Consider the following 56654-nt stretch of genomic DNA (forward strand, 5'->3'; position numbering starts at 1 on the left):
CGGTGGACTCGCCGGCGAGCAGGGCGCACAGCCGCTTGGCCATCTGCTCCGGCGTGTGCAGTTCGGTGAACTCGTCGTAGCCGAGGTCGACGTCGAACTCCTCGCACAGGCAGGTGGTGACCTCGACCGCGAGCATCGAGTCGCCTCCGAGGTCGTAGAAGTCGTCGTCGGGGGCGATGTCCGGTAGGTCCAGGTGCTGTTCCAGGACGGCCAGGACCCGCGTCAGGACCTGGGCCGGGTCGACCCGGCCGGCTCCCCGGGGGACGGGAGCCGGGGCCGGGCGACCGGCGGTCGGGCTCGGGGGGGCGGAGTCCCGACCGGTCTCGGGCAGCCGCAGGTCCGGCTGGATCCAGTGGCTTTGCTCGTTCAGCGGGTGGCCGGGCAGCGACACCTTGCGTCCCGGCGAGCCCGGCCAGGCGGCGGGCGCCTGTCCCTGTGCGAGGCCGGGCTCCGACAGCAGCTTTCGCAGGCCGGCCCGCACCTCCTCGAGGGTGGTGGCGTTGAGGACGTGGGTGACCGCCATCCGGGCGCGGCCCGTGAACAGGGTGTACGCCAGGTCCCGGACCGAGGGTGCGGTGGTGTCGTCGGCGAGGTGGTGCAGCAGTTCGGTGGCGGTCGTGCGCAGCGCGTCGGCGTCGCGGGCGCTGAGGACCACCGGGTGGGCCGCGCCCGGGTCGTCGGCGGGCACGGTCGGCGCGGGCGCCGCCTGGAGGACGCAGTGCACGTTGGTGCCGCCCAGACCGAAGGAGCTCACCGCGGCGGCGGCCAGCGGGGCGTCCTGGTACCGGGTGGGTTCGGTCGGCACGGTGAACGGCAGGGTGCCCACGGCGTGCGGGCTGGGCCGGTCGAAGTTGATCTGCGGTGGCACGGTCTGGTGGTGGAGCACGAGTGCCGTCTTGATGAGACCGGTGACACCTGCCGCGGCGTCGAGGTGGCCCAGGTTGGCCTTGACGCTGCCGATACGGCAGTCGGGCGCGGGTCCTCCGGCCGCGCGGTAGGCGCGGGTCAGCGACATCAGCTCCAGTGGGTCGCCGACTGCCGTGCCGGTGCCGTGCGCCTCGACGTAGCCGATGTCGCGGGCGTCGAGGCCGGAGGACTCCAGGGCCGCCCGGATGACCTCCTGCTGTCCGGCCGGGCCCGGGGCGGTGAAGCCGATCTTCTCAGAGCCGTCGTTGTTGACGGCGATGCCGCGGATGACGGCGTAGACGCGGTCGCCGTCGGCGAGGGCGTCCTCCAGCCGTTTGAGGACGACGACCCCGCAGCCGTTGCCCTTGACCGTGCCGGCCGCGTCGGCGTCGAAGGGGCGGCAGTGACCGTCCGGGGACATGATGCCGCCCTGCTGGTAGCGGTAGCCGCTGGTCTGCGGCACCGTGATGCTGACGCCGCCCGCCAGGGCCGCCGTGATCTCACCGCGTTCGAGGGCGGCGCAGGCCAGGTGCACCGCGGTGAGGGAGGAGGAGCACGCGCTCTGGACGCTCAGAGCGGGGCCGCGCAGATTGAGCTTGTACGACACCCGGGTGGCGAGGAAGTCCTTGTCGTTGCCCAGGAGCACCGGGTAGGTGAGGGCGGCGTCGGCGAACTCCGCGCAGCGCAGCACGTTGGAGAGCAGGTACGTGCTCATGCTGGTGCCGGCGAAGACGCCGACGGGTCCCTGGCCGGGGCCCGGCGCGAGGCCCGCGTCCTCCATGGCCCGCCAGGCACAGGTCAGGAAGATCCGCTGCTGTGGGTCCATGAGCTTGGCGTCCCGCTGGGTGACGTCGAAGAACCGGGCGTCGAACAGGTCGGCGTCGGCGAGATCGGCGCCACGGCGTACGTAGCCGTCGGCGTCGGCCCTCTCGGCGGGCACACCGGCCGCCTGGAGTTCGTGATCCTCAAAGCGCCGGACCGACTCCTTGCCTTCCAGCAGGCGCTGCCAGAGTTCCGTGGTGTCGCGGGCGCCGGGGAAGCGCCCGGCCATGCCCACGATTGCTATGGCGCCAGGGCTCGTCCGGTTGTCAGTCATGCGTGGTTCCCCGTATCGACTCGATGTGCGCCGCGATCCGGCGCACGGTGGTGTGGGTGAAGAGCTGGATCATTTCCAGCTCCGGGACGGCGAGTTCGTCCTGAAGCTGCCGGTGGACCTCGACGATGTGCAGGGAGGAGCCGCCGACGTCGAAGAAGTTGTCGTCAGGACCGAAGCCGGTGCTGTCGAGCACCCGGCTCCACACCGCGTGCACCGCGGCGGCCGTGGTGTGTGCGGCCGCCGCCGGCGCGGTGTCCGCGGGCCGGCCCGCGGCCTGCGGCCAGGGCAGGGCCGCGTCGTTGACCTTGCCGTTGACGGTCAGCGGCAGGGTGGTGGCCCGGACCAGGCGGGAGGGCACCATGTAGCCGGGCAGCCGGTCGCGTACCTCCTGACGGATCTTGGCGTCCGGGGGCAGCTCCGGTCCGGCGACGAAGGCCACCAGGCCGGGGTGCTCGGGGTCGCGTTCGTCCAGGCGGACCGCGCACTCCCGTACGCCGGTCACCGCGAGGAAGGCGGACTCGACCTCGCCCAGTTCGATGCGGAAGCCGCGCAGCTGGACCTGCTTGTCCATCCGTCCGAGGTGGACGAGGGTGCCGTCGGCGCGGACCAGGCCGAGGTCTCCGCTGCGGTACACGCGGCGCCCGTCGAGCGTGGGGAAGCGTTCCGCGTTCAGCTCGGGCCGCCCGAGGTAGCCGAGCGTGACACCGTCCCCGCCGACCTGGATCTCCCCGGGGACGCCCGGCGGACAGGCGTGGCCGTCCTGGTCGACCACCGTGACCGTGAGGTGGGGCAGCGGACGCCCGATCACCGACGTGGTCTGCGTCTGCGCCTGCTCGGGCGTCACGGCGTGGTAGGTGACGTGCACGGTGGTCTCGGTGATGCCGTACATGTTGACCAGCTGCGCCCGCTCGCCCATGACGTCGTACCAGGGGCGCAGCGCCGCGTAGCGCAGGGCCTCGCCGCCGAAGACCACGTGGCGCACCGCCAGATCGTCGGCGTCGGATGGACGCAGCACCTTGAGCAGCTGGTTGAAGGCGGACGGCGTCTGGTTGAGCACGGTGACCCGGTCGCGGATCAGCAGTTCCCGGAAGTCCTCGGGCGACCTGGCGGTGTCCTCCGGGACGATGGCGAGACGCCCGCCGTACAGCAGCGCGCCGAAGATCTCCCAGACGGAGAAATCGAACGCGTAGGAGTGGAACAGGCTCCAGGTGTCCTCGCATCCGAAGCCGAAGTTTTGCTGTGCGGCGGTCATCAGCCGCATCACGTTGCGGTGGGTGACCCGTACGCCCTTGGGTCGACCGGTCGATCCGGAGGTGAAGATGACGTACGCGCAGTCGTCGGCGCTGGTGGCGGCGGCCGTGCGGGGCGGTTCGGCGTCGGTCAGGGCGCCGACGGGCAGGGCGGACAGCAGCTCGGCGTCGGGCCAGCGGTGCTCGTCCTCGATCACCGGCAGTCCGTCCGGGAAGCTGTCGAGGATTTGGTGGATGCGCGCGGACGGCGAGTTGGGGTCCAGCGGCACATAGGCCTTGCCGGCCTTGAGCACACCCAGGAGGGCGGCGATGAGGTCCGGGCCGCGGCGCATCGCGATGCCGACGTATGGGCCGGGGACGTGTGCCTGCAGGTGGCCCGCGACGCGGTCGGCGCGGTCGTTGAGTTCGCCGTATCCGATGGTGGCACCGTCGTGCATCACGGCGGTGCGTTCGGGGTGGGCGAGCGCGACCGACTCGAACCAGTCGGCGAGGGAGGCCGGCAGCTCGTCGGCCGGCTGCTCGGAGGGGGTCGGGTTGACCAGCTCGTGGAGCCGCTGCCGGGCCGGGGCGTCCAGGGCGGGCAGCTCGGTGATGCGCCGTTCGGGCGACGCGGCGGCTAGCCGCACGACGTGGTGCATCACGGCCAGCGGGTCGCTCGTCCACTGCTCGTGGGAGCACTCGGCGTGGATCTCGAAGTCCGTGCCGTGGTCCTCGACGTTCATGGACATCGGGTACTTCACGATCCTTCGGCGCAGCCGGAGCTGTTCCACCGCGCAGTCGCCGATCCGGACCTTCAGCGGCTGCTTGTAGTAGGTGAAGGTCTGGTCGGGGCTGAGCGGGCCGTCGACGGCGCCGGGGCAGACCTCGCGGGCGGCTGCCGTCAGGTCGAAGTCCTGGTGGCGCAGCAGCACGGTCTTCCGGCTCTCCAGCGACCGGCACAGGTCGGCGAAGGTCGCGTGGGCGGTCAGGTCGGTCACGAGCGGCAGCGTGTTGACGAAGTAGCCGAAGGCGGCGCGCTGGCGCGGTCCGCGCCGGTTGGAGAGCGGGATGCCGACCACGGGGGTGCGGCCGCCGGTGCACCGGGCGTAGGTGACGAGGTATGCGGCGAGGAAGAAGGTGAACGGCGTGCAGTTCAGTTCCTCGGTGCGTTGCCGGATCAGCTCGCTGAGGTCGGCGTCGAGCCGCAGGTCGCGCTCCTCGCCGTGGAGGGCGCCGTCGGGACCGCGGCGTCCCTGCAGCCGGTCGTCGCCCAGCGTGCTCAGTGCGGACAGCTGCTCGCGGAAGAAGGCGATCGCCTCGTCGGCCGGCGGCCGTGGCCGGACCAGCAGGGACGGCGCGTCCCGGACGGAGGCGGGGAGCTCGGCGTCGGGGTCCTCGTAGAGCCGGGCGATCTGGCCCACGAGGTTGAAGTGGCTGTAGCCGTCGGCGACCAGGTGGGAGAAGAACATGGTGAGGTAGACCGCTTCGGCGTCGCGGTAGAGGTGGAAGGCGAACTGGCGCGGCTCGTGCGGTGCGAGGGGTGTGTCGGCCTGCCGGCTGATCAGCTCGGTCACCGTGTCGCGGCCGTCTCCTGCGAGGTCGGTGACCGGCACGAGCTCCTGCGGGTCTCCCTGGTGGGGGCGGTGGACGGCGAGGACCTGACCGTCACGGCGCTCGAAGGAGGTGTTCAGGGCGCGCACGCCGGCGGCGAGCCGGCCGAGCACCCGCCGCAGTCGCGGCACGTCCACGGCGCCGGTGATCCGGAACGCGATCGCCAGGTTGAAGGCGGGGTCCTCGGGGTGGATCTGGGCGTGTGTGTAGAGCTTGAGTTCTGCGGGCGTCGCTTGGGCAGCGGACGTCTGCGATTCCATGGTGATATACCCACTTCACGTCGGTGGAAATCCAAAGGACACGGCGGTCGCACGTGGCGATCGCGCGGTGTCTGATGCGGATGAACCCGTGATCGGTCTCAGTGGCGAGGAAAGGCTGCAAAAAACACCTGATGGTGTTTTCCGAATGGTCTGCTTTTCGACCTCAGCCCGCTGGAGACACACGGGAGGAATCGTCGTCACGCGTGTTCGCGCGACGGCCGTCGACAGGGGTCACAGAGTGCAGGAAACCCGCGGCACGCCGGTCAGGGCAGGCGTGACCAAGGCATGGGTGGGTGGCGCGAGCGATGCCAACTTCATGTACTCCCCCGTACGTTAGGCATGACGGTCGACGATCGTCCGAGGGCCCAGGCAGCGGGTCTGTGGCTGCCCGGCGACTGTTCAGAACGATCCGACTCGTTCCAATCTAGGGTCGGCGCCAGCTGTCGTCAAGCGTCGACGGTGCGGGCCGGGCCGCTTCGACAGCCCTCCCCGCACCCCTCGGGAAACACGATTGCTTTCCTCGTTACCGGCGGGTACCGTGCCACCGAGAAGCCGTCGGCCGGTCATTTCTCCCCGACCCGGCCACCCGGCTCTTTCACCACCGATGAACCCTCCGCACGACCACCCGGCCCCGTTTATCAGAAGCGAGCGGCACGTGCGTCGACGCCGAGGCGGGCGACCGGTGACTTTCCGGCGGAGCACCCGCCGGCATTCGTGCGGTGGAACGCGCCGCGAATCACTCTGGGGGAAAATCATGTCCAGCACCGGCCGCGCATCATGCGCCGGCACCACCACCCGATGGCGCCCGGCCGGCGCTCCCGGTCTCTACACGGCGGGCCCGCGGGACGGCACGCCCCTGGTGCTCGTCCACGGCATCCGGCTGTCGGCCTGGATGTGGGCCCCGTACGCCGACCGGCTTCTGCCCGGCTTCCGGATCACCGCGTGCGACCTGCCCGGCCACGGGGCGCTGCGCGCACAGCCCTTCACCCTGGAGGCGGCCGTCGGGCTGATCGACGCTGCGGTGGCCGAGGCCCTGGACGCGACCGGCCGGCCGCCGTGGGTCGCGGGCTCCTCGCTCGGGGGCTACGCGGCCCTCGCCCACAGCGCCCTGCGCCCCGGCCGGGCGGCCGGCCTGCTCGTCAACGGCGCCACCGCACAAACGACGGGGACCGTCGGCCGCGTCTACCGCACCGCGGACCGGGTCCTCAAGGCGCTCGGGGAGCAGGGCGCGACCCGCCTCAACACGCGGCTGTTGCGGCTGGCGCTCCCGTCGCAGATGTCCGAGGCGGTACTGCGCGGAGGTCTCGCGATGCCCGGATTCGGGCAGGTGGTCGCCGACCTGACCCGCCGGGACTTCGTGGCGATGGCGGGCACCCTGACCACCCCCGTCCTCTTCGTCAACGGCGTTCACGACCGGCTCTTCCGCACCGCGGAACGGCAGTTCGTGACCGCCGTGCGCCGCGCCGGCACCCCCGTCGGCCTGGCACACGTCCCCGGCCGGCACCTGGAGTGCCTGACCCGGCCCGACCGTTTCAGCCAGGTGCTCGTCCGGGGGCACCTCGAGCTGAGCCGCCTCGCGGGCGCCCACCCGGCCCCGGGCGCCCCACTCCCGTGACCCGTGTCCGTTCCGGCGCACCGCCCGGCTGCGCCCCGGCCCGTGGAGGATCTGTGCTCTCCTGGCTCCGCACCCTGAAACCGGTGACCCGTGTCCGGGCCCGGATCGTCTGTCTGCCCAGTGCCGGCGGTGCCGCCGCCGCGTACCGCCCCTGGGCACCCGTCCTGCCCCGCGGCGTGGAACTGTCCGCCGTGGAACTGCCCGGGCACGGAACGCGTGCCGCGACAAAACCCGAGGAGCACGCCGAGCTGATCGCCGGCCACACCGGCCGAGAGCTCGCTCCGCTCGCCGCCACGGCGCCCCTGGTGCTGTTCGGACACAGCACCGGCGCACTCCTGGCCTACGAGACGGCCCGCCGCCTGTGCGCGGGCGGCACCCCGCCCTCGGTCCTGGTCCTGGCGGGCCTGTGCCCCGCCGACCGGCTGGACCGCAAGGCCAACGGCGTCCTCGCAGAGCGTCCGGACCTGCTGACGGCCCACCTCAGCCGGCTCGGCAACCCCCCACCGGGCGTGCCGGCAGCACCCCGCCCGCGCACCGCCGAGCTGCACGCCGCCCGCGCGGACCGCAGGATCCTGGCCAACGCACCCGCCCCCGCAGCTCCGCTCGACCTGCCGCTACTCGCCCTCGCCGGACGCCACGACCCGCTCCATCCACCGCCCTCGATGGCCCAGTGGCAGCGTCTGACCCGGCGCTGGCTCGGCCTGCACGTCCTGCCGGGCGACCACTTCTTCCCCTGGCAGAGCAGTGAGGTACCCCGGCTGCTGAGCGACGTCACACTGCTCGTGTCCGGCAGCGGCACCGCCGCCCGCCACCCCCTCCTCGTGGCGAACTGACCGCGCACCAACAGCGCCCCGCGCACGCACCGAAGACACGACCTCCTTCGAAAGGACCCGGTGGATGAGCACCATCCTCCTCGTCTGCACGAGTCCGCCGGCCCACTCCTGCACCCGGGCGGCGCTGCGGCCGTCCGTCGCGGCCCGGCCGGCGCACCACGGACACGACACGGCCCGGCTGCCGGGCTCACCCTCGGCCAGCCAGGCGTCGCGGTCCACGCTCGGGTCGGGCAGCTGCTTGGCCGTGACCTGCCCGCGCCACCGCTCACGGTCGCGGACACCGCCGACCCCGCCCTCCGGGCGGCCGCCGGCCTACCGGCCACCGCCGACGGGACCGTCCTCGGCACGCCCCTCTACAAGACCTCCTTCCGCGGCCTGTCACACCCCTCGACAAGACCTCCTCCTACGGCCTGTCACACCCGTCTACTCCTTCCGCGGCCTGTTGAAGGTCTTCCTCGATCTCTCCCGCCCGTCGCGCCGACCGGCAAGTCCGTCCTGGCGCCGGCGACCGGCAGCCCCCCGCTGCACGGCCGGGCGCTGGAGTACGCGCTCCGGCCGGTGCTGCACAGCAGGGGCGCACACCACCTCGACCCGGGGTGCAACGCCACTGCCCGCTTTAGGGCGCCCGGGGCCGCCAGGGACGCCCCGAATGACGCGGCGGACCGGCCTCCGCGCGTCCCCCGCCACGGTGCCGGTCCGCGCGGCGACGGACTGGTCGAGCGGGTCGGAGCCCAGCTCCACACCGCGGAGACCGCCCGAGACGCATGACCGTGATCCGTTTTCCGCCCTCCCGGCCCGCCCCGTTAGGGTCGACCCTGAACAGCACCATCACGCTGCACCAACGGGACGGGCATGCACACAGGGACGGATGCGGGTCGTGCGGCAGAAAAGGAGTCGACGAGCGGGGAGCGGGCCGGGCAGGAGACCTCGCCGGCCCAACTGGCCGACGTCCTCAGGCAGCGTCTGGACCAGCTGTCGGACAACGCCACGGCCGCGGTGCTGGAGCAGCTGCCCAGCTTCCGGGACCGCGGGCCGCACTGGGCCGACCTGACGGCCACCGTACGGCAGTTCCTGCACGCCGGAATCGACGCGGTGGCGCAGTCCCGCACGTCCACCACCGCCTCGGAGGTGGAGTTCGCCCGGGCCTACGGTGCCCGCCGCGCCCTGCAAGGCATCCCGTCCGAGGAGCTCACGCTCAGCTTCTACGTCGCCCTGCGCGCAATCTGGATCAGCGTGCCCTGGGCCACCACCCAGGGCGACGACGTCCTCGGCGCGCTGGTGGGCGCCATGGAGCGCTCCATGCTGTGGCTGCAGAACGTCGTCGCCCTCGTGAGCGCCGGTCACCAGGAGGCGCTCGCCGGCACCTGGCTCGATGGGGCCCTGGCCGGACAGCAGTTGCTCACCGCCCTGGACGACACGAGCACACCCGAAGCCGATGTGCGGGCCGTACTGGAGCGCCTCGGCATGGACCCCGAGGGCACTTTCCAGGCATGGGTCGCCCCCTGCCCCGACGACGGCACGGCAGCCCGGCTGCTGCGCGCTCACCTCGCTCAGCAGCCTGGCCGCTGCGCCGTCGTCCACACCGGTGACCACCTGGTCCTGGTCGGCCAGGACACCCAGGCATCCACGGTCGAGACCGCCCTGGCACAAGCCGGCGCGGCCAGCGTGGGCGTGGGCCTGCCCAGAGCCGAGGTGGCAGGAGCACGCCGGAGCCTGGCCGACGCCCGCGCCGCCCTGCGCACCGCACGCCGCCGGGCCGGCGTCCACCGTTACGCCGATGTCTGGCTGGTGACCCTGGCCGAGGAGCCCTCAACCGGCACCCAACCGCTGTTCGAGGACGCGCTGGCCACGGCCCGCGCACACCCCCACCTAGCCGACGCCGTCCGTGCCTTCGCCGACCACGGCTTCTCCGTCGCCGCGGCAGCCCGCGCGCTGCACCTGCACCCCAACACGCTCACGTACCGGCTGGACCGCTGGTGCGACCTGACCGGCCTCGACTGCCGCGACTACATGGGGCTGGTCACCTCCCGAACAGCCGTCGCACTCCTGTGAGCCGCATCCGCGCCGCCTTGACAGCCCCCAGACGACTTCCTACGATGACCGAACAAAACGATCCGTTTCGACTCGTTTGAGTGAGTGCCCACTCACCGGTGAGTTCGGTCGGCACCCCGCACCACCACAGCCTGCCGCCTCACCTGCGTCGACGCTCCCGCGCACGCGGAAATGCCGGGCCACCCACCCACATTGAACACGATCCGAATCGTTCCGACAGGAGAGGCGAATGGGGACCAAGCGAACCTTGCACAACGTCCTGGACGCAAGCGGCCCTCACCGCCGGGACCTGGAGGCGAGGAGGCGCATCCTCGCCGCCACCCTCGAGCAGCTGGAAGAGCGCGGGTACGCCCGCATGACCATCGAACAGGTGGCCGTCAGCGCCAAGGTGGGCAAAGCCACGCTCTACCGCTCATGGCCCAACAAGGCCGCTCTCGTCCTCGACGCCGTGCGCAGCCGGCTCAAGGAGGTCCCCACCGAAGAAACCGGGAACACACGCGACGAACTGCTGAGCGTCGCCAAACAGGCCCTCGCCAGCTTCTTCGGATCCCCGCAGGTCCAGGCCGTGCTGCCCGCACTGGTCGCCGACACAGCACAAAACCCCGAACTGCGCCAGCAGTTGCGCGAAGAAGTGATCGAACCACGCCGCGCCAGATCCCGCACCGTCATGGAACGCGCCATGAACCGAGGCGACCTCCCGCAAAACACCGACATCTCACTCGCACTGGAGATGTGGGCCGGCGCGATGATGTTCCGCAGCGTCTTCTACGGCGACGCCTACGACGACGCAACCCTCGCCCGCATGGTCGACGCCACGCTTGCCTCCCCGCCCCGCCTCCACCCAGACGACACGGACCCGGACGCCGAAACCACTCCCGGCAGCCCCTGACCGCCCCGTTCCCGGCCGACCCCATCCTCGCAGAGCACACCACCCCCCACCACTGGGGAAACCCAGGAATGCCGGCCACCGGATCCGTGGAATCCACAAGCAGAACCCGCAGCCCCGCCGGCACCCCGAACCCACCACAGCCGACACACCCGCGACCGCGACACACCCCAGGTTGGACTGGCCGAACCCGATCCGGTCGCAGGTCAGCGGTCCGGCGAAGTCGACGCCGAGGGTCCTGAACCAGCGGTTCACCGCCCCGGCGTCGATTCCGACGGTGTCCGCACTAGACACCGATGCCGACTCCTTGCCTGAACGGGAGCGCGTCACCGAGCAGTTGCCCGCCGTCGATCACCATGGTCTCGCCGGTGATCCAACTCGCGGCGTCCGAGACGAGGAAGGCGACCGCCGAGGCGATGTCGGCCGGCTCCCCTATGCGCCCGAGCGCCATCGAAGCGGAGACAGCCTCCTCGTGCTCCTTCCACAGAGCCTCGGCCAGCTTGGTGCGCACCACACCCGGTGCCACCGCGTTGACACGGACCTTCGGCGAGAGTTCCAGGGCGAGTTGCCTGGTGAGATGGATCAGAGCGGCCTTCGACGCGTTGTACAACCCGATGTTGGCCTCGCTGGCCAGGCCGCCGACCGACGCCGTGTTGACGACCGCACCGCCGTGCTCGCCCATCCAGGCCCGGGTGGCCAGACCCGTCCACAGGACGGGAGCCCACAGGTTGACGTCGAAGGTTTTGGCGAACCGACCGTGGTCCTGGTCGATGACCGGACCGAAGGCCGGGTTGGTTCCCGCGTTGTTGACGAGGATGTCCAGGCTTCCGAAGCGCTCGAGCGTCAGATCCACACAGCGCCGGGCCGCCTCTTCGTCGACCGCGTGCGCACCCACGCCGACCGCTGTGCCTCCGGCCTGGGCCGCGGCTGCGTCCGCCGCCTCCTGGGAGCGGGAAGTGAGGACGACGTTCGCGCCGGCGGCGGCGAGGGCCTGGGCGATCGCCAGCCCGATACCGCGCGAGGCGCCGGTGACGACGGCGGTGCGACCGGTGAGATCGAGTCCCGCCATCTCAGCTCACCGCCGTCGTGGCCGTGTCGCGGTACTGCCGCAGCTCCTGCTTGGCGATGGCTCGCTTGTGGACCTCGTCGGGACCGTCCGCTATCCGCAGCGTCCGCAGGTACGCGTACATCATGGCCAGCGGGAAGTCGTCGGTAACGCCCGCTGCTCCATGCACCTGGATCGCCCGGTCGATGATCTTCAGCGCGATGTTCGGGGCCGCCACCTTGATGGCGGCGATCTCGGTGCGCGCTTCCTTGTTCCCGACGGTGTCCATCAGGTAAGCGGCCTTGAGCGTGAGCAGGCGGATCATCTCGATGTCGATCCGCGCTTCCGCGATCCAGTCCTGGATGTTGGAGCGTTCCGCGATCGGAGTGCCGAAGGTCACCCGTGACTGCGCGCGGCGGCACATCAGCTCCAGCGCCCGCTCGGCCGCGCCGATCGCCCGCATGCAGTGGTGGATACGACCGGGGCCGAGCCGGGCCTGGCTGATCGCGAAGCCCTCGCCCTCGCCCTTGAGGACGTCCTTGGCCGGCACCCGTACGTCGTGGAAGTCGATCTCGGCGTGCCCCTCCCGGTCCTGGTAGCCGAACACCGGCAGGCCGCGCATCACCGTGATCCCGGGGGCGTCGATGGGGACGACCATCATGGACTGCTGCCGGTGCGGTGCGGCGGTGGGGTCCGTCTTCCCCATGACGATGAGCACCTTGCAGTTGCGGTGCAGGGCGTTGGACGCGAACCACTTGCGGCCGTTGAGCACGTACTCGTCACCGTCGCGCTCCATCCGCAGCTCGATGTTGGTGGCGTCGGAGCTGGCGACACGCGGCTCGGTCATCGCGAAGGCCGAGGCCATCGTTCCGTCGAGGAGGGGCTTGAGGTACTTCTCCTTGTGCTCGTCGCTGCCGAAGAGGGTGAGCACCTCCATGTTGCCGGTGTCGGGAGCGTTGCAGTTGCACGCTTCGGAGGCGATGTGGCTGCGCCCCATGATCTCCGCCAGCGGCGCGTACTCCAGGTTGGTCAGCCCCGGCCCCCACTCGGGGTGCGGGTGGAAGAGGTTCCACAGTCCGCGCCGGCGCGCCTCCGCCTTGAGTTCCTCGATGACCGGCGGGTGGAAGTGCGGGTCGCCCGACGCGAGCATCTGCTCGTGGTAGACCGCCTCGGCGGGGTAGATGTGCGTATCCATGAACTCCAGCAGATCCGCCTGGTACTTCTTGGCGCGGTCCGACATCTCAAACAAGGACATCCGAACTCCTGAGGGGTAGAGGGAAAATGGGGCTTGGCTGGCGGGTTCACGGCTGCGCCCGCAGGGAGCTCTGGTAGCGGCGCATCCCGCGCAGCCACCGGTCGTAGTCCGAGCCCTTCTGCCGGTACATCTGAAGAACGTCTTCGTGCGGCAGGATCAGGAAGCGCTCGTCCTCGAGCGCGGCCAGGACGGCGTCGGCGACTTCGGCCGGCTCCAGGACGTCACCCGCGGACGTGACGGCCCGCGTCGCCGCTCTTCCCAGCGCGTCCCCGGAGTCCTCTCCGGAGGACAGCATCCGGGTGTTCACGCCCATCGGGCACAGGCAGCTGACCCGGACCCCGCGGTCGCCGTAGGTGACACTCAGCCATTCGGCGAAGGCTACGGCCGCGTGCTTGGTGACGGCGTACGTGGCGGAGCCGATCTGGGTGAGCAGCCCGGCCGCCGAGGCGGTGCCGACGAAGTAGCCCTCGCCGGGTTCGAGCCACCCCGGCACCAGCAGCCTCGCCGCACGGATGTGGGCGCGAAGGTTGACGTCGATCGAGAGATCCCAGTCCTGCTCGCTCGCCTCGAGGCCGGGGGCCCCGGCGATGCCCGCGTTCGCGAAGTAGAGGTCGACCGGACCGAAAGTGTTCTCGGCCAGGGCGATCAACTGCTCGATCTGGGCGGTGTCCGACGCATCGGCGCCGGCGCTGAGGGTGCTTCCCGGATGGTCGGCGTTGGCTCTCTCCGACACCGCCCGCGCGGTTTCGGCATCGAGGTCCGAGACGACGACTCGGGCACCCGCGCGAGCGAGCCGCGCGACCAGCTCGCCGCCGATGCCGCCACCACCGCCGGTGACGACGGCGACTCGTTCTGCAACGTTCACGGCGGACCCTCTCCGTTGACAGCCTGCGATACCCCCGATCTGTATAATTGAATCTGACGTCAAGTTCAACGCCTGCCCGCATGGTGCCGCAAGAAAAATGCCGCCCATCCCCGCGGGGATGGGCGGCTGTCAGGCAGGCGGATCAGTGGTGGCCGGGGAACCGCAGGGCGTTCGCCCAGAGCCGGGTCACCGTGGACACGAGTTCCTCGAAGTCCACCGGCGTACCTTCTTCCTGCCCCTCGCTGAGCACGAAGGCGTTGTAGGCCATGACGCTGACCATCCCCGACAGAGCACGGGACGCCATCATCGGATCGACCTCACGGTCCGCTACACCCCGTACCTGCAGTTCGGCGATGCCCCGGGCATTGCGGCGGATGAACGCCTCCCCGCGACGCCTTCGGAACTCACGGAACTCCGGCTCCACTTGGGCGACCTGCTCCAGCAGCGCCATCAGCTTCGCGTTCCGCTTGTACGCCGCGAGATACGCCCGGTTGCTCGCCTCGAGCACGGCATAGGGATCGTCGGTACCCTCCACCCGGCCCATGCCGGGGTGCATCATGTCCTCCTGCGCCTCCAGCAGGACGGCGGCAAGCACCTCTTCCTTGTTGGCGAAGTAGGTGTAGAAGGATCCGGCCGCGCAGTTCGCCTCCTTGGTGATGTCGGTCAGGCGCGTGTCGAGGTAGCCGTCCCGTTCGAACACCTTCCGCGCGGCCTTCACCAGAGCGGCCCGCGTCCGCGCCCCGCGCTGTGTCGTGGGCGGCTCGCGCAGCTGCGAGAAGGGCGCCACCGGCGGTGCCTGCTCGCTGTCGGTCTCCTCTGGCGCAGTGGTGTCCATCCGCGGGATTTTACTTGAATCCGACGCCATAGTCACAAATTCAAAAGGGGCAGGCGGGCTCGGTTGACGTCCCGGTCTCCGAGGTTCAGCGGCGGGCGGCAGCGTCGCCGAGCGCACTGCCGCGGTTGAAAGCGCTGCGGTCGATGGACCGCTTGAGGATCTTCCCTGTCGGGCCCTTGGGCAGCGCGTCCACGAACCGGATGATGCGTGGGATCTTGTAGGCGGACAGCCGCTCCCGTGCCCAGCCCGACACCTCGGCGGCACCGAGTTCCGAACCGGGCCGGGTCGCGATGAGCGCGGCGACCTCCTCGCCGTAGTGGTCGTCGGGAACGCCGATCACGGCTGCCTCCACGACGTCGGGATGCTCGTAGAGAACCTCCTCGACCTCACCGGGGTAGACGTTGCAGCCGCCGCGGATGATCAAGTCCTTGATACGGTCGACGATGCGCAGGTCCCCGTCCGTGTCCTTTTCGCCTAGGTCGCCGGTCCTGAACCAGCCGTCGGGTGAGATCGCCGCGGCGGTGTCCGCGGGGCGGTTCCAGTAGCCGCGCATCACCGTGGGCCCCTTGATGTGGACCTCGCCGACACCACCCGGCGGGCACTCCTTGCCGTCGGCGTCGCGCACCCGGACCTGAAGCCCCGGGACCGCCCTGCCGGTATAGCCGGTCTTGCCGCCGCGGTCGATGTCGTTGAAGGTGCCGAACGCGGTGGTCTCGGTGAGCCCGTATCCTTCGAGAATCGTGCAGCCGAATCGGGCCTCGAAGGCCCGCGCGATCTCCCCGGGCAGCGAGGCGCCGCCGGAGACGGCGACGCGGAGCTGGGCGAAGTCCGCCGGGTTCGCGTCGTCCGCCGCGTGCAGCATCGCGTTCCACATGGTCGGCACGCCGGCCATGACGGTGAGCCGGTCGCGGCGCAGCATCTCCAGCATCGACGCGGGGTCGAACCGGGCCAGCAACGACATCGAGCCGCCCGCGGTCAGGGCCGCCATCAGGACCGACGCCTGGCCGAAGACGTGGAACAGCGGGAGTCCGGTGCCCATACGGTCGGCGCTCGAGGCGCGGCTGCACTGGGCGCCGATCTCCCCGGCGGACAACAGGTTGCCGACCGTGAGCTGGGCCCCCTTCGGCCGTCCGGTGGTGCCGGAGGTGTACAGGATGGCGGCGGTCTCGTCACGGTCCCGGTCGATGACGTCGGCAGGGGTTGCTCCGGTGGCCGACGCGCCCGGGGACAGCGTCCAGAAGGGCACCTCGAGCGCCGCGGCCGCCTCGGCGACGGCGGGGCCGAGGGCGTGCCATGCGATCGCCAACGAGCACCCGGCGTCGCCGAGAACGTACTCGACCTCGGCCCGGGTGGCCATCGTGTTGACCGGCACCACGACACAGCCCGCGGCCTGGATTCCGAGGTAGGCCACCACGAACGCGGGCACCGACGGCGCCGCGAGCAGCACCCGGTCCCCGGGGGACAGGCCCGCGGCGGCCAGGGCGCCGGCGTACCGGAGGCTCGCGTCACGCAGCTGAAGGTAGGTTCACTGATCGCCGGCGCCGCGCAGGGCGATGTTGTCGGGAGTGGCGGCCGCGTGGCGGCGCACAGGATCGAAAACGCTGTTCATGGGTGGTGCCTTCCGGGGGTGTGAGCAGATGTCGGTGCGGGTCTCGCCCTCGCCGTTCGGTTGGGTTGGCCCGGCCTCCCCGGCAAGCCTTCAGCCGGGGGCCGGATGACGCACCCGGCTGCGCCGATCCGCCGAGCGGTCAGGTGGTGATGCCGAAACGTTCGGCGAGTTGGCGGCGGGTGTCGGCCGCACCGGTGTGCAGCACGCCCCCGATTCCGATCCGCGCCGCCCCGTCGAGGTTCTGTTGCAGGTCGTCGATCATGACCGCCTCCTCGGGGTCGACGCCGAGGCGTTCGCATGCGATCGCGTAGATCCGGCGGGAGGGCTTGCGGATCCCTACCTCGGAGGAGATGACGACCACATCGGCGACAGCGGCGAGGTCGACGCCGTCATAGGTGCCGGTGCCGAACGAATTGGACACCAGCGCGACGGGACGACCGGCGGCTCGAAGATCACCGAGCAGCGCCACCATGTCCTGGTCGATCGACATCCCCGCTTGCATCCGGGCAGTGAGGCCCTCGGCCGGCACGTCGGCGCCGTGGACGCGGAGACGCTCGGCGAATCCTCGCTCGAAGGCCTCGGCGTCGATACGGCCGCACTCGTGGTCGGCCAGGAGGGTACGTGACTGCTGGTCGCGGGCGAGGAGGTCCAGCGGCAGGCGGGGATCGCCGCCGAGCGAGGCGCCGAAGTCGGTGAAAGCCTGCAACACGCTGGAGGTGATGACCCCGCCGAAGTCCACCAGGACCGCGGTTCGGTCCTTCCCCATCACGCGACCTCGAACAGCCCGGCAGCGCCCATTCCGCCGCCGACACACATCGAGATCACCACATACCGGACGCCTCGGCGCTTGCCCTCGATGAGGGCGTGCCCCACCAGGCGGGCACCGGTCATTCCGTACGGATGGCCGACCGAGATCGCGCCGCCGTTGACGTTGAAGCGCTCAGGGTCGATGTGCAGCTCGTCCCGGCTGTACAGCGCCTGGGAGGCGAACGCCTCGTTGAGTTCCCACAGGCCGATGTCGTCGATGGTGAGGTTGTGCTGCTTCAGCAGTTTCGGAATGGCGAACACCGGACCGATGCCCATCTCCTCCGGCCCGCAGCCGGCCACGGTCATGCCCCGGTAGACGCCCAGCGGTTCCAGTCCGCGGCGCTCCGCCTCCCCCGCCTCCATCAGCACCGACGCCGAAGCCCCGTCCGACAGCTGCGAGGAGTTGCCCGCCGTCACCCTGGAGTGCGCGCTCACCTGACCGTCGGGCAGCACCGGCGCCAGCCCGGCCAGGCCTTCGAGCGTCGTCGACGCGCGATTACCCTCGTCCCGGGTCAGAGTGACCTCCTCGTGCCGCACCTCCCCGGACTGCTTGTCGAGCACCTTCTTGACGCTGCCGAGCGCGACGATCTCCTGGTCGAACCGGCCGGCCTCCTGCGCCGCCGCGGTGCGCTGCTGCGACACCAGCGCGAACTCGTCCTGGCGCTCCCGGCTCACGCCGTAGCGTTCGGCGACGATCTCCGCCGTCTGCAGCATCGGCAGGTAGATGCTCGGCTTGTGCTCGACCAGCCAGGGATCCGTCATGCGGTGGGTGTTCATGTGGTCGTTCTGCACCAGGGAGATCGACTCGACACCGCCGCCGACCGCGACCTGCATGCCGTCCGCGACGATCTGCTTGGCGGCCGTGGCAATGGCCATCAGGCCCGACGAGCACTGGCGGTCGATCGTCATCCCCGACACGGCGTCCGGAAGTCCCGCGCGGAGAGCTGCCTGGCGCGCGATGTTGAAGCCGGAGGAACCCTGCTGCACGGCGCAGCCGAACACGACGTCCTCGACCTCGCCGCCCTCCAGCCCCGCGCGCTGGACCGCGTGCCGAAGGGCATGAGCGGCGAGTTCCTGCGCCTGGGTGTCGTTGAACGCGCCGCGGTAGGCCTTTCCGATCGGCGTCCGTGCCGTCGAAACGATGACTGCTTCCCTCATGTCGCCTCACTGCTTCCTGTTGGTCCGGTTCGTCCGGGAGCTCCGGGGCCGAAATGCCGAGCTCCGCGAGCGGGGCTCGATGCGAGGAGGCGGTGCCGAACGCCAACTGCGGCGGCTGCGAGCGCGCATGACTGCTCCCCCCTGACCGATGACAGCGAACCGGCCTCCGGGTCGGTTATAGTTGAACTCGGCGTCATGTTCAACCATGACCGTGAGCCGCTCGGCCATGACAGCCCGCCCCCTGCCTAAGGAGTTCGGAGCGCGTCGTCCGCCGGGTCCTATACAGCTCCGGGCGATCGAGGAAGCGGTTCCTGGCTCGGTGGCAGCCCCGGATACGGGCGGGTCCGCGGGTGCGGTGGATCACCCAGTACCTGCCGGGAGAGGTAGCCCGGGAGCTGTTCGCCGCTCGGGATGCCGGTGCGGGCGGGCAGCAGCAGACGGTGATCCTGGCACCCGCGCTGGGACACGCCTGTTTTCGCGAATGGGGCCGCCGCGCCCATGGTCCGCACATCGTCTTCAGCGGCGTCGAGTTCGCGGACTTCTCGATCGGATGAGCCTGCTCCTTCGAGCAAAACGAGTCAGGGTGTTCAGCGTCGCGAGGGCATGACGCGACTGGCCGGCATCGGTTCGTACCTCCGACGACTCCGGGCGCGCCACACACACCGCCGTGCCGCGGCTGTATGCGGAGACGGTCGCCGAAGACCGCCGGCTGCGGCTGGGCGGGTGCGAGATCTACCGCTTCGGCGGCTGGTAGCTCTCCCAGCCACACGCCGGACAGCTGGTGCAGGGCTTCTTCACCGAGTTGCTCGAGCGGCACCGGAAGCCGGCCTTGTGTTTGACAGCGTTGCGGGCAGCGCCGGACGCCAAACGGCCGCCCCCCGGCGGCGGGTGGCCGTGGCCGGGGCTCCCGGGTGGTGCGGTCGGACTCCAGGGGCTCCGGCCGGCCTGGGAGGCCCGAGGTCGGCGCGACGCAGCGGGTCGCTCGGCCCCGCAGAGGGCCATATCGACAAGGCGAGGTCAGCCGCAAGCCGGTTCGGCATCGCACCTCGAGGGACCGCGGATCGTGCGCGGCCTGCCTTCGCCGTCGGTCAGCCGTGGTCGAGGGCGGTGAGCAGAATCCGGCGGGGCAGCGCGCGGGCCGCGACGGCGAAGAGCTTGTTGCTGGTGCCGTGGACGACGGTGGGCCGGTTGCGGCGGTGCAGGGCCTGCAGTGCCGCACCGACGGCCTGCTGCGGTGTCTGGATCAGCAGGGCGGGGACGTCAGGGTGCGGCTGGGATTCGGTGGCGGTCGTTCCAGGACAGAGGCTCAGCACATGGACGCCGGATTTCTTGTGCTCGGCCCACAACGCCTCCGAGAAGGACGTCACGAACGCCTTGGTGGCGCTGTAGGCCCCCAGCTCCGGGGTCGGCGCGTAGGCGAGGGTCGAGGACACGTTCAGCAGGGTGTCCCCGGGGCGGGCGCGTGCCAGGAAGGCATGGGCGAGAGTGACCAGGGCATCGCAGTTCAGCCTCATCATCTCCAGGGTCCGCTCCAGCGGAACGGTGGCGAACCTGCCGGTCACCGCGATGCCGGCGTTGTTGACCAGCAGGTGGACCCGCTCCCGGGTGAACAGGTCGGCGACCTGCTGCCGGCCGACCGCGGTCGTCAGGTCCGCTGTGACGTACCCGTGGCCCGGGCCGACCTCGTCGGTCAGGGCCCGCAGCCTGTCCTCGTGGCGGGCCACGGCGATCACCCGGTAGCCGGTCGCGGCCAGCCTGCGGGCGAACTCGCGGCCGATCCCGGCACTCGCTCCGGTCACCACCGCGGTCCGGTGCGGTTGCGGCGACCGGTCCATCGGGTACGGCACATGATCGGTCATGGTGGCGGTTCTCCTTGAGCCGGCGCCTGTGGGTGGAACCCACGGCGGGTGTCAATGCGAGGCGGGGCGGGTGGCGGGCTGGAGCCGGAACGAGACCGCCTCCATCAGACGTCTACGCTGGGTCTTCTGGACGGCGGCGATCCGCCACCGGCCGTCGGTCTCGCGGACGACCGTGTAGGTGGCGAGCTTGCCCAGGCGCTTCGGTCTGCTCGTGCCGACATCGCCGCGGGTGAGGACGACGGCGGTGTCGGGGCCGTAGAAGCGGACACCGATGATCTCGACGGTCAGCTCGGTGCCCTTGAGGAACCCGTCGAAGAGGGCCTGATGGGCGCGGCCGATCTCCTGTCCGCCGTGGTAGACGGTACCGACGAAGGTCACGTCGGTCGCGTCGTCGGTGAAACAGCGGCCGTAGGCGTTTCCGTCGCCCCGTTTCCATGCCGCGCGGCTCTCCTCCAGGAGGGCGCGGATCGCGGTGACGTCGGCTCGGCGGGCGGGGTCGGTTTCGGCGCCGGTCATCACTTCTCCGCCTTCGGCTTGGTGGACGGGTCCCACAGGAACGAGATGCGCTCCATGACGGACTGGCGCTTCGTGTTGTGGAAGGCGGCGATGCGCCAGGTGCGGTCGCTTTCGCGGACCAGTGTGTAGGTCTGGATCTTGGACGGTTCACTCGACTTCTTGACAGTGCCCGTGTAGGTGTCGCCGCGGCTGGTGACGATCGCCGTGTCGGGGCCGTAGAAGCGGATGCCGAGGAAGAAGTCGGCGAGGCGGGTGTCCTTGAGGAAGCCGTCGAACAGGGCGCGGTGGGCGTCGGTGATGTCGTCGCGTCCCTGGTAATGGGTGCCGACGTAGGTGGTGTAGGTGGCGTCCGGGGTGAAGTGCTCGCCGTAGGCGGTGGCGTCGCCTCGGTCCCAGGCATCGGTCAGTGAGCGCAGGGTGTCGCAGACCGCCCGGTGGTCTCGGGCCGTCGGTGCGCCGGCGGTGGTGCGGGTGACGGCCGGGTGCACCGCGGTGCAGTCGCTCTCGCCGAGGTTGTGGACGTCGGAGGTCGCGTCCAGCCAAAGATATCCGCCTCCGACGGCGACGGTCAGGGTCAGCGCGCTGGCGACCAGGACGCGTCTGACGGTCCGGCGACGGGGCGGACTGGCGGAGCCGGCCGGCTCGGGCGGCGTGATGGTGGCCGTGCTCATAGGGGTCCCCCTCATGATAACTTCAAGAGAGAAGTTTCTGCGTTGCAGATTTATCTTCTTCGAAGAAGAGATTAGGGAGTGGAGGAGTACGTGTCAACGCCGTCCATGCGATCCGACGCGAGCCAGATCTACCGTCGGTACCTGAGTGCCGTGATGCTGCACGGCCACGCAAGCGCCCGAGCGTGCGGCCTCGGGGCCTCCGACCTGTATGCGTTGAACATCCTGCAGCTGTCCGGGGCGATGTCCCCAGGCGAACTGGCCGAGCGAACAGGTCTGACGACCGGGCCGACCACGCGCCTGATCGACAGGCTGGAGCAGTCGGGCTACGTGCGCCGCGTCCCGGATACCGCAGACCGGCGCAAGGTCATCGTCGAGCCGGTCGGCAAGCCTGCCGACCTCGACAACGTCATGGCCCCCGCACGGCGGAAGATCGGCGCGATCCTCGGCGACTGCACGCCGGAGCAACTCGACGCCCTCTTCGACTACTTCACCCGGGCCACCCAGGCCTACCGCGAGGCCGCCGAAGAACTGCGCAGCGACGACGGCTCGGGACACTGACTGGAATCTCAGACCGTGTCCGGCCCAGGCGAGTAGAGCGTCACCCTCGTCGCCCAGGCCGAAAGGTGCGGGCTGACGCGCCACGGGCGGTGGGATGCGCGCGGACGGCCACGGTCCGGCAGATGGCTCAGGTGATCACGGCAGAGGATGCGGAGCCGGGGCGTCCGGACTGGAGGCACGCCTCCGGCCGGGCGAAGACCAGGCAGCGGAACCCGTCGGCCGTCTACTCGTACAGCGCCGGCCGCCGTCCCGGGGCGGGCGGGCCAGCGTCGGCTTGACGGGCGGCGATCGCCGAGTCGGTCTGGACTCCGATTCCCGATGTCTCGCCTGCGCCGGTCATCGCTGGTCGACATCGGCCTCACCCTGGCTCAGCCCCTTCCGGCAACCGGCCACGTCACTGCCGTCCCGGTCGGCGGCCTGCTCCAGCACTGAGCCGCCCAACAACTACCGAACTGGCTGCCCGGCACGCGGCGCCATTCGATCCGCCGAGAAAGAGGGTGCCCGGCTCGCCAGCCTCACCGGTGACGACCACTACGCCCAGCTGCGCCGCTGGCGCGAGACCTACGAAGCGGTACAGGCGGCCATCACCGCTCGCGCCGTGTCCACCCGAACCAGCCGGTACGAGCCGTAGCAGGCCGTGAAGAAGGTCGTGCGGCGCCCCTGGAAGGACGCGGCGGCCGCATAGGCCGAGAACCGGCGCCGCACCCTCCACTACTCGGACCAGACAGCCAGCACGACGGCGGCCTTCCTCATGTGCCAGGGTGCCGCTGGAACCTGGCATGCCGCCGTACTCGCCGACCCACCGCCGGAACTTGTCCCGGGTGTGTCTCCTCACGACCCCACCCGCCGTGCTGCACCGGCCGACCATCGGCAGCGCGCAGCAGGTGGTACCGGCCGAGCCCCGTCATGCGAGTCGGATCGCTCGGGACCGGCCCGGCTGCGCATGACGACCGCCGCGCGCCGATCTGCTGCGTCGTCGGCGCTTCATCGTGGTCGGCGAGGTGCTGGCGGATACGGCGCAGGATGTGTTCCTGGTGTGACTGAACGTCATAGTTGGCCCGTGTGTGCGCTCAGCGGCCGGCGCAGCTCACGACGCTTGGAGGCCGTTGGCCTCCGCAGCTCGCAGCCCGCAGCCCTTGCCTCCCGCGAGCTCGGCTCCGGCCTCGAACCTCAAGGCCGTCAGATCCCGCTCACCCACGCCACCGTGAACGGCGTCTCGGGCGTCCCCGGCCCCATCGGGCCGCCCTTGTCGAACTGCGAGCGGACGACCAGCAGCCGGCCATGACGGCGGGCGAGCGTGGTCGGGATCTGCAGCGCGGCATCGGTGACCCGCTGCTGCAGCCGCGCCGTGTCGGCGTTCGCGTCCAGGCGCCAGCGGCTGACGGTGTTGATGGTGTTGTGCGCGGCCCAGAGCGTGCCGTGCGCCAGCTCCAGCCCGTCGGCGTGCTGCAGGTCCCAGCCGTGCAGGGCGACTTGGCGCACGGCGCCGCTCGCCAGGTCGATCCGGTAGAGGCCGCCGCCGGTCATGTCGACCACGAGCAGGTAGCGCCCCGCCGGGTCGGCGACGATGCCGTTGAGCGTGTAGGCGTCCGGGGACCGGGGGTCCCGTACCGTGCTCAGGTCGTGGCCCACCCGAAGCGACGCCACTTTGCCGCGGGCCCGGGCCAGGTCGGCGGGTGTGACGGCGTAGACGACCGCGCGGGTGCTGTCGGTGAGGTACGCGGTGCCGTCGGGGGCGATTGCCAGGTCGTTGACGAAGCGGGGCTCGTCACCCGGCACCTGGAAGCGGGTGAGCAACGCGCGGTCGCGTACGTCGTAGACGTCGACGCCGCTGGTGGAGTCGATGATCCAGAGCCGGCCGGCCCGGTCGACCTTCAGCCCGTTGGCGGTGTGCCGGCCGTCGGCGCCCGCCGGAAGGAACACCTCCGCGGTACGGCGGCCCGGCGCGGCCCGGTAGACGGCACCGGTGGTGTACGAGCCGACGAACGCGTTGCCGGTGCGCGGGTCGAGACCGATGCCCTCGGGGTAGACGCGGTCGCCGGGGAGTGCGAATGCGGTGGTGATACGGGGCGCCGTGGCCGCTTGAGCGGTCGGTGCCGTGGCGGCGACGGCCAGGGCCCCGGCGGTGGTCAGGAACGTACGACGGTGGATCGAATGGGACACGACAGCCCTCTCGGTTCGGCTACTCACAATGACACGAACGTAGATTAGACCTCTAATCTTCGTCAATGCCCTAACCAGCGTGAGGAGGCTCATCCATGAGGTGCTCGCTACCATGCGTGGATGACGTCCATGCCCGTGTCCGAGCGTCTCGGCTCCCACATCAAGCGAGCCGAGCAGGCCCTCAATGCGACCAAGACCGCGGTACTGAAGCCGGCGGGCCTGACCGTCGCGCAGTACTCGGCGCTGATCCACCTCGCGGGCAACCCGGGTATCTCCGCCGCGGCCCTCGCCCGGCTGTGCGGCGTCACGCCACCGACCATGAACACGGTCCTGAACAACCTCCAAGGCCGTGCCCTGATCGAGCGCACCCCGCACGAGTGGCACCGCAATGTCCTCGAGACCCGTCTCACCGAGCAGGGACGCGCCGTGATGGCCGACGCTGACGCGCGGGCCGTCCGGGTGGAGCGGGCCCTGGCCGCCGAGTTCACGGACGAGGAGCGCGAGGCGCTGATCGGCCTGCTGGGACGCTGTGTGGCGCTGCTGGAGAAGGAACGACCCTGAGACCACGCGCCGCGCAGTCTTCTGCTCGGTCGGCTCATGCGAGGGGGGCGTCTGCGGCGGGTTCGCCCGTTCCACTCCGTTGTCCCGGAAGGCGGCGGCACGTCGGAGCTGGGTGCGGTCCTGCATCCGGCGGGACCGGAGCACCCCTGGTGGGGCCGGGAACTCTCGGCGGAGTGGGGGACGAAGGAGGCACTGGTCTTCCAGCCCGTGGTGCCCGACCTCGTTGCCGAACTCGATGCCGACACCGCACTCGACCTGGGCCGGCACCGGCATCCGGTGTACTTCCTGCGAGCCTGGCCCGATCTCTCCCCCGCCGCCGTCCCCCGCTGGTCGCCTGGCGGGTGACCGGCCCGCCCTCGGTGTTTCGGGCCCGCCGTCGCGGTGTGCCGGGGCGTGGGCTAGCGGAACGCCTTCATGTAGCCGTGGACGTCATCGGTGACCTAGGAGCGCGTCAGCCGCCGGGTGGCCCACCTCGTAGTCCCAGTTCAGGTAGGCCTTTTGGGCGGAGCTGGTGCCGTCGGTGCCCAGCTGAGCTGTCGCAGGTCGCCCTGCGAGGAGAAGACGGCGCCCTGCAGATAGCCGGTCGTGCCCTTGGCGGTGAGCTGTTGTCCGGTGGCGTTGTAGGTGTACGAGACGGTCTCGGCGGACAATCCCGCCACTGCGGGCTGGGCCGTGTGAGAGACGGTGCCAACCAGGCGATAACCGGGGCTGAAGGACAGGGTTTTGGGCACACCGGCCTGCACCAGCGGTTCACTGTCGGGCAGGACCAGCTGGCTGCCGGTGACCTGGTACATCGCGTCGCAGGCGGTGACCTTGGTCGTGTACGCCCTGCCGGTCAGGCCGCCGTCGTAGCGCACGGCGGTGTCCTGCTGTCCCTTGGCGAGCTGGTCGAAGGTCGAGGCCGCCAGTTTGTCGGCATCCGTCTTTGAGGTCTGCCACAGGCCGGTCTTCCGGTCGAGCACGTCGTACTCGAAGATCAGCTTGCGGTTTTCGGAGTCGGTGGTCGTCTCCAGCCGGTCCAAGACGTCGTACGTGAGGTCGGTGTCGCCCCGGTCGGGGTCGACCACCTTGGTCTGGCGGCCGAACAGGTGGTGGACGTAAGACCACTTGGCCTGGTCCGGGCCAGTGAGCGTCTCCTGCTTGCCGTCGAGCGTGTACGAGTGGAAGGTGCTGGCGGCGGCTGTGCCCTGCGGGGTGGGGCCCGCGTACGCGGGCCGTTCCACCACTTGGCCGCGGGCGTCCGTCACCTCGGCGACCGCCTGTCCGCCCGCGGGGCGTTGGCGGTGGTGGTGTCGCCACTGTACGTCGTCTGCGTGGACCAACGGGTGACGCCGTGAACAGCCGCCCCGAAACAAAATCCCGTTCGAATCCTGAGCTAGACAAAAGCCGAGCTCACGACTGAAAACAAGCACTCACCCCGGCCCTCACGGCCGTTCCTGGCCTCACGCTGCCTTGCTGACAGCAGCGGTGGTCAGAAGCTCGTAGGTCTCCGTCAGGCGCAGCACGTACTCAACCCGGGGCTGAAGCCCCGTGACCACAATCTGGCCCCCTTCGGCGATAAGACGCTCACGCAGCTGCAGCATGAAGTTCAGGCCGCTGGAGTCCATGAAGGTCACCCCGGACAGATCCATCTGCAGTGTTTTGCCGCCGAGCGGGATGGCAAGGGTGGCCCGCCGGAGTGCCGGGCAGGTGGTGAGGTCTATCTCCCCGGCTGTGGTGATCACGGTTCGGTCAGCGTATTGCTGCGTGATGACGGTGAGGTCCTTCATGGTTCGCCTCGAATCCGAGGTCGAGCCCATCACACCCCTGACGAAGGGGTATCAAGCGCGCGACGTGGGGCCACGCACAGCCGAGCGAAACCACCCGAATCCCGCCCCGGCCATCGTGGTGACCTCAGGGAGGACGCAGGGTCTTTCACCAGACCAGGCTGGTTGTCCTTGCAGCGTCGCACAGACCGGGCCCCTACACCACCATGCACCCGAACTCCCCACTCGCTTACCGAATTAGGGCACCGACACGACTGCACACCGCCGAGAAGGTCCCAAGCTCGACGCCGAGAACATGAGAAACAGGCAATGAGGCCTGGCCTGCCGGCGTCGGTGCGATCAGAACTCCCAGCGCCAGGGCGATAACGACGGTCAGCTTCTCGCCGAAGCGGCTGCGGGCCTCCGTACGCCGCCGCAACCGCCACGCGACGATGACTGCCAGGAGCACCGCCACGCTTGATGGTCAGCAACCGTCCAGACCTCCCCCACCGACCGGTACAGCCGCCCGTCATGCATTGCGGAGCCGAAGTCGTGCACGGTGACGATGTGCGGGTGGGACAGGCCGCCAGCGACTGCGGCCTCGCGGGCACATCGGGCCGCCTGCGGGTCGTTGTCCACGCTGCCATCACCGGTGAGGACCTTGACCGCGACCAGCCGGCCGACCTTGGGATCGTGCGCCTTCCAGGTCTGCCCGAATCCGCCCGCACCGATCGGCTCGATCAACCGGTAGCGCCCGTCCAGCACGGTCCCTTCCTGCACGACTCCCCCTTCGCGGTACGCACCGGGACGCCCGGTGCACCAGGCGTGTACCGTCGCGCTACGCCGAAGGGACCTGCGAGGTCAGTGTCTATCGGCGGCCGCCGCCGCCAGGGTTGAGGTGGCGGGAGAGGACTTCCTGCCGGGGACCTGTCCCCCGACCGGTCTCGGTCATCCGGCGCCGCGAGAAGCCCTCCACATCGTGTGTTCCCGGCTGATCGCTTCCTCCGCGTCGGCCACCTCCTGCGCCCAGCCGTCCTCGTCCGCCTGGGACAGCCGGCCATGGATGATGCTCAGCTCGGTGGCCGCGAAGGTGTAGGCGCGGCCGAGCGTCTCGTACTGCCGGACCGCGAACCAAGCCGCCCCTGCCCCCAGGACGGCCCCCAGGACCCCGGCCAGGTCGAAGGTCAGGGTTCCGGCCAGGCGCAGGACGGCCGCGGCCAGGCCGAGCCCTTCGACCGCGACCAGCAGCAGGCGCCACCGCCGTGCCCGTGCCACGTTCCAGCTCGCCTTGGTCGCGTACCAGCGCTGCTGGTCCTCGATACGGTCCCGCAGATAGGCGTTCTTCCGGTCGGCGAAGGAGCGGGCTCGCAGCACGTTCATCGCGTCCGTGACGGCGACCAGCCCCACGGGGGCCAAGCTCGTGGCGGGCGCTTCCCGTAACAACTCTTTCAGCCTCTCGTTGAAACGGTGTGCCGCCTCCCCCTGCGACAGCTCAGCGGAGAAGGGCGCTCCTGCCACCGCGTAGCGCCAGGCAAGGGTCTTCGCGGACTCGGCCAGGGCACGGCCGTCGTACCAAGCCTGCTCTGGGCGTTCGGTGAGCAGCCAGATCTCCACGCAGACCGTCGCCACGAAGATCAGCACCAGGGCGATCAACGCCGGCCGCTGGCTGAACACACCACAGAGCGCGGCGGCCACCGCCAGCATCAGGCGCCATTTCGTGCCCTGGAGGTAGCGTCGCTGCCCGGCCAGCGACGCCCCGTCCGAGGACCGGAACACCGCGGGAAGATCGTCGTCCCGCAGTCCGTTCGCCGTACCGCTCACTCTGCCCCCTCTGATCTCTTCGGCTCCGGCTGGGAAAGCATCACAAGGCGGTCACGACCGCTGGCCCAATGCGACTACGAAACACGGTAGTTGGCGAGCCGTTGGGCCAGGATGCCAGGGACGTTTCCGCACCTGCGGCGAAAGGACGGAGAAGCGCACCGATGAGCTACACGGCATTCATCTCGTACAGTCACGAAGCGGATAGTCACCGGGCTCGCTGGCTGAGAGACGCCCTGCACAGTTTCGCCAAGCCCTGGAACAAGGTGCGAGCCCTCCGGGTGTTCCTCGACAACGCCGCCCTCTCCGCTAACCCAGGCCTGTGGAGCACGGTGGAGCAGGCGCTCGGCGAATCCGAGTTCCTGGTCCTCCTGGCGTCACCCCAGTCCGCGCGTTCCCCGTGGGTGGCCAAGGAGATCGCCTGGTGGCGGCGGGGTCCCCGGGCCGCGAACCTGCTGCTCGTCGTCACCGGCGGCGAACTCCACTGGGACCACACGGCACAGGACTTCGACTGGGAGCGCAGCACATGTATGCCGGACGCCCTGCGCGGCTACTTCTCCGAGGAGCCGCGCTGGGTGGACCTCAGGTGGCTTAGCGAGGGCCACGAGGACGCCCCGCGGGACCCGCGCTTCCGTGAGTGCGTGGCCGACCTGGCAGCACCGCTGCACGGCCGCCCGAAGGACGAGCTGATCGGTGAGGACGTCTCCCAGCGCCGCAAATTACAGCGCTTCCGACAGGCCATGCTGGCGGTCACGACCACGCTGGCGGTCCTGGCGTCGGCAGCCGCCGTGTACGCCTTCGTGCAGCGGAACACCGCGCGTGACCAGGCACGTCTCGCGACCGCCCGCCAACTGGCGGCCACCGCGGTCAGCCTCAGTGGAGACGACCTGGACCTGGCCTCGCTGCTGGCGCTCCAGGCCTACCAGGTTCAGGACACACCGGAGACCCTCTCAGCGCTGTACCAACTCACGACCCGTAGTCCCCATCTGGTGCGTTTCGTCCGGGGCGACGCGACGGTGACAGCCCTGGCTCTCACCGCCTCGCGGCAGTTCGCGGCCGTGGGCACGGCCAAGGGCTCCGTGACCGTATGGACCTCCGACGGGAGCCGGCGGCTGGGGAAGATCTCCGTCCACGGCGAGGTCACCTCCCTGGCGTTCAGCGACGACGACCGTCTGCTGGCCGTGGGGAGCAGTTCCGGCGAGACGGTCATACACGACGTGCAGGGGAACTACACGCGCCGGCTCACCGCCGGCGCCTCCGGTGTCACCGGTCTGACCTTCCAGGCCTCCAGCCACAACCTGGCCGTCTTCGAGGACAAGGGAGCGCTCAGACTGTTCGGAGAGCAGAGCGACGCACCCTACGCGCACGTCGACACCGGTCTTGCCGGCGAGGCGGCGGATCTGGCCTTCCAGGACAAGGGGAGGAAACTGACCCTGGTCACCTTCGGGGGCTGGCGTTTATACGACGGCAGGTTGCACCAGCTCCAGTCGTACGACGACACCCTGTACCCCGCCAACGGTTACGTGACCGCCGCTTCACCGAGCGGCAACTGCTTCGGGTTCCTGAAGTACGGCGGTCTGTCCCTGACGACGGTCGGGCAACTGGCTGAAGGGAAGTTCCCCACCCCCGATACGGGGAACTGCGGGATCGTCCTGCCGACCCTGCCCGACGAAGAGGCTGTCAGCCTCGCCGTGTCCGACAACCACCAGGTCGCCATCGGCACGAGCAAAGGTCTCACCGTGGCCAGGAGGGTGGACAAGGACCCCTCCCACGCGGTCGTGGACTCGCTTCCCGGGGTCAGGGCGCCCTCGCTGCTGGCGTTCTCACCAGGGTCCGGCGAGCGTCTGGCCTCCGCCAGTGGCAGCACCGTGGCCCTGTGGGACCTGGGGAAGGCGGGGCCCACCCTGCACAGGCACGGCGCGAGGATCGTCGACGGGGCGACGGTCGAATACCCGCCGCCGCTTTCCGTGAGCGAAGACGGGCAGGTGGCCTGGAGCCAGGAGACCAGCGAGGAGTCCCCGTCCACGCTGCACCTCTGGTCCGCGGGCAGGGACCTGCCGAGCAACGAGGAGGAGATGCCGTACGACGACGTCGCCCTCAGCCCGGACGGCAACACCCTGTACGCCGTGTCGAACACCGGACTGGCAGTGTGGAAGAAGGCCTCTGGGGCGCTGCGCAAAACCGCGACCGTCCCCCTGCCCGAGAACAGCGACACCTTGGGGCGGAACCGGGTCGCCTACGGGCAGGACGGCCGAGCCGTGGTCCTGACCACAGACGGAGCCGTACTGACTTTCGACCCCAGAGGCGGAAAACTGTCCACGGCTCTCCCGCGTACCGCACCCCGTCTGTCGGACGACGACCGGAAGAAGACCGGCCTCACCGAGTACACGATGGCCCTGAGCGAACACGGCGCCCTCGCAGCCATCGCCTCGGGCAAAGGCCCCGTCCGTGTCTACGACGTGCCGTCGGGCCGCCTGCTCCGCCAACTGGACGTCGGCGACGGGACCGTGGACGCGCTGGCCCTCTCCGAGAAGGACCGCTGCCTGTACGCGGACGTCGACGGTCGCACGCTGACCAGGTGGGACACCCGGACGGGGGCGTTGCGGTGGCGGTCGGACGGGTCCGGCGGGAGCGGTCTCGCGGTGGATTCGGACGGCCGCTGGGTGGCCACACTCTCGGGAGGCGGCACGGTGTGGCTGTGGGACGCCAGGACCGGTGACCGGCTGGCGGACACGGTCCTCCCGGCCCCGGACTTCTCCTGGTCCGGCACCGGCGGCACGGGCGTGCAGAGCCGCCTCGCCTTCTCGCCCGACGGGAAGCATCTGTGGTCGACCACCGAGGGCGGCGAGGTGCTGTCCTGGGACACATCGGTCGACTCCTGGATCGCGGCGCTGTGCAAGCGGGTGGGCCGCAGCCTCACCGCAGCGGAGCGCGCCCGCTACCTGACCGCCGTCTCCCGGGCCGACACCGCGTGCGGCACGTATCCGGCCCGGACGATGGACACACCCTGAAGGCGACGGCCGCGACATGACCGGCCAGTTCCGGGGCGACGGCCGCCGACCGCTCGCGCAGCGTGGCGCCGGCGGCCGGGAGCTCCCAGGCCCGCTCGGTGACCAGCGCGCCGATCGCGGCACCGAGCCCCATCGGCTCCCGACCGTCGCGCCGCACCGTACGGACCGGCAGCGGCTTCTGCTTCGCCTTCTGGCTGCTGCCGTTCTTGCGCGCTGCCTCCATCGCGGCCCACAGTACGACCCGGGCCAGGTCGACGCCGGACAGCTCGCCGCTGCTCGTGGCTGCCCACAGGTGGTGTGCCCGAGGACCATGTGCTCGGTGCCGGACAGGCGCTGCGCCTGGTCGACCAGCTGGTTACTGAACAGGCGCCTCGCGGACGTCTCGCCGTACTGGTCGATGTGGTCGAAGACGAACTGGTGGTCCTTCATCCCCCACCGGCCAGCCGCGGACGTGCTCGCGGGTCGGCTCCTCAAGGACGAACTCCTGCTCCTGGTCGACGCCGTCGACGACCAGTTCGGGCGCGGCGACCGGACGCGGCGCGGCCAGTACGACCGGCATCGCCGTGCCCAGCGCCGCGCGGTCGCGGCCGGCGTGGACACGGCGATGCCCCACGCTTTCCGAGACCGAGGGCCGGGCGGCCACCGAGCAGCAGCTGCACCATGCCGTGACAACGAGGGCGTGGGCGAAGGCGTACGAATGGGAGCAGGTCCGCGCCCGGCAGGCCGTCGCAGCTCAGGCCCGTGCCGAACCCGCGGCCGCGCAGCCGGCCCCGGCCGCGCCGGTCACCTGACGCGGCGTCGGCGACTTCACCGTCACCGGTACCACCGACCTCATGCTGCCTTTCATCGCGTTCTTTCTCGCTTTCGGCCTGTCCATGGACTACGAAATCCTGCTCCTGGCCCGCATCACCGAGGCGTACGACCGTACCCGTGACACCACCCGAGCGACGGCTGAGGGGCTACAGGCCGCCGCGCCGCTGTTCACCGCCTCCGCCGCCGTGGTTCTCGTCGTCCTGCTGGCGCTCACGGTGACGGACGTCGTCCAGACGAAGATCATCGTCGTCACCGTGGCACTGTCCGTCCTCCTGGACACGGTGGTGATCCCCCCCTTGATGGTGCCGGCCGTGATGAGCTGGCGGGGCGGGCCAACTGGTGGCTGCCAGCCCCCTTGCGACGTCATCTTCGACTGCTGCATCCGGCCACCGAGCCGTCTCAGCTCCAAACCGCCGAGAGCGGCAGCGGGATGTCCATGCGGCCATGAGGAGTCAGCGCCGGCGCCGTCGGGTGAGGTCGGGGACTCGAGTGGTGGCGCTGGGTACTGCGATGATCCGCCGGCATCCGTGAATACAGACCCAGGGGGAATTCACCGCAGCAGCGGCTCCTGGGAGGGGCACGCCGAGACGTCAGGGTGTGGGCGCTTGCAGGAGGGCGGCGAACTGCTCCAGGGCGAGATTGATGCGCTCGCGTTCCCCGGTGGTGGTGAGGTCGAACAACAGGCCTCGCATGACGGCCATGACGAGGGTGGGGGTGGCGATGTCGTCGTTCCCAGTGGCGATGTCGGCGAAGACGGTGCGCAGTGGGCCGAACCAGTCGGTGACAGCCCCTGCCTGGTCCGGGTAGCGCTCGGGGTGGGCCAGCAGGTCGGCGTGGACTTCGAAGAACAGCCGAACAAACGGGGCGCGTTCGGGCGCACTCAGCCACGTCCAGATCCCGCCCAGCCGCTCCTGGACGGTGGCGCCGCTCGGCGGCAAGCCGTGCGCGAGGCGCTCAGCGCCGCGCCGGCGCGCCTCGGCGAGAACTGCGGCCACCAACTCCTGCTTGCTGCCGAAGTCGTAGAGCAGCATCCGCGGGCTGGTATCCAGTGCCACCGCCAGCGGGCGAAGACTCAACCCGGCCAGCCCCTCTGCGAGGACGTAGTCGGTGGCCTGCGCCAGAACGCGGTCACGCCGGGCGGGATCGGAAGGTCGTCCCACGGTGCACCGTCCTCTCGTGCGATAGCGCCGTGCAAGTATATGACACGGTCGTTTCACTAACGGACGGAGAGCCATGGATACCGACGGCATGCACGACCTCGACCGGGCACTGGTCCTGGGGCCCGGCGGGCGCCTTGGCACCGCATGGACGGCCGGACTGACGGTGGGCCTACGCGGCTTCGGGGTTGACCTGGGTGAGGCCGACCTCATTGTGGGCACCTCAGCCGGGGCGATCGTCGGCGCAGTCCTCGCCACCGGGCAGGACCCCGCCCGCCTCGCCACCGTCCGGCGCTCCGCCAACGCCTCGTCCGCGCCGCACCGCCCCGACCCGGCAGTCACCGGTGCGGTGTTCGCCGTCCTCGGCGACCCGGGCCTGGACCCTGCCGAAGCCCGTCGCCGGGTGGGCCGCATCGCCCTGGAAACGGTCGACGCGGAGGCGGAGAACCAGCTGATCGCCCAGCGCGCCGCACTGATCGCCGCCGACAGCTGGCCGCGACGCCCTCTGCTGATCCCGGCCGTTGACGCCGAGAGCGGCGAGCCGATCGTGTGGGACGCCACCTCGGGCGTCCCACTGGTTCGCGCGGTCGCCGCGTCCAGCGCTTTCCCTGGGATTGAGCCCCCTGTCGCCATCGACGGCCGCCGCTATCTGGACGGCGCCTTGCGAGCCGGCACCAACACCGACCTGGCGGGCGATGCCCGCATGGTCGTGGTGGTCGACCCGCTCGCCCACCGCCACCCACACCCCGCGGCCGACGGCGCCCACATCCTGGCCCCCGATTCGGCCGCGGTGCGCCTCCTGGACGCCGAGCAGAGCGACCCTGACGCATGGAAGGCGGCCTACCAGGCGGGCGGGGCTCAGGCCAGCGCGGCAGCTGAGGGACTACGCGCGCGCTGGCGGCCTGCCTCCGCCCGCGGCTGAAAAGGCACCGAGTCGCTCTTCGCTCCACCCTTTGCATCTTGGACGATGTGGATCGATCGATTGAGCACGTTTGCGGGGCATCCCTGAGCGGGAGTGGCGAAAGCCAAAAGCGCCATCAGGGCCGGATCTCACTGTCAAGGGCAGCCAGGTCCGGTCGTCGAAAGCTCCCGGCAGGGGACGGACATGACGGCCTCGTTCCCGTAGATCCGGGCGGCGGCCCTCGTACCGCTGCCAGCGGACACCGGCCTGGACGGAGTTATGTGACCTGCACGGGTGTCTCAGGTGCGCGGTGTCTCAGACGGGCAGGGAGCAGCGGGCGGCGAACAGGGCGTTGCGCTCGCCGTGCCGTCCCCGCCACGCGGGATCAGCGCCGCCTTCCCGATCAAGAACACGATCGTGGGGACGGTGTTCGTGGCAAGCACCACACCCAGAGATCCCGCTCCACCGCCCTGCTCAATGACAGCGTAGGCCAGAGCCAGAGGGGGCCATCGCAGACCCTGTGGCCGAGATGAGATTGGCCGACACGAATCGCCGGAAACTCGCGATCTGCAACAGCGTACTGATCGACGTCGGTGACTCGTCGGCGATTTTCATGATCCCCCAGGGCTCGGTGCAGCGAGCACCCTAGTGCAGAAGCACGCCGCGCCAAACGTCAGTGATCAGAGCCCTCGTCGCGCCCGAGAAGTGGATGACGACAGGGTACGAAAAAGCGCACCCTTCCTGCGGCGTGCCGCCCTGAACCGTGTCTGCGGTCAGTTGGTGGCCGTCAGTGCCTCGCGTACGGCGGTGAGGATCTCCTCGGAGAGCGGGGAGCCCTTGGTCGCCCGGGACAGGACGAGTGCGCCGAGCATGGTGCACAGCCGGGTGATGCCGTCCTGGTCCTCGGTGGCGAGGAAGTCGGCGAAGTCGCCCACTCCCTGGGTGTAGACGCGGCGGGCCTCGCTTTCTCCTCCGTCGCGGGCCATGTCGGTGGCGAGTGCGGCGGCGGGGCACCCGTCTGCCGCGCTGTCGCGGTGATCGACGGAGAGGTAGGTGTCGATCAGCGCCCGCTGGGCGGCGTCGCGCTGCCCGGCGTACTGATCGAGCCCGTCCTTGTGGTGCTGGGCGAGTTCGGCGAACGCGTGGGCAGTGGCTTCGTCGATGAGTGCCTCCTTGGAGGCGAACTGCTTGTAGAAGCCGCCGTGGGTCAGGCCGGCTGCCTTCATGAGGTCGGCGACGCTGAGGTGGGTGCCCTGTTCCCGGAGCAGCCGCGAAGCGGTTTCCACGACGCGTCGGCGGTTTTCCTGTGCCTGCGCCTGCGATACGCGGCCCATCGGTCACCCTCCCAGTTGGATGTCGAGTGACATCTATTATAGGCTGAGGTTTAGATGTTGAACATAATCTATTGCGTGGTCGTCGCCGACCTCAATGCTTGGGAGTGCTCATGGAGCTGAAGGACGCAGTCGCGGTGGTCACCGGCGCCAACCGGGGGCTTGGGCGGCATCTGGCCGCCCAGCTCGTGGAACGCGGGGCCAAGGTGTACGCAGCGGCCCGCCGCCCCGAGACGGTGGACCTTCCGGGGGTCGTCCCACTGCGGCTCGACCTGACGGACGAGGTGTCGATCCGGGATGCGGCCCGCACCGCGTCCGACGCGACGCTGCTGGTGAACAACGCCGGCATCTCCACCGGCACGCCTCTGATCGCGGGCGGCCTGGACGCGGTGCGCCGGGAGATGGAGGTGAACTTCTTCGGCCCGCTCGCCGTGACCCGGGCCTTCGCCCCGGTCATCGAGTCCAACGGCGGCGGCGTTGTGCTCAACGTGCTGTCGGTCCTGTCCTGGCTGCACCCGGCCAGCCTCGGCTCCTACGCCGCGGCGAAGGCCGCCGCCTGGGCGCTGACCGGTGCGGCCCGGGAGGAGCTGGCGCCCCGCGGCATCGCCGTGACGGCGCTGCACGTCGGATACATGGACACCGACATGGCCGCAGGCGTTCCCGCCGAGCAGAAGGCCGACCCAGCCGAGGTCGCCGCACAGGCCCTGTCGGGCATCGAGACGGGCCTGCCCGAGATCCTCGCCGACGATGCCACCCGGTACGTGAAGCAGAGCCTGGCCGCCCCACCGAATGCGGCGTGAGGTGCGTCCCGCCGCGCCGGTGGCCTGCCGTCAGCCGCATCGGCGCGGAGCGCCATGAACCAGCAGTACAGACCAGAAGGTATCTCGACCGGAGCAAGCCCGGAGCGAGCGGAGGTCCCGTCCCCCCGCGGACGGAAAACGGAGATGACGATGAAGACCTATCTGATCGAGAAGTACGGTGACCAGTCCGCGGTGCGCGCCGCCGAGCTGCCCGAACCGGAGCCGGGCGCCGACGACGTCCTGGTCAAGATCCACGCGGCAAGCGTCAACCCGCTGGACTTCAAGATCCGCGACGGCGGCTTCAAGATGATCCTTCCGTACCGTCTGCCCCTCGTCCTCGGTAACGATCTCGCCGGAGTGGTGGTCCAGGTCGGTTCGGCCGTCACCCGCTTCGCGGTAGGCGACGAGGTCTACGCCCGACCCGACAAGGACCGCATCGGCACCTTCGCCGAATACATCGCCGTCCACCAGAACGACCTGGCCCCCAAGCCGGCCACCCTCACCATGACGGAGGCCGCCTCCCTCCCACTGGTCGCCCTCACCTCGTGGCAGGCGCTGGTCGAGAGGGCACAGGTCCAGCCGGGCCAGAAGGTCCTGATCCACGCGGGTTCCGGCGGGGTGGGCACCATCGCCCTCCAGCTGGCCAGGCACCTGGGCGCACACGTGGCCACCACCGCGAGCGCGGCCAATGCCGAGCTGGTCAAGGAACTCGGCGCGGACGTCGTCATCGACTACCGCACCCAGGACTTCGAGGAGGTCCTGGACGGTTACGACGTCGTCCTGGACACCGTTGGCGGCGAGACCCTGGAGAGGTCCCTGCGCATCCTCAAGCCCGGCGGGAAGGTCATCAGCATCGTCGGGCCCCCCGACGCGGACTTCGTCCGCGAGCTGGGCGCGAACCCGGTCCTGCGCCAGGCGATGAACGTGCTGAGCCTCAAGACCCGGCGCCACACCAAGCGCCAGGGCGTGACGTACTCCTTCCTGTTCATGAAGGCCGACGGCGACCAGCTGCGCGAAATCACCCGGCTCGTCGAAGCCGGGAAGATCCGCCCCGGCGTCGACCGCGTCTTCCCCTTCGACCAGACCCGCGAGGCCATGGAGTACGCCGAGAAGGGCCGCGCCAAGGCCGGCAAGGTCGTCATCGCGACGGTGTGAGCACCAGCCCCCGCCGCACCACCGCCAGGCCCGCCCCGTCGTCGTACAAGGACGCACCGACCCATTCCGTACCCGTTAACGGCGTCGACTTCGTCTACCGGCAGCTCGGCCCGGAAAGGGACGGCGTACCGCTGATCCTGCTCCACCCATCTGACCGCGGTTCTGGACTACTGGGACCCCCGCGTCATCGACGGACTCGCCACCCGACGCCGTGTGATCACCTTCGACAACCGCGGAGTCGGCGCGTCAGCTGGCTCCACGCCCGACACCATAGAAGCGATGGCCCGCGACGCGGTGCTATTCATCCGATTCATGGGCTTCGAGCAGGTCGACCTGCTCGGCCTGTCGATGGGCGGTTTCATCGCCCAGGTCACGCAGCCGAGGAACCGCGGCTGGTGCGCAGGGTGATCCCCGCGGGCACCGGCCCCGCCGGAGGCCCCGGCATCGACAAGGTCACCGCACTCACCCTCCACGACATCCTGAAGGGCTCCCTGACTCGCAAGGACCCCAAGCAGTTCCTTTTCTTCACCGACACCGAACACGGCCGACGCGCAGCACGCGCCTTCCTGGAACGGGTGAAGGAACGCACCAGCGACCGCGACAGAGCCATCTCGCTGACGTCGTTCCGCGCCCAGCTCAAGGACATCCACCGATGGGGTCTGCAGGCGCCGGTCGACCTGTCCCGCATCCACCAGCCAGTCCTGGTGGCCAACGGCGAGAGCGACCGGATGGTGCCGAGCGAGAACGCCCTCGACCTCGCCGCACGCCTGCCTCGGGGCGAACTCGTCCGCCTCTACCCGGACGCCGGACACGGCGTGATCTTCCAGTTCCACGACGTGTTCGTGGCCAGGCGCCTCACATTCCTCGAAGCACGGCCTGACGCCTGACCGCTGATGCCACATCCCCCGCCGCCTCGTCCGGCCGCGACCGGACGAGGCGGGCCCCGGGCGAACCAGCCCGCCCCCGATCAGACGCCCTCCCGCCCACTGGCAGTCCAAGCGGCGCCCCCGAGAACGCCCTCGACACCGCACGCCGGATCCACCTCGCCACGCCGACGCCCAACCTCGCAGTCAACCCCGGAAGGACTTACGACGCAGACCACTTAGACGTCATCTCAACGCAAGATCACTTTCAGACCACCGGAGTGGTGACCGTCTTCATCCGGTCACGGAGGTGCGGGCAGCCTCGTGTCGAGGAGCTGCTCCGCCAGTTGGATCATGTGGTCGCCTGGAGTGTCGGTCGCCATGGCGGCCGCGAGGACTTGGGCGCCGTCGAGGATGACCAGGAGTTTGCCGGCGGTGTCGTCGGGGTTCGAGTCGCCTGCTTCGCGGAGCTGTTCGCTCAGCCAGGTCTGCACCTCTGTCTTATGCGCAACGGCCGCGGCGTGGGCGGGATGGTCCTCGTCAGGGAACTCGCTGGTGATGTTCAGGGTGGCGCAGCCGCGGTAGCCGGGCGCGGCCATGTCCTGCCGGGTGAGGTCGAACAGGGCTTTGATGCGGGCGCGGGCGCTCGGCGCTGCTGCCGCCGCCTCGCGGAGACGCTGCCACCAGTGCTCGTTACGGGCGACCAGGTAGGCGGTGACCAGCTCGTCCTTGTTGGCGAACTGGCGGTACAGCGTCGCGTTGGCGACGCCTGCCGTGCCGATCACCAGGTCCATTCCGACGGCGCGGACGCCGCGGGAGTAGAACAGGTCGCCGGCCACATCCAGGATGTGCCGTCGCGTCTCCTCGGCCGATCGTCGCACCTGGAGTCTCCTGTCGGGTGAGTTTCGTGCACGGACCGCCTCCATTATGAGACGGATCGTTCTTTCTATCAAGCACTTGACAGGAGAGAACGATCCGTCTCATTCTCAGAGAGAACGATCCGTCTCAATGGATGGGTCGATGGGCGTCAGGTTCAAGGCGCCGCACTGCCTAAGGGAAGACTCAATGCACATCGACTTCATCGGCCGTACCGCCCTGGTCACCGGCTCGACGCTGGGCATCGGCCTGGCCACCGCGGAAGCCTTCGCCCGAGCGGGAGCCCGCACCGTCCTCAACGGGCGCGACGAGGCCCGCCTCAAGGCGGCCGCCGACGGCATCCGCACTCGGGTGCCCGGCGCCGACATCGTCACCGTGGCCGCCGACGTATCCACCGCCGAGGGCGCACAGGCACTGCTGGAGGCGGTGCCCGAGGTTGACGTCCTGGTCAACAACACCGGCATCTTCGCCTCCACCCCGGTCTTGGAGATCCAGGACGAGGAATGGCGTCGCTTCTTCGAGGTCAATGTCCTCAGTGGCGTCCGGCTCGCGCGCCAGTACATGCCCGGGATGATGGAGCGTGGGTTCGGCCGCATCGTGTTCGTCTCGAGCGAGACGGCCATCGACACGCCGCTCGATATGGTCCACTACGGCATGACCAAGACCGCCCTGCTGGCCGTGGCCAGCGGCCTGGCCAAGGCCGCCGCCGGCACTGGTGTCACCGTCAACTCCGTGCTTCCGGGCCCGACCCACACGGAAGGCATCGAGGAGTACATCACCGCTCTCATCCCAGAGGCGGAGACGTTCGACGCCGCACAGCGCGAGTTCATAGCCCGGTTCCGACCGACGTCGCTGATCCAGCGGCTCATCCAACCGTCTGAGGTCGCTGATCTGATCCTCTTCACAAGTTCCGACCGCGCGTCGGCGACCACCGGCGCAGCGCTGAAGGTCGAAGGGGGCACCCTCACCTCCCTCACACCGTGAGGTAGATCCGGCGCCGCGTCGGCTAAGAGTCCGCCCCATCGGGCTGCCGCGTCAGTGAGCCGCTCGCTTGTTCTGGGACGAACCGACGGGCCCCCGGATCCGCCCGCCGGGTGCCACGCCCTGCAGCGCTCTCGAGCGTGCAGTCGTTCAGGTCCAGCAGATCGGCTCGGCGCAACCGGCAGAGGCCGGGTCGGGCACCTTTCCGATGCCCGTCCTGTCCGCCGCGGCTCGGTCCAGGACACGGTCCAAGCCTTACAAGGAGCAGCTGCGCCGCGCAGCAGACAGCCGAGCGGGAAGCCCGCCGTCCCGTGTGTGCCACCTGCGGCACCCGGATCCGATTCGACATAGTGATCTACCGGACCGCCGCACGCTACGGGCTCCCGGCAGACACTGCGGTCCCCCACTCGCGGTGATGCAATCACCAGTCCCGCACGACAGTCGGCACCCGCGCGCCGACGCCGAGGTGCTGCTGAACGCAGCGGGCGCGCGTCTGCCGCTCACAGCGGTAGCCGCCCGCTGCATGCGAGCCGAGGGGCTGCCGGGGCCCCAAGGCTGGTTCCTGCCCACCCGGCTTAGCTGAGGAAGTCGGCGGAGCTGGCAACCCGGGGCCGGCGACTCTCCATCCGCTCCGCTTCGCCCGGCGCGTGGTGGTTCAGCAGGCGACGGCGGCCCTGGCCCGGATTGACGGCTGGATCGCGGTGAGAGAACGCCGCGAGGCAGAACGGCGCCGCGGCGGGGAGATGCGGCCAGCTCCACCTGCGCGGCTGCTCCAGCACGGGCTCAATCCAACGAACGTCGACGCCGTACACACCGGCGAGTGCCGAGCGGCGGCCAAGAGCGGCCGGCGCCGCTCCGGTCACCAGGCAGCAGGCGGTCGAGTCACGGCCTCAGCAAGCCCCGGCGGGCGTCCACTGCCGACCGGACACCACCCTCGGCATCCTCGACCAGATCCGGGCGGCGCCGACCGGCTGCCGGGTGATCGAGCCCCCCGGGTCACGCTTGTGGTGGTTCGGCGTGGAAGGCATCACGCCATGACGTGGTCCTTGCCAGAGCCGACGCCGGCCGTTCTCCTTCCGCTCAGACGAGGACTGCGCCCGCGGCCGTTCGATGGGACTGCGGGGCCGGCACAGTGGCTCACCGGGTCGGGCTTTCCGGTGGGTGGGATGCGGTGGTGAGCCAGCAGGTCACGATGGTGTCGAGGTCGGCGTCGGCGATGGGGCGGCGGTCGAGGAAGCGGCGGAACATCACGGGGCCGATGAGCTGCGCGAAGTCGTCGGCGGTTATCTGCATGCCGGAGGGTGCGAGGAGCCGGTTGAGGGCCTGGTGGCGGTCTTCGCTGATCGCGGCCAGGGCGTTGGCGGCTTCGGGGTCGCGGTCGGCCTGGGCGGCCAGGGCCATCAGCGCGCTGGCGGTGGCCGAGTCGCTCAGGCCCTGGCGCAGGCTTTTCAGGTAGGCGGTGGCGACGGCCCTGGGGTCGGTGCCGGGTTGCGGGTAGGTGGCTTCGTCTCCGGACTCCAGCATCACATCGGCCAGAAGCGCTTCGCGGGTGGGCCAGTGGCGGTAGAGGGTCTGCCGGGTCACCCGGGCACGCTCGGCGAGCAGGGTGTAGGTCAGCGCTGTGGGACCGACGTCGGCAAGTACCTCGCGGGCAACAGTGAGCACCCGGGTGCGAGTGCGGCGGACGCGTGGGTTGGACAGGTCGGGCCGAGTCGAAGGGGTATCCGTCACACGGCAATCATACGATTCGTATGCTTCACTTGTTTCATACACATTGTGTGATTGCGGTCCGTCGAGCAGACGAGGCAAGGGAGATCAGCATGGCCGTCACGATCGATCCGGACGCCGGCGTCCACACCGTCATGGTGCACTTCACCGTCGAACCCGGCCGCCGGGAGGTCCTCGTGGAGGCTATCGGCACCTTCGTCGAAGACGTGGTGCGCCACCAGCCGGGCTTCGTTTCCTCCACCGTCCACATCAGCCTGGACGGAACCCGGGTGATCAACTACGCGCAGTGGGCGAGCCGCGAGGCGTTCGAAGCCTTCCAGAACAACCCCGAGGCGATGAGCCGCCAAGGCGTCATTCCCGAGTTCCAGCCCAGCGGCCAGCCCTACACGATCGCCTTCCAGGCCGCCGCTGCGGCCTGAACCTCCCGGTGACGCTTCCCCCAGAGGTGCCACCACGCGTGCCCACCAGCTTCAAGAAAGGTGCTTTTGCCATGCCCACCGCCGTCACCTTCGACCGCTTCGGCGGTCCCGACGTCCTCACCCTCACCGAGGTCGCCCTGCCGGAGCCCGCACCGCACGAAGTGCGTGTGCGGGTCAGGGCGGCCGGGGTGAACCCGTTGGACAACAAGATCCGCCGAGGCGACATGGCCGGCGTCATGCCCGCAGTCTTCCCGCTCGTCCCGGGCCTGGACGCAGCCGGTGTCGTCGACGCCGTCGGCGAGGCTGTCACCGGCGTCGCGGTAGGCGACGAGGTGTTCGGCGTGACACCGGCCGGCTCCTACGCCGAGTACGCCCTGATGCCCGCTCCCGTCGCCAAGCCCACCGCCCTGCCGTGGGAGGTCGCCGCCGCGCTTCCCACCGTCGGCGAGACCGCCTTCCGCGCACTGAAGCACCTCGCCCCCGAACCCGGGCAGACCCTGCTCATCCACGGCGCCGCCGGCAGCGTCGGCGCGTTGGCCGTGCAGCTCGCCGTCGCCCGCGGTGTCACCGTCGTCGGCACCGCGGGGGCCGACGACCTGGAACGCGTCGACGGCCTTGGCGCGACCGCCGTCACCTACGGTCCCGGCTGGGTGGAGCGGGTGGGTGCGGCGGCCCCGCAGGGAGTGGACGCGGTGTTCGACACCTCCGGTGCCGGTGTCCTGCCCGAGTCCGTCGAGCTGGCCGGCGGTCCCGACCACGTCATTACGATCGCCGACATGAACGCAGCGCGGTACGGGGTGCGCTTCACCGGCATGGATCCCGCCGACCGTGCCCCCGAGGCCCTGCCCGAACTCGCCGGCCTCGCCGCCACCGGCAGGCTCACCGTCGAGATCTGGCGCACCTACCCCCTCACCGAAGCCGCCCGGGCGCAGGACGACATCGACCACCGCCGCAACCGCGGCAAGATCATCCTGCTTCCGTGACCACCCGGCCCGCAAGCGCCACCGCCGACGGCAGACAGCAGGCCGCCCGCGCCCTGTCACACCGGCAGCGCCATCAGCCGGTCTTGACGCCGAGCGCGACCGGCCGGCGCAGTCCAGGCGTCCAGGTACTGGTGACCGTATGGGTTGTCGACTAATGGTGGAGTCGGGTGTTGGAACTCTCGGAATGCCCCCCGGTCCGGGGCCCCTATGCCGCCCGGACCGCGGTGTGAGTCGCCGTGCGTGGACGTGCAATCGGTCAGACCTGTTCGAAGTGGAACGTCTTGATGAAGCAGTCGCGGGGCTGGGTGACAGCGAAGAGGATGCACTCCACGAGTGACTGCGCGGTGAGGGCGTCCTTGGCCTCGCGGGGTGTGTTCTCCCACTGCTCGGAGAGCGGGTCAGAGTTGTCGAAGTCGGGCGGGTAGAGGGAAATCACCCTGACTCCTTGGGGCCGCAGGCGCTTGGAGAGGATCTCGGTGAACCCTGCCTGGGCGCTTTTGGCCGCGTAGAAGGCGTCGTGCGCGTCCGAGCGGTGATGACCGGCCGTTCCGCAGGCGGAGATCATGGTCACCACGTCCGGCCTATCCGAGTTGAGCAGGAGAGGGAGGAAGTTCTTCACGGTCAGGACGGTGCCGGTGGCTCCGGATGCGATGGTGTCGACGACATCCGCGTCGGAGGCGGATTGGAGCTCCGGTCCTTCGAGGTAGCGGGAGCCGTTGTTGATCAGCACGTCAATGCGGCCGGTGTGCCGGGCGACGCCAGCAGCGAAGTCACCGATCGAGGCCGGGTCCGTCAGGTCGCAGGCGAAGGCGTGGACCTGCTGGTGTCCCCGGCCGCGAATCTCGTCGCGAACACGTTCAGCGGCGGCGAGAGTGCGCGCGGAGAGAAAGACCTCGGCTCCGAGGTCCGCGAGACGGATGGCCAAAGTGCGTCCGAAATCGCGTCCGGCAGCAGTGATGACCACGCGGTGATCGTCGAATCTCATGTCGGTGCTCCTGGTTCGTGGATGGGAGGTTGTGGTGAAGTGCGGCGGCTGACCTCAGCGGCGTAGGCGGCCCAGTCTTCCGGCGGCGGCTCGCTGTCACTTGACGGCGACGGTGATGTCGATGCCGAGGGTGCATGGACCGCGAGAGGGCGGCGTCCGGCCACTGTTCGGCTGCCTGACGCGAGCCCGTGCCCCGGCGGCGCTCGCCAGTGCGTAGGTGAAAGGAACGTTAATGCCCCGGAGCGGGGGGGCGGCCGGAAGGCGGCGTGCGTCATCAATACGCAGATCGTACGTGACACGTACGCGATGCGGACGGTTTCCGGGTAAAGTGAGGGTGGAGGTGCCTGATGTCCGAGTTGTTCGATGCGGTGGATGCGCTGGTAGCGTCCCGGTCCGCGCTGCCGCCGCCGGCGGAGCGCAGGCGGCTGCGCCAGGCTCACGCGCTCACTCTGGACGAAGTGGCCGCCGCGCTGCATGTGCGGCGGGCGACCGTCGGCGCATGGGAGTCGGGCAAGACCGAGCCGCGGCCGCCGGAGCGGGAGGCCTACGCGCGCCTGCTGGAGCAGCTCGCCAAGCTCTACCCCGCCCCCGAGAGCACCGGGGCTCCGCAGGAGGACACCGATGCGGCGCCCGCAGAAACGCCGCCGCCGCCGACAGCGCACATGGTGAGCCCGCCGACGGCGTCGACGGGCGGAGCACCGGACGCTACGGCCGAACCCGAGGGGTCACTCCCCGCTTCCCCGGAGGCCGTTCCCGATGCGGCCGCCGGGTCGCGTCCGCGTGCCGAGCGGGCGTCGCAAGGCTCGCACCGTCCGGGTGCGAAGAAAGCCGTCCCGGCGCACACGCCAGCAGCCGGCGGCGCGTACGCGCACGGCCCGCTGCTCGTCCTCGATGCCGACGCCGAGACGCAGGTGAGCGGGTACGGTGTCGGCGGTCTGATCCTGGACGTGCCCGCCAAGTCGCTGCCTGCCCTGGTGGAGTGGGCGCTGGCCGAGGCGCGGCTCGGTGCGGAGAGGCTGCACGGTTCGGGCAAGGATGCCGACCCGCTGCTGGTGCTCACCGAGGCCGCGTGCGAACGGTACGGCCTGCCCGGTCAGCTGTCGGAGTCGGAGCGGCTCGCCGGGCGGCTGGCGGAGGGGCACAAGGTCATCAAGCAGCTTCAGCGTGCCGACTGGCAGCTCACCAAGCGGGGGCTGGGGCCGTGGGCGCGGATCTACCGGCCCGCCCGGGGGGGCCGTAGGCAGTGCGTGCAGCTGTGCATCCCCTCCTGGCACGCCTTGGACGACCGTGCCTGGGGCCATGCCGCGCGGCTGGCACCGGCGGAGCTCGCGCGGGTGCTGGGCGTGTACGCGCAGCGGGTCGTGACGCCGGTGGGTTCCACCGCGGTGACGGGGCTGCATCTGATGACGGCGCTGAACCCGCCGACTCGCGCGAGCGAGCCGGACCAGGACGGCAGGCGGCACCGTGAGCACCGGCCCGGTTCGCTGGGAACGGAGCCGGTGGACCCGGCGCCGTGCGAGGCGACCGACGGGCACCCCGTCCTGGCGCATCTGCCCCGCTTCCACGTGCGCGGCCCCGACGAGAAACTGTTCGAGGAGGCCTACGACTGGGCGCGGGATCTGACCGATGTCGAGTGCATGCGGCGGTATCTGGTTGGCCTTGACGTGAACCTGGCCTTCGGTGCGGGCGCCAATGGTGCCGTTCTCGGCCTGGCGTCGCCGCCCGTGCACGTCGCCCGGCCCGCGTTCGACGCGGGGGTGCCCGGCTCGTGGCTGGTCGACCTCTCCCACGTCGATCCGTGCCGGGTGAAGGTGGGCAAGCAGTGGCGCGACCTCGACGGGGACCTGCTGCCCAGCCCGTTCACGCCGACCGGGGAACGTCCGACCGGCCCGGCTTGGTACGCCACCCCGACCGTGGCGTACGCCGTCGAGCTCGGCTACGACGTCGCGCCGCTTGAGGCCTGGGTACGTCCGGAGGCCGGCCGGTTCCTGGACGGCTGGTACAAGCGGCTGCGCGACGCCTACGTCGCCACCATGGCGGACCTGGGCGTGGGAGAGAAGCTTTCCCCGGCCCAGTTCCTGGAAGCGATGGACGGCTACAAACAGCGTGACCCCGAGATGGCGATCGTCGTGGACGCGATCAAGATGACCGTCAAGGGCGGGATCGGCAAGCTGCAGGAGAGGGCACGCGGGGGCGGTTGGAAGCCGGGACAGCCATGGGCCGCCCTCGCCCGCCCGACGTGGCGCCCCGACATCCGCGCCACCGTCATCTCCCGGGCCCGGATCAACATGCACCGCAAGATGCTGCATCTGGCCGCGGCCACCGGCCAGTATCCGATCGCCGTGCTCTCGGACTGCGCCGTGTACGCCGCCGACGGGCCCAGCCCGCTCGACGTACTGCCCTACGACGCCGGCAACAAGACCGTCCCCGGCTCTTTCCGGCTCGGCGTCAGCCCGGGCATGGTCAAGCACGAGGGCACCCAGAGCGTGCTGTGGGGCGCCAACGTACTTGAACACCTCGCCGGCGACGGCAAGGTCGCCAACCTCGCTCGCTACATCAAGACCGGCGAGGTCACCGCCAAGGACACCGGAGAGTAGGGACACGGGCCATGGTCACGGTCTCAGAGGAGCTCGACAAGGCGGTGCAGGGCGCGTTCACGCGCCCCATCCCCAAATCCGCCGGGGCGCAGATGCGCTACCTGGTCCGGCAGCACCAGCGCAGTACCCGGCGCGTCGCCGAGCTGCTCGGCATCAGCCAGCGCACCGTCGAACGCTATGTGAAGAACCAGATTAAAAGGCCCCGGCCGGAGCTCGCCGACCGGCTGGAGCGTGAGGTCCGCGTGCGCTGGCAGCCGCAGGTCAGAGCCAAGGCCAAGCAGGCCGCGGCCACCACCGGCGGCATCATGATCGATGTCCGGGCCCGTTTCGGCTACACCGCCGCCCCCGGCAGTACCGACGACGCCCGCGTGCGTCACCTCACCCTCGCGCTGCCACCCGGCCACGCCGCCCGTCTCTTCCAGGCCCAGGAGGCCGGTCTCACGGAGGATCAGCTGCGCCAGCTCGCCGCCGAGGCCCTAGGCGAGGTCTACTTCCGCGACAACGGCCGCCGTGCCCACGGCCTCGAAGTGGAACTCACCGACCTCCTCGACCTCGAATTCGAGCTGTAGCCCGGGCCGGCACGCCACCACATCAGACGGTTGTTTCGCCGGGTGACCCGGCGATGAGGTCTGCAGCCAGGCCTCGCATCGCCTCGGTTGTGGCCACAGCCGCAGGACGTCTCTTTGTCTCCTTACTGCAGTCGCATGAGGTGCAGGTCCTCACCCCATGCATCCAGCACCTGGCCGTGTCCGGCCTCTCGGGCCGCCGCCTCGACCAGGGTGAACAGGTGCCGCTGCAGCAAGACGTCGCCTGTTGCCGAGATGCGGTCCACGGCACGGAGCAGCACGTCGGTGTCCCAGCCGGGGAGCGGGTGCCGGTCGAGCTCCCACTGCAGGTACTTGTTGTAGGGGCGGGGGCGGCGGTCGAGGGCGAAGAGCAGCTCGAGCAGGAACGGGATGCTGTCGGCGGCGTCCAGCCGGGCGGCGAGAGACTGGCCGTCGCGATGGTTCTTGACCGAGCGGTAAAGGGAGTTGGCGTAGGCGTCGAGCCAGCCGCCGGCGTCGTGGAAGGCCTCATCGGCATCCAGACGGGCCTTGTCGGCAAGGACCGCGCGATACCTCCGTCGAGCCGGTCGAGCACGACCTTCGCCCGGGCGAGGGCGTAGCGTTCGAAACCGGGCATCCCGGCCGCGCGGAACTCGGTGAGGGAGACGATGACGAGGTCCAAGTCGGCGGTGCGGTGCCCCCTGAAGCGGATCAGGTCGGTGGTGGCGTCATCGGCGATGACCACGTACAGGTCGTGGTCGGAACGCGGGGTGGTCATGCCGTCGTGGGCTCGGGAGCCTTTGAGGACAAGGCCGACGACTGCGCAATCAGCGGCGGCGAGTTCGACGAACGCGTCGTAGGTGAGGGGCTGCTGAGCGGTCATGGTGAGGATTTCCGCTTGAGGTGGTGACGGGCGTGCCTGCGGGGGCGGCCCGGCTTGCGAGGAGCGCCCTGCGCCGTCTGCGGCTGCGCATGGCTGCCGCCCGGGAGATCAATGCACATCCGGAGCCTACCCGCCTGACCGGGCAGGGGGCAGGGGGCAGGGGGCAGGGGGCAGGGGGCAGGGGGCAGGGGGCAGGGGGCAGAGGCAGGGTATTTGAGGGGGTGTCGGCAGGCTGGCTGCCGTGGGTGGCTTGCTCCCGTGCGGCTGGATCGATGACGCCGCCTGGGTGTTGTTGTTCCTCGGCCGCCGAGTAGCGTCTTGACCCTCACACCGTGTCAGGCGGTCAACTCGGAGACATCATGTTCACCATCGGAGACTTCGCCCGGCACGGCCGCGTCTCGGTCCGGATGCTGCGCCACTATGACGCGACCGGTCTGCTGCGCCCGGCCCATGTCGACCCGGCCAGCGGCTACCGCTACTACACCGCCGCCCAGCTCGCCCGCCTGAACCGGATCATCGCGCTCAAGGACCTCGGTTTCACCCTTCAGCAGGTCCGGGACATCGTGGACGAGAAGGTCGGCGTCGAGGAACTGCGCGGCATGCTGCGGCTGCGGCGGGCCGAACTGGAAACCGCCATGGCTGCCGCGGAAGCACGCCTGGTCCAGGTCGAGGCGAGACTCCGAGCGATCGAGAGCGAGGGGCACATGCCTACCGACGACGTCGTGATCAAGACCGTTCCCACCCTGCGGGTGGCCGAGCTGACCGCTACCGCCGACAGTTACGGGCCCGAGGACATCGGCCCGGTCATCGGGCCGCTCTACGACGAGTTGTTCCGTCGTCTGGGCGCGGCCGGTATCACCCCCACCGGGCCCGGTGTCGCCTACTACGAGGACGCCCCGGAAGGCGGCGGCAGGATCCGCGTCCACGCCGCCGTCCAGGTCTCGGCTCCCCTTCAGGAGGGTGCCGTCCACGTGCTGGACCTGCCGTCCCTCGACCAGGCGGCGACCGTCGTACACCGCGGCTCGATGAACGGCGTGCTCCCCACCGCCCAGACCCTGGCCCGCTGGATCGACGCCAATGGCTACCGCTCGACCGGATACCCCCGCGAGATCAACCTGGAATGCCCCGACAACCGCGACGACTGGGTGACGGAACTGCAGGCACCGGTGACCCGGGCCTGATCGATCGAGCTCCGCTCATGGCTTCCCGCTGCACGGCATGAGTGCCGGAGGGCTTCTTGAGGTTGCAGTGTTCCGACCTTCCCGGATCCCGGGGCCGGTCTTCCGGGAGCTCGCCCCTCCGGAAGACCGGCGCTGGTACGGGCAGTAGCCGGGGCAGGGGGGTGTTACGGGCGCAGGAGGAGCTTTCCGGGGGAGGTGGCCCGATTCGCTCAGTCGGTGGGCCTCGGCGGCGTCGGTGAGGGGGAGGCTGCGGTCGATGCCGACGGCCGGCCGACCGTCGGCGGTCAGGCGGGTGTAGTGGGCAAGCTGGGGGCCGAAGGGGCCGCCGCCGGCCCGTGAAGGCAACGCCGAGTTCGGCGGCCCTCAGATCGGCGATGGTGACGATCCGGTCGGTGGTGCCGCCGCGCAGGTCGATGGAGCTCAAGGACGTGGTAGCCGGTGACGTCATACACGGCGTCGACGCCGTGGTGGTGCGGAACCGGTGGGCGAGGCCGTCGCGCCAGGCCACGGGAAGAGCGCCGAGAGAGCGCAGGTAGTCGTGGTCGGCACTGTTCGCGAGACCGGATTTCGGCTCAGGCTTTGTGGTCCGACGAACGTCGACCGGTCACACACCGATTCGGCGGGTCCGCGCGGCAGCGTGCCGCGTACGGTCCCGGTCTGCTTGCCCCGCTCGGCCGTCGCGGCGAAGCGCACGCTTGCCCGCGTCAGCGCGGCGGCGGCCGTCACCGACAGCGCGTGTCATGCGATGCCCGTGTCGACGCCTGCGACGTCTCACACATGCGCGCCGCGGCCACCCGTGGGTGCGAACCGCCAAGTAAGGGAAGGAACTGACGCGGGAGCCGGGAGAGCGGGGAGGCGCGGTGGCGAGCGAGGTTACGGACAGATTCCGGTACAGCATCACCCACACCTACGTCACGCGGCGCATCGGTGACAGCACACAGACGGCGACGCTGGTCAGCAGCAGGGTGAGCAGCCTGGCCCGGTTCACCGACCGGCCCAGCGAGACCAGCGAGTTCTGCGAGCACTGCGACGCACGGCTGCGCGTCGTACTGCGATCAACGGCCGACGTACGGCAGCGCCGGCGTACGCACCGGCTGCTGTGGCCGGTGTGGGCCCTGCTCGCCGTGTCGAGCGGCTGGGGCCTCGTGCACGTCCTCCGCACCGGCGACGGCCTTGGCTACGACGACCTCTTCGGCCTGTTCTTCACCGCCGCCGCGACCGTCCTGCTCGGGTACGCCACCCTGCGTAGCCTGATCCTGACCCAGGGCTTCGACACCCCCGAGGTGACCAGGGCGGACGATCGGGAGCCGTACGGGGTTGGCCACAACTGGACCACGCCCCGGCAGCCGGACGCCGACGATCACACGTCGTGAACCAGCCCGGCTCCACGTTCTTGATCGGGCCGGGGCGGCCCGCGCCGTGCATCGCGTGCCGGGCGTGCCGTGACGGATCCGCAACCAGACCGACCCGGCAGGGGCCATGCCCCGCGTCCCGCTCCGGCAGGCCAGCCCGGCGTCAGCGACCCTTGCGTACCCGGGCCGCCGCGCGGGCTTCCGCCGTCTTGCGCGCCTCCGCGGCCTTGCGGGACTCCTTCGCGGGGCGGCCCGTACGGGTGCCGAGGCCGCGGAAGGGAGCGTTGCCGCTGCTGGTCTTCGCGCCGGTCGGCGGACGCTTCGCCCCGGTGATGGCGGTCAGCTTCGCCTCGCCGGAGCGGACCTGGGTGACCGTGGGCCGGATCCCGGCGTCGGACAGCGTCCGGTTCACATCGCGCCGCTGATTGGGGGTGACCAGGGTTACCACCTTCCCGGACTCCCCGGCGCGCGCGGTGCGCCCACCTCGGTGCAGATAGTCCTTGGCGTCGGCCGGCGGATCGACGTTCACGACAAGGTCGAGTGCGTCGATGTGGATGCCCCGCGCCGCGACGTTGGTGGCGACCAGCACGGTGATCTCACCGTCCTTGAACTTGGCGAGCGTGTGCGTGCGCTGCGGTTGCGACTTCCCGCTGTGCAGGGCGGCAGCCCGGACACCGCTGGCGCGCAAGTGACGAGTGAACTGGTCCACGCCGGCCTTGGTGTCCAGGAACATCAGTACCCGGCCGTCCCGCGCGGCGATCTCCGTCGCGGTCGCGTACTTGTCGGCGGCGTGGATGTTCAGTACATGGTGTTCCATCGTGGTGACCGAGCCCGCGCCCCGGTCGACCGAGGCGAGCACCGGGTCGTGCAGGTAGCTACGCACCAACTGGTCGACGTTGCGGTCGAGGGTGGCCGAAAACAGCAGCCGCTGCCCGTCGGGGCGGACCTGGTCCAGGATTTCCGAGACCTGCGGCAGGAATCCCAGGTCGCACATCTGGTCCGCTTCGTCCAGCACCGTGATCCGCACCTGATCCAGGTGACATTCCCGGCGCGACACCAGGTCGGCCAGCCGCCCCGGCGTTGCGATGACCACCTCGGCGCCGGTGCGGAGCAGCGCCGACTGCCGGTTGATCGACAGGCCGCCGACCACCGTCGCCAGTCGCACATTCAGCGCCTGCGCGTACGGCGCCAGCGCGTCGCCCACCTGCTGTGCGAGTTCCCGGGTCGGCACCAGGACCAGTGCGAGCGGCCGCTTCGAATCCGCTCGCAGGCCTGCCGTCCGGACAAGCAGCGCAAGCCCGAAAGCGAGTGTCTTGCCTGATCCCGTGCGCGCGCGGCCGAGGACATCGCGGCCGGCCAGCGCGTTGGGCAGGGTCGCTGCCTGGACCGGGAAGGGCGCCTTCACCTCCAGATCGATCATCGTCCTCAGCAGCTCCGGCGGCAGCCCGAGTGCATCGAAGGACTCGGCCGGCGGCAGGCTCGGGGCCGCCGTCTGGGGCGTCGAGAGTTCGCCCTGCGGCTCTGTCGCCCGCTGGGGCTTGCCGGCACGGGGGACTCCAAGGGCCGGCGGCTTCGCGTTCATGGGGAACCTTTCTCGGTCTGGCGCCCGGAAAGCGCCGGGGCCCGTACCCCTCGGTACGGGCCCCGGCGGTGTCGAAGCGTGCTCGTACTTTATCAGCGCGAGCCCGGACGCCTGCCGCTCCGGCCGACTCGGACACCGCTGGTGCACGGACGCGTCTACGGCCACGACCACCACCACCCTGACCCTGGCCTGCTCCCACACGAGGACGGTCTGCCCGCAGGGCGTGGAGTCTGGTGAGCCAGGCTGCCGGGGAGCACGGCACGCTGGCCCTCGTCTACGACCGGGGCCGCTGGCCCTGCTGGCTGCTCGCTCGCCGTCGCCGTGCCGACCAGCGCAAGCCGCGGAACCGTCGTCGCTCCCTACCAAGGCCGCAGCCGTCGTACTGTCCTCACCCGCCTCCCACCACGGTGCACCCCAGGCGGCGGCGTCGATGTTCAGCAGGGCGCGCATCATGCTGCCGGTCCGGGCAGGGAGTTCTGCGCCGTATCTCCCAACTCCGACTCCGATATGGGGCCTGACGGGCTTCGCCGATGCTCGTAGACTCATGACGTGGCATTCATGAGCACCCCGCACTGCTGCTTCCTGTGATCGGAAGGCGTTGAGGGCGATGCCGGACGGCGTCGCCCTCCTTGGTGTGCCTGCTGCGTGAACCCCGTTCGCGACGCTGCCCGTTCCTTCCCGAGGCAGTGACGCTCCGAGCGCGCGCAGGCACGGTCTCTTCCCTTCACCCCCTTGCCAGGAGTGCCTCGTGCCTGTGTCGCTTCCCCCTGCCCTCAAACTGTCCCTCGACCTGCTGTGCTGCCCGACGTGCCGCACGCGCCGCCTGCACCCCGACCGCGGAGCACTGCGCTGCCCGGCGGGTCACACCTTCGACATCGCCCGCCACGGCTACGTCGGCCTGCTGACGGGCACCCGCGCCACCAGCGGCGACGATGCAACCATGGTCCAGGCCCGGGACCGGTTCCTGTCCACCGGCGCCTACGCGCCCATCCGCCAAGTCGGAGCCCGCCTGGCGGCCGACGCCCTGTCTGAGCGGGCCACGGTGGTGGACGCGGGATGCGGCACGGGCTACTACCTCGCAGGTGTACTCGACCAGCTGCCCGGCGCTCGTGGTCTGGGTCTGGACACATCGGTGCGCGCGCTGCGCTCGGCAGCCCGCGCCCACCATCGAGCCGCCGCGGCGGCCTGGGACGTCTTCCGTCCCTTCCCGCTGGCCGACGCGGTGGCCGATGTCGTGCTGGACGTGTTCGCCCCGCGCAACCCTGCCGAGTTCCACCGCGTGCTGCGCCCGACCGGTCGGCTGATCGTGGTCCGTCCCACCGACCGGCACCTGGCCGAGCTGCGCGGCCGGTTGCCTGGGATGGTCACGATCGACCCGGCCAAGGAACAGCGTCTGCACCGTGCAGTGGGTCCCTTCTTCGAGGCCACCGTCACCGAACAGGTCGAGTACTCGGCGACCCTGACCAAGCCGGATGCCCTGGACCTGGTGACGATGACACCGAGCGCACGCCACGTGAGCCGTGCGGACCTCCACGATGACGGCTGCCTGCCCGACCAGGTGACCGTCTCCGTGCTGGCCACCGCCTACCGGCCTCGGTGACCACGAGTGGACGCATGCGCCTGCTGTTTCACCCTGCCATGGCGAGGTTGTGCATGGTGGCGACGGCCTGGACGGCGTGGTGGAGGCAGTCGCCCGTTTGCCGGCAGTCGCGGAGAATCTTGTAGTGCTTCATCCGGGCGAAGGTGTGCTCGACGCGGGACCGCACACGCCGGTGTTCGGTGTCGCCTTCCTCCTGGCCACGCAGGAGGGGACGTCCGGCTCGTCTGCGGTGCGGGACGATGAGCCCGGTGCCCAGGTAGGCGCCGTCCGCGATCACCGTCGTACCCGCCGCCACGGCCGGTCCGAAAAGCGGTCTCCGCACACGGGGCCTGTACGTGACGTGAACACGTCCATCCTCCGCAGGTCAGGACCATAAGACAGGTCCTCCCCGTTGGTGGTGCTGGTTGCAGTAGGGGAGGAACTGGACGGAGGAGGCCACGTCGTTGAAGCCGTTCCCCCGGTTGAAGCTGATGGACTCGCCGGGTAGGAGTGTCACGGGCACTCCCTTGAATTCGTAATCGGGGTAGATCCGGACGAGGAAGCAGCTGTTGTTGACGGCGGAGCTGGTGACATCGTTGAAGTTGTAGTCGTTGAGGTGGGTGTTGTCCTCGGTGGTTCGTAGGATGCGGGCGTTTGTGGAGGTGTTGGAGTCCCAGTTGTCGTAGGCAGACGTAGTTGCGGTGCATGCGTCGCGGCCCTGGCCTCGTCGCGTAGGAGGCGATGGACCCAACCCGTCCGGCGGGTCGGCGGCGGCTTGTGCGGCGGCGAGGACTTCGACCGGCTCGCCGTCGAGCTGGGTCAGGTCCGGCTTCGGGCGCAGCAGGGCGAGCAGGGCGTCGTTGGGCGCCATCGGGTGGGAGGCGCCGCTGCGTCCCGCGCCACGGGCCGAGCCGCCCATCTCCCCCACCGGACGTCCCAGCTCGCAGGAGGCGGCCTTCAGGCCCATGGGCGTCAGGTTGCGCAACGTATCCCCGCCCGAGGTCTTCCCACCGTTCTCCACCAGGCCGTGCTTGCGCAGATCGGAGAACGCCCCCAGGTGCGAGGCGGTGCGGGCCTGCTTCCGCTCGGAGGGCGTCTTCTTGTCGGTGTGGCGGTAGCTCTTGTGCGGGGCTGAAATCTGCTGGATCCATTCGACGGTTGCGACCTTCAGCACACCGAGCACCCCCAGCATGCTTCCTGACCGGCCGTGACCTGCGCCGGTAGGGAACCGTCACGAACGAGACGGCGTCGATTACCGGTGTGACTGAAGTGACGCCCACCCTGCCTGCCGACCACAGAGAACTGATCTCCGACCTTTCCCGGATTATCAACGACTACCCCTACGTCGACCCCGAGCCGACCCTCGCCGTCCTGGCCGCCGAAGCGGCCGACGCGGTTGGCCGGACTGGTGGTGCGGCAGGGCTCCGGGAGCGGACCGGGTACACGATCCTGCTGTACACCACCTGCTGGTACGTCGCCTCACGCGTCTTCAGCAAGTCGCTGTTCACGTCGTACACGCAGGCTCTGGACGGCCTCCGTGCCACGCTCGACCCCGCGTCCTGCACCTGCACGGCGGGGGCCCACCCCACCGATGTGGACGCGGAGTACGGTGTCGAGGCCGGGGTGAGCATGCTGACCGAGGCCGGGCGCGCCCTGTTCGCCGAGGACTACGGTCTTGAGGGCGAGGAGCTGGCGGCGTTCGACTGCGAGGCGTTCCTCGCCGGGCTCGCCGACGAAGCCGCCGCCTGCATGCGCCAGGCATACCAAGAGAAATTCGGCGGTGTCGACGTCTCCGCTCTCGACGCGCAGTTCGTGCGGGAGGACGGCGCCATCGACATCATCGCCCTGCAGGAGGCGATCCGGCGCTCCTGGGAGGACAACACCGGTCCCGTGGCGCTGTGGTGCGCTCGCCGCCAGCTGTCCGGGCAGGTGCGGGACGAGGAACGGCTCGGGTTGTTCCTGTGCATGTGGATGGGCATCGCGCAGACCTACGAGGGACTGCCGCCCTCGTACGCCCGCGACCTGACCGCGGCCCTGAAGACCGTCGACCTGGACGTCTCCTGCGATCACCCGCGGCACCCCTGGCCCCTCGCCGAGGCCACGGTGCAGTCCCGGTATCAGGCGGTGGTCCACCTGTACGCGCCCGAGGACCACCGGGACACTCCGGTGCCGGAGGAACTCTCCGCCCGGGAGCTGTGGGAGTGCCCGTCCCACTGGGCCGAGTTGGCACGCAGCGCGTTGGACATCATCACGGGCTGGCGCCACATGCGCGGCGGCGAGGACGAGGACTGGGACGGCTGCGGGTGGCATCGCCTCGGTTGACGGCTGTGCAGTGACCGCGCCGGGGGCCGCCGCGACGCCGGCGAAGGCGGGGGAAGGGTTGGTTGTTCCCGACGGAGATGTTCGCGGACATGTATCAGTCGGCGTCGCCGTCGGACAGCCGCCAGCGCAGCGCGCCGGCCTCCTCGCTGGACCTTGCCGCCGGGCCCACCGCACGCCCGCAGCCGAGTCAGGCTACTCGGTGGGCGTACCGCCGGTGCCGCACTCGCACGTGTGGGCGCACTGCTCGCCGTCCTCGCAGACCTGGTGTGGGCAACGGCCGCACGGCAGGCAACGGGTGGGCGGCAGCGTGCAGCGGTGCGCGTCCTCGGCGGCCGCTGCCGGGACCTCTTCGCTCTCCTTTCGGGCGAACGCCTGGTGAGGTTCCACTGCATCTCGGCGGCGACGTTCATCGCCTCGGTGCGTACCAGCCGCGCGTAGGAGTCGCTGAAGGAACGCTTTGGTAGTGGTCGACGGCCCGCTGGACGCGGTAGTGGACGGTGTTGCGGTGGACCACCAGTTGGTCCGCGGTGGCGACGTAGCTGCGATTGGTGGAGAGGAAGACGCGGAGCGTCTGAGGAGCTGGTTGACCCAGTACTGGCGCAGCACGTGGCGACTGCCCACCCAGCGTTCGCGCTCTTCCTCGTACACCCGGCCGAT

51 protein-coding genes and 4 pseudogenes (2 of these 55 running past the window's edge) are annotated in these 56654 nt (G+C 70.1%); 26 read left to right on the forward strand and 29 right to left on the reverse strand.

Annotated elements, in window-relative coordinates; translation table 11 throughout:
• Positions 1-2002: the 5' portion of a beta-ketoacyl synthase N-terminal-like domain-containing protein gene (locus ACIP4Y_RS36275; RefSeq protein ID WP_401400780.1), read on the reverse strand. The gene continues 791 nt to the left of window position 1, outside the view; 2002 of the gene's 2793 nt are visible here — the first part of the coding sequence; it begins with the start codon at positions 2000-2002; the stop codon falls past the left edge of the window.
• On the reverse strand, positions 1995-5102 hold the full coding sequence (locus ACIP4Y_RS36280) for an amino acid adenylation domain-containing protein (RefSeq protein WP_401400783.1): 3108 nt from the start codon (positions 5100-5102) through the stop codon (positions 1995-1997). The genes ACIP4Y_RS36275 and ACIP4Y_RS36280 overlap by 8 nt, the downstream gene beginning before the upstream one ends.
• Before the next feature lie 754 nt (positions 5103-5856).
• On the opposite strand from ACIP4Y_RS36280, the gene ACIP4Y_RS36285 reads away from it, so the two are divergent.
• From ACIP4Y_RS36285 to ACIP4Y_RS36300, 4 genes are all read left to right on the forward strand, one after another.
• Positions 5857-6717, forward strand: a complete 861-nt coding sequence (locus ACIP4Y_RS36285; RefSeq protein ID WP_401400786.1) for an alpha/beta fold hydrolase — start codon at positions 5857-5859, stop codon at positions 6715-6717.
• A gap of 83 nt (positions 6718-6800) precedes the next feature.
• The gene (locus ACIP4Y_RS36290; protein ID WP_401400789.1) at positions 6801-7550 is read left to right on the forward strand and encodes a thioesterase II family protein; all 750 of its coding nucleotides are present in this window, start codon (positions 6801-6803) and stop codon (positions 7548-7550) included.
• Positions 7551-8402: 852 nt separating this feature from the next.
• Positions 8403-9602: a helix-turn-helix domain-containing protein gene (locus ACIP4Y_RS36295; protein WP_401400792.1), complete on the forward strand. Its 1200-nt coding sequence runs from the start codon at positions 8403-8405 to the stop codon at positions 9600-9602.
• A 229-nt stretch (positions 9603-9831) separates the two neighbouring features.
• On the forward strand, positions 9832-10491 hold the full coding sequence (locus ACIP4Y_RS36300; RefSeq protein WP_401400794.1) for a TetR/AcrR family transcriptional regulator: 660 nt from the start codon (positions 9832-9834) through the stop codon (positions 10489-10491).
• Positions 10492-10774: 283 nt separating this feature from the next.
• Here the strand turns inward: ACIP4Y_RS36300 and ACIP4Y_RS36305 are convergent, their stop codons facing one another.
• From ACIP4Y_RS36305 to ACIP4Y_RS36335, 7 genes are all read right to left on the reverse strand, one after another.
• A complete protein-coding gene (locus tag ACIP4Y_RS36305) occupies positions 10775-11557 on the reverse strand; it encodes an SDR family oxidoreductase (RefSeq protein WP_401400797.1) in 783 nt (260 codons plus the stop codon).
• Position 11558: 1 nt separating this feature from the next.
• Complete coding sequence (locus ACIP4Y_RS36310; protein ID WP_401400800.1) at positions 11559-12788, reverse strand: acyl-CoA dehydrogenase family protein; 1230 nt, start codon at positions 12786-12788, stop codon at positions 11559-11561.
• Between the two features lie 46 nt (positions 12789-12834).
• Complete coding sequence (locus ACIP4Y_RS36315) at positions 12835-13653, reverse strand: SDR family oxidoreductase (RefSeq protein ID WP_401400803.1); 819 nt, start codon at positions 13651-13653, stop codon at positions 12835-12837.
• Between the two features lie 142 nt (positions 13654-13795).
• Complete coding sequence (locus ACIP4Y_RS36320; RefSeq protein WP_401400805.1) at positions 13796-14488, reverse strand: TetR/AcrR family transcriptional regulator; 693 nt, start codon at positions 14486-14488, stop codon at positions 13796-13798.
• Positions 14489-14573: 85 nt separating this feature from the next.
• Positions 14574-16001 (reverse strand): AMP-binding protein, encoded by a 1428-nt coding sequence (locus tag ACIP4Y_RS36325; protein WP_401401032.1) that lies wholly within the window; start codon positions 15999-16001, stop codon positions 14574-14576.
• A gap of 235 nt (positions 16002-16236) precedes the next feature.
• Positions 16237-16863: an HAD family hydrolase gene (locus ACIP4Y_RS36330; RefSeq protein WP_401400808.1), complete on the reverse strand. Its 627-nt coding sequence runs from the start codon at positions 16861-16863 to the stop codon at positions 16237-16239.
• Complete coding sequence (locus ACIP4Y_RS36335; RefSeq protein ID WP_401400811.1) at positions 16863-18062, reverse strand: acetyl-CoA C-acyltransferase; 1200 nt, start codon at positions 18060-18062, stop codon at positions 16863-16865. The genes ACIP4Y_RS36330 and ACIP4Y_RS36335 overlap by 1 nt, the downstream gene beginning before the upstream one ends.
• 350 nt (positions 18063-18412) lie before the next feature.
• On the opposite strand from ACIP4Y_RS36335, the gene ACIP4Y_RS36340 reads away from it, so the two are divergent.
• Positions 18413-18616, forward strand: a complete 204-nt coding sequence (locus tag ACIP4Y_RS36340; RefSeq protein ID WP_401400814.1) for a hypothetical protein — start codon at positions 18413-18415, stop codon at positions 18614-18616.
• A 534-nt stretch (positions 18617-19150) separates the two neighbouring features.
• On the opposite strand, the gene ACIP4Y_RS36345 is transcribed toward ACIP4Y_RS36340, so the two are convergent.
• Genes ACIP4Y_RS36345 through ACIP4Y_RS36355 form a run of 3 tightly spaced genes read right to left on the reverse strand, consistent with a single transcriptional unit; the run spans position 19151 to position 21108 of the window.
• Positions 19151-19921 (reverse strand): SDR family NAD(P)-dependent oxidoreductase, encoded by a 771-nt coding sequence (locus ACIP4Y_RS36345; protein WP_401400817.1) that lies wholly within the window; start codon positions 19919-19921, stop codon positions 19151-19153.
• 51 nt (positions 19922-19972) lie between these two features.
• Entirely contained in the window at positions 19973-20437 is a 465-nt protein-coding gene (locus ACIP4Y_RS36350; RefSeq protein ID WP_401400820.1) for an SgcJ/EcaC family oxidoreductase, read from the reverse strand.
• Positions 20437-21108, reverse strand: a complete 672-nt coding sequence (locus tag ACIP4Y_RS36355; protein ID WP_401400823.1) for an SgcJ/EcaC family oxidoreductase — start codon at positions 21106-21108, stop codon at positions 20437-20439. The genes ACIP4Y_RS36350 and ACIP4Y_RS36355 overlap by 1 nt, the downstream gene beginning before the upstream one ends.
• A 78-nt stretch (positions 21109-21186) precedes the next feature.
• On the opposite strand from ACIP4Y_RS36355, the gene ACIP4Y_RS36360 reads away from it, so the two are divergent.
• Together ACIP4Y_RS36360 and ACIP4Y_RS36365 are read left to right on the forward strand one after the other, a co-directional pair.
• Positions 21187-21666 (forward strand): MarR family winged helix-turn-helix transcriptional regulator, encoded by a 480-nt coding sequence (locus ACIP4Y_RS36360; RefSeq protein ID WP_401400826.1) that lies wholly within the window; start codon positions 21187-21189, stop codon positions 21664-21666.
• A gap of 287 nt (positions 21667-21953) precedes the next feature.
• Positions 21954-22098, forward strand: a pseudogene (locus ACIP4Y_RS36365) (NUDIX hydrolase); the annotation flags it as partial.
• A gap of 747 nt (positions 22099-22845) precedes the next feature.
• Here the strand turns inward: ACIP4Y_RS36365 and ACIP4Y_RS36370 are convergent.
• A complete protein-coding gene (locus ACIP4Y_RS36370; RefSeq protein ID WP_401400829.1) occupies positions 22846-23829 on the reverse strand; it encodes an SMP-30/gluconolactonase/LRE family protein in 984 nt (327 codons plus the stop codon).
• 120 nt (positions 23830-23949) lie between these two features.
• On the opposite strand from ACIP4Y_RS36370, the gene ACIP4Y_RS36375 reads away from it, so the two are divergent.
• Together ACIP4Y_RS36375 and ACIP4Y_RS36380 are read left to right on the forward strand one after the other, a co-directional pair.
• A complete protein-coding gene (locus ACIP4Y_RS36375) occupies positions 23950-24390 on the forward strand; it encodes a MarR family transcriptional regulator (RefSeq protein WP_358645592.1) in 441 nt (146 codons plus the stop codon).
• Positions 24391-24426: 36 nt separating this feature from the next.
• Positions 24427-24735, forward strand: coding sequence for a hypothetical protein (locus ACIP4Y_RS36380; protein ID WP_401400832.1), 309 nt, complete (start codon positions 24427-24429; stop codon positions 24733-24735).
• Between the two features lie 140 nt (positions 24736-24875).
• Here the strand turns inward: ACIP4Y_RS36380 and ACIP4Y_RS36385 are convergent, their stop codons facing one another.
• The 5 genes from ACIP4Y_RS36385 to ACIP4Y_RS36405 form a co-directional block, all read right to left on the reverse strand.
• Complete coding sequence (locus ACIP4Y_RS36385; RefSeq protein WP_401400834.1) at positions 24876-25637, reverse strand: hypothetical protein; 762 nt, start codon at positions 25635-25637, stop codon at positions 24876-24878.
• Positions 25638-25832: 195 nt separating this feature from the next.
• A complete protein-coding gene (locus ACIP4Y_RS36390) occupies positions 25833-26159 on the reverse strand; it encodes an STAS domain-containing protein (RefSeq protein WP_358645584.1) in 327 nt (108 codons plus the stop codon).
• Between the two features lie 226 nt (positions 26160-26385).
• Entirely contained in the window at positions 26386-26610 is a 225-nt protein-coding gene (locus ACIP4Y_RS36395) for a hypothetical protein (protein ID WP_401400838.1), read from the reverse strand.
• Positions 26529-26915 (reverse strand): hypothetical protein, encoded by a 387-nt coding sequence (locus ACIP4Y_RS36400; protein WP_401401053.1) that lies wholly within the window; start codon positions 26913-26915, stop codon positions 26529-26531. Before ACIP4Y_RS36400 ends, ACIP4Y_RS36395 begins: the two co-directional genes overlap by 82 nt.
• A gap of 168 nt (positions 26916-27083) precedes the next feature.
• Complete coding sequence (locus ACIP4Y_RS36405; protein WP_401400841.1) at positions 27084-27956, reverse strand: DUF4231 domain-containing protein; 873 nt, start codon at positions 27954-27956, stop codon at positions 27084-27086.
• A 161-nt stretch (positions 27957-28117) separates the two neighbouring features.
• Between ACIP4Y_RS36405 and ACIP4Y_RS36410 the strand changes: the two genes are divergently transcribed.
• Positions 28118-30964, forward strand: a complete 2847-nt coding sequence (locus tag ACIP4Y_RS36410; protein ID WP_401400844.1) for a toll/interleukin-1 receptor domain-containing protein — start codon at positions 28118-28120, stop codon at positions 30962-30964.
• A gap of 355 nt (positions 30965-31319) precedes the next feature.
• Here the strand turns inward: ACIP4Y_RS36410 and ACIP4Y_RS36415 are convergent, their stop codons facing one another.
• Entirely contained in the window at positions 31320-31577 is a 258-nt protein-coding gene (locus ACIP4Y_RS36415; protein ID WP_401400847.1) for a hypothetical protein, read from the reverse strand.
• Between the two features lie 52 nt (positions 31578-31629).
• Between ACIP4Y_RS36415 and ACIP4Y_RS36420 the strand changes: the two genes are divergently transcribed.
• Positions 31630-31755 (forward strand): hypothetical protein, encoded by a 126-nt coding sequence (locus ACIP4Y_RS36420; protein ID WP_401400850.1) that lies wholly within the window; start codon positions 31630-31632, stop codon positions 31753-31755.
• 42 nt (positions 31756-31797) lie between these two features.
• Positions 31798-32094 (forward strand): annotated as a pseudogene (locus tag ACIP4Y_RS36425) (MMPL family transporter); the annotation flags it as partial.
• A 273-nt stretch (positions 32095-32367) separates the two neighbouring features.
• On the opposite strand, the gene ACIP4Y_RS36430 reads toward ACIP4Y_RS36425, so the two are convergent.
• Entirely contained in the window at positions 32368-32937 is a 570-nt protein-coding gene (locus ACIP4Y_RS36430; RefSeq protein WP_401401055.1) for a TetR/AcrR family transcriptional regulator, read from the reverse strand.
• Between the two features lie 73 nt (positions 32938-33010).
• Here ACIP4Y_RS36430 and ACIP4Y_RS36435 point away from each other — a divergent pair, with 73 nt between their 5' ends.
• Positions 33011-33856, forward strand: coding sequence for a patatin-like phospholipase family protein (locus ACIP4Y_RS36435; protein WP_401400852.1), 846 nt, complete (start codon positions 33011-33013; stop codon positions 33854-33856).
• Positions 33857-34608: 752 nt separating this feature from the next.
• On the opposite strand, the gene ACIP4Y_RS36440 is transcribed toward ACIP4Y_RS36435, so the two are convergent.
• Positions 34609-35169, reverse strand: a complete 561-nt coding sequence (locus tag ACIP4Y_RS36440) for a TetR/AcrR family transcriptional regulator (protein ID WP_401400855.1) — start codon at positions 35167-35169, stop codon at positions 34609-34611.
• Positions 35170-35279: 110 nt separating this feature from the next.
• Between ACIP4Y_RS36440 and ACIP4Y_RS36445 the strand changes: the two genes are divergently transcribed.
• From ACIP4Y_RS36445 to ACIP4Y_RS36460, 4 genes are all read left to right on the forward strand, one after another.
• Positions 35280-35966, forward strand: coding sequence for an SDR family oxidoreductase (locus ACIP4Y_RS36445; protein ID WP_401400857.1), 687 nt, complete (start codon positions 35280-35282; stop codon positions 35964-35966).
• A 150-nt stretch (positions 35967-36116) separates the two neighbouring features.
• Entirely contained in the window at positions 36117-37121 is a 1005-nt protein-coding gene (locus tag ACIP4Y_RS36450; protein WP_401401035.1) for an NADP-dependent oxidoreductase, read from the forward strand.
• A 213-nt stretch (positions 37122-37334) separates the two neighbouring features.
• The gene (locus ACIP4Y_RS36455) at positions 37335-37529 is read left to right on the forward strand and encodes an alpha/beta fold hydrolase (protein ID WP_401400860.1); all 195 of its coding nucleotides are present in this window, start codon (positions 37335-37337) and stop codon (positions 37527-37529) included.
• Positions 37517-38008, forward strand: coding sequence for an alpha/beta fold hydrolase (locus ACIP4Y_RS36460; protein ID WP_401400863.1), 492 nt, complete (start codon positions 37517-37519; stop codon positions 38006-38008). Before ACIP4Y_RS36455 ends, ACIP4Y_RS36460 begins: the two co-directional genes overlap by 13 nt.
• 278 nt (positions 38009-38286) lie before the next feature.
• On the opposite strand, the gene ACIP4Y_RS36465 is transcribed toward ACIP4Y_RS36460, so the two are convergent.
• The gene (locus ACIP4Y_RS36465; RefSeq protein ID WP_401400865.1) at positions 38287-38865 is read right to left on the reverse strand and encodes a TetR/AcrR family transcriptional regulator; all 579 of its coding nucleotides are present in this window, start codon (positions 38863-38865) and stop codon (positions 38287-38289) included.
• A 184-nt stretch (positions 38866-39049) separates the two neighbouring features.
• Here ACIP4Y_RS36465 and ACIP4Y_RS36470 point away from each other — a divergent pair, with 184 nt between their 5' ends.
• Positions 39050-39844: an SDR family NAD(P)-dependent oxidoreductase gene (locus tag ACIP4Y_RS36470; RefSeq protein ID WP_401401038.1), complete on the forward strand. Its 795-nt coding sequence runs from the start codon at positions 39050-39052 to the stop codon at positions 39842-39844.
• 1134 nt (positions 39845-40978) lie between these two features.
• Here ACIP4Y_RS36470 and ACIP4Y_RS36475 read toward each other — a convergent pair.
• The gene (locus ACIP4Y_RS36475; protein ID WP_401400868.1) at positions 40979-41572 is read right to left on the reverse strand and encodes a TetR/AcrR family transcriptional regulator; all 594 of its coding nucleotides are present in this window, start codon (positions 41570-41572) and stop codon (positions 40979-40981) included.
• Between the two features lie 89 nt (positions 41573-41661).
• Here ACIP4Y_RS36475 and ACIP4Y_RS36480 point away from each other — a divergent pair, with 89 nt between their 5' ends.
• Both ACIP4Y_RS36480 and ACIP4Y_RS36485 read left to right on the forward strand, forming a co-directional pair.
• The gene (locus ACIP4Y_RS36480; protein ID WP_401400870.1) at positions 41662-41988 is read left to right on the forward strand and encodes an antibiotic biosynthesis monooxygenase family protein; all 327 of its coding nucleotides are present in this window, start codon (positions 41662-41664) and stop codon (positions 41986-41988) included.
• 71 nt (positions 41989-42059) lie between these two features.
• Positions 42060-42971, forward strand: a complete 912-nt coding sequence (locus ACIP4Y_RS36485) for an NADP-dependent oxidoreductase (RefSeq protein ID WP_401400873.1) — start codon at positions 42060-42062, stop codon at positions 42969-42971.
• A gap of 256 nt (positions 42972-43227) precedes the next feature.
• Here ACIP4Y_RS36485 and ACIP4Y_RS36490 read toward each other — a convergent pair whose 3' ends face one another.
• On the reverse strand, positions 43228-43956 hold the full coding sequence (locus tag ACIP4Y_RS36490) for an SDR family oxidoreductase (RefSeq protein ID WP_401400876.1): 729 nt from the start codon (positions 43954-43956) through the stop codon (positions 43228-43230).
• A gap of 347 nt (positions 43957-44303) precedes the next feature.
• Between ACIP4Y_RS36490 and tap the strand changes: the two genes are divergently transcribed.
• Together tap and tpg are read left to right on the forward strand one after the other, a co-directional pair.
• Positions 44304-46553 (forward strand): telomere-associated protein Tap, encoded by a 2250-nt coding sequence (gene tap, locus ACIP4Y_RS36495; protein ID WP_401400879.1) that lies wholly within the window; start codon positions 44304-44306, stop codon positions 46551-46553.
• A gap of 11 nt (positions 46554-46564) precedes the next feature.
• On the forward strand, positions 46565-47122 hold the full coding sequence (gene tpg / locus ACIP4Y_RS36500; RefSeq protein WP_401400882.1) for a telomere-protecting terminal protein Tpg: 558 nt from the start codon (positions 46565-46567) through the stop codon (positions 47120-47122).
• Between the two features lie 122 nt (positions 47123-47244).
• Here the strand turns inward: tpg and ACIP4Y_RS36505 are convergent.
• A pseudogene (locus ACIP4Y_RS36505) lies at positions 47245-47981 on the reverse strand (hypothetical protein).
• 359 nt (positions 47982-48340) lie between these two features.
• Between ACIP4Y_RS36505 and ACIP4Y_RS36510 the strand changes: the two are divergent.
• Together ACIP4Y_RS36510 and ACIP4Y_RS36515 are read left to right on the forward strand one after the other, a co-directional pair.
• Entirely contained in the window at positions 48341-49162 is an 822-nt protein-coding gene (locus tag ACIP4Y_RS36510) for a MerR family transcriptional regulator (protein ID WP_401400885.1), read from the forward strand.
• 860 nt (positions 49163-50022) lie between these two features.
• Positions 50023-50535 carry a hypothetical protein gene (locus ACIP4Y_RS36515; protein ID WP_401400888.1) on the forward strand — a complete coding sequence of 171 codons (513 nt, stop codon included), beginning with the start codon at positions 50023-50025 and terminating at the stop codon, positions 50533-50535.
• Positions 50536-50677: 142 nt separating this feature from the next.
• Here ACIP4Y_RS36515 and ACIP4Y_RS36520 read toward each other — a convergent pair whose 3' ends face one another.
• Entirely contained in the window at positions 50678-52096 is a 1419-nt protein-coding gene (locus tag ACIP4Y_RS36520) for a DEAD/DEAH box helicase (RefSeq protein WP_401400890.1), read from the reverse strand.
• A gap of 748 nt (positions 52097-52844) precedes the next feature.
• Between ACIP4Y_RS36520 and ACIP4Y_RS36525 the strand changes: the two genes are divergently transcribed.
• Entirely contained in the window at positions 52845-53696 is an 852-nt protein-coding gene (locus ACIP4Y_RS36525; protein WP_401400893.1) for a putative RNA methyltransferase, read from the forward strand.
• A 28-nt stretch (positions 53697-53724) separates the two neighbouring features.
• On the opposite strand, the pseudogene ACIP4Y_RS36530 reads toward ACIP4Y_RS36525, so the two are convergent.
• Positions 53725-53982, reverse strand: a pseudogene (locus ACIP4Y_RS36530) (transposase family protein); the annotation flags it as partial.
• 78 nt (positions 53983-54060) lie between these two features.
• Positions 54061-54849, reverse strand: coding sequence for a hypothetical protein (locus ACIP4Y_RS36535; protein ID WP_401400896.1), 789 nt, complete (start codon positions 54847-54849; stop codon positions 54061-54063).
• 86 nt (positions 54850-54935) lie between these two features.
• Here ACIP4Y_RS36535 and ACIP4Y_RS36540 point away from each other — a divergent pair, with 86 nt between their 5' ends.
• Positions 54936-55997: a hypothetical protein gene (locus ACIP4Y_RS36540; RefSeq protein WP_401400899.1), complete on the forward strand. Its 1062-nt coding sequence runs from the start codon at positions 54936-54938 to the stop codon at positions 55995-55997.
• 406 nt (positions 55998-56403) lie between these two features.
• On the opposite strand, the gene ACIP4Y_RS36545 is transcribed toward ACIP4Y_RS36540, so the two are convergent.
• A protein-coding gene (locus ACIP4Y_RS36545) for a helix-turn-helix domain-containing protein (RefSeq protein WP_401400902.1) crosses the window boundary here: on the reverse strand, positions 56404-56654 show its final stretch. 445 nt of this gene lie beyond the right edge of the window; only the last 251 of its 696 coding nucleotides appear in the window; its start codon lies off the right edge, out of view; the stop codon is at positions 56404-56406.

The organism is Streptomyces sp. NPDC088810, assembly GCF_044750305.1.
Lineage (GTDB): Bacteria > Actinomycetota > Actinomycetes > Streptomycetales > Streptomycetaceae > Streptomyces.

Coding starts and splice junctions, on each gene's coding strand:
- ACIP4Y_RS36305 (WP_401400797.1), bottom strand. CDS start 11,557: ATGGCGGGACTCGATCTCACCGGTCGCACCGCCGTCGTCACCGGCGCC.
- ACIP4Y_RS36320 (WP_401400805.1), bottom strand. CDS start 14,488: ATGGACACCACTGCGCCAGAGGAGACCGACAGCGAGCAGGCACCGCCG.
- ACIP4Y_RS36355 (WP_401400823.1), bottom strand. CDS start 21,108: ATGAGCACGGCCACCATCACGCCGCCCGAGCCGGCCGGCTCCGCCAGT.
- ACIP4Y_RS36490 (WP_401400876.1), bottom strand. CDS start 43,956: ATGAGATTCGACGATCACCGCGTGGTCATCACTGCTGCCGGACGCGAT.
- ACIP4Y_RS36375 (WP_358645592.1), top strand. CDS start 23,950: ATGACGTCCATGCCCGTGTCCGAGCGTCTCGGCTCCCACATCAAGCGA.
- ACIP4Y_RS36520 (WP_401400890.1), bottom strand. CDS start 52,096: ATGAACGCGAAGCCGCCGGCCCTTGGAGTCCCCCGTGCCGGCAAGCCC.
- ACIP4Y_RS36295 (WP_401400792.1), top strand. CDS start 8,403: ATGCACACAGGGACGGATGCGGGTCGTGCGGCAGAAAAGGAGTCGACG.
- ACIP4Y_RS36435 (WP_401400852.1), top strand. CDS start 33,011: ATGGATACCGACGGCATGCACGACCTCGACCGGGCACTGGTCCTGGGG.
- ACIP4Y_RS36280 (WP_401400783.1), bottom strand. CDS start 5,102: ATGGAATCGCAGACGTCCGCTGCCCAAGCGACGCCCGCAGAACTCAAG.
- ACIP4Y_RS36380 (WP_401400832.1), top strand. CDS start 24,427: ATGCGAGGGGGGCGTCTGCGGCGGGTTCGCCCGTTCCACTCCGTTGTC.
- ACIP4Y_RS36350 (WP_401400820.1), bottom strand. CDS start 20,437: ATGACCGGCGCCGAAACCGACCCCGCCCGCCGAGCCGACGTCACCGCG.
- ACIP4Y_RS36480 (WP_401400870.1), top strand. CDS start 41,662: ATGGCCGTCACGATCGATCCGGACGCCGGCGTCCACACCGTCATGGTG.
- ACIP4Y_RS36410 (WP_401400844.1), top strand. CDS start 28,118: ATGAGCTACACGGCATTCATCTCGTACAGTCACGAAGCGGATAGTCAC.
- ACIP4Y_RS36445 (WP_401400857.1), top strand. CDS start 35,280: ATGGAGCTGAAGGACGCAGTCGCGGTGGTCACCGGCGCCAACCGGGGG.
- ACIP4Y_RS36300 (WP_401400794.1), top strand. CDS start 9,832: ATGGGGACCAAGCGAACCTTGCACAACGTCCTGGACGCAAGCGGCCCT.
- ACIP4Y_RS36285 (WP_401400786.1), top strand. CDS start 5,857: ATGTCCAGCACCGGCCGCGCATCATGCGCCGGCACCACCACCCGATGG.
- ACIP4Y_RS36470 (WP_401401038.1), top strand. CDS start 39,050: ATGCACATCGACTTCATCGGCCGTACCGCCCTGGTCACCGGCTCGACG.
- tpg (WP_401400882.1), top strand. CDS start 46,565: ATGGTCACGGTCTCAGAGGAGCTCGACAAGGCGGTGCAGGGCGCGTTC.
- ACIP4Y_RS36310 (WP_401400800.1), bottom strand. CDS start 12,788: ATGTCCTTGTTTGAGATGTCGGACCGCGCCAAGAAGTACCAGGCGGAT.
- ACIP4Y_RS36485 (WP_401400873.1), top strand. CDS start 42,060: ATGCCCACCGCCGTCACCTTCGACCGCTTCGGCGGTCCCGACGTCCTC.
- ACIP4Y_RS36510 (WP_401400885.1), top strand. CDS start 48,341: ATGTTCACCATCGGAGACTTCGCCCGGCACGGCCGCGTCTCGGTCCGG.
- ACIP4Y_RS36335 (WP_401400811.1), bottom strand. CDS start 18,062: ATGAGGGAAGCAGTCATCGTTTCGACGGCACGGACGCCGATCGGAAAG.
- ACIP4Y_RS36330 (WP_401400808.1), bottom strand. CDS start 16,863: ATGGGGAAGGACCGAACCGCGGTCCTGGTGGACTTCGGCGGGGTCATC.
- ACIP4Y_RS36345 (WP_401400817.1), bottom strand. CDS start 19,921: ATGACCGATCATGTGCCGTACCCGATGGACCGGTCGCCGCAACCGCAC.
- tap (WP_401400879.1), top strand. CDS start 44,304: ATGTCCGAGTTGTTCGATGCGGTGGATGCGCTGGTAGCGTCCCGGTCC.
- ACIP4Y_RS36440 (WP_401400855.1), bottom strand. CDS start 35,169: ATGGGCCGCGTATCGCAGGCGCAGGCACAGGAAAACCGCCGACGCGTC.
- ACIP4Y_RS36390 (WP_358645584.1), bottom strand. CDS start 26,159: ATGAAGGACCTCACCGTCATCACGCAGCAATACGCTGACCGAACCGTG.
- ACIP4Y_RS36450 (WP_401401035.1), top strand. CDS start 36,117: ATGAAGACCTATCTGATCGAGAAGTACGGTGACCAGTCCGCGGTGCGC.